The following is a 55,693-nucleotide window of genomic DNA, read 5'->3' as shown; positions in this document are numbered from 1 at the left end:
GCCGAAGGCGATCGCGACCGGCAGCCGCTCGCCCCGCTCCGCCGCGACCGCGTAGTGGTTGCGGCTGTCCTTGTGGATCTGCCAGTGCATGCCGATGGTGCGCTTGTCGTGCCGCTGGAGCCGGTAGAGGCCCAGGTTCCGCACGCCGGTCTCGGGGTGCTTGGTGTGGGTGAGCCCCAGGTTGAAGAAGGACCCGCCGTCCTTCGGCCAGGTGAACAGCGCGGGGAGGAGGTCGAGGTCGACGTCGTCTCCGGTGAGGACGACCTCCTGCACGGGTGCCGCGTCGGACCTCACCTTCTTCGGCGGCACGTGGACCATCGAGCCCAGCTTGCCGAAGGCCTCGCGGACGCCGACGAAGCCCTGCGGGAGCTCGGGCTTGAGCAGGCCGCCGATCTTCTCGCTGATCTCGGCGTACGACTTGAGGCCGAGGGCCTTGAGCAGCCGGCGGTCCGTCCCGAAGACGTTCATCGCGAGGGGCATCGAGGAGCCCTTGACGTTCTCGAAGAGAAGCGCCGGGCCTCCCGCCTTGTTCACCCGGTCGACGATCTCCCCGACCTCCAGGTACGGGTCGACTTCGGCCTTGATGCGCTTGAGGTCGCCTTCGCGCTCGAGGGCCCTGAGCAGCGAGCGGAGATCGTCGTAAGCCATAGGGGCAAGTATCGGTCACCGGCTAGGCTTGACCTGTCACCGGGGCCTTCGAAACGAACCCCGTCACCGCATCCAGGGGGCTGCACCACATGCTCAGGGCACTGATGTACATCCTGCCGCTGGCGCTGACGATCTACGCCTTCATCGACTGTCTGAACACCCCCGAGGACGAGGCCAAGCACCTGCCGAAGGTCGTCTGGGTCATCATCATCCTGCTGTTCTGGATCGTCGGCCCGATCGTCTGGTTCGCCGCCGGCAAGATGCGCCGCGCGCCCGCCGGAGGCCGTACGCCCTCCGAGTGGCACCGCAACCACCGCACCGAGTGGGTCGCCCCCGACGACAACCCCGAGTTCCTGAAGTCCCTGAAGGACGAGAACGAGAAGGACGAGGCCGTCCTCAAGGACTGGGAGGCGGACCTGCGCCGCCGCGAGGAGGAGCTGAAGAAGCGCGAGCAGGACGGCGACAAGGGCGCCGAGGGCTGAGGGTCCCGGAGCGCGGCGGGGAGCGGGAGAGCTGATGGCACCGGAGTTCGGCGAGGGGCGGGAGGGCTGATGGAGCTGCGGCTCCTCGCCACCTTCGAGAAGGTCGCGGCGGTCCTGTCCTTCACCCGGGCCGCCGCCGAGCTCGGTTACGCGCAGTCCAGCGTCACCGGCCAGATCCGGTCCCTGGAGTCCTCGCTCGGCGTGGAGCTGTTCGAGCGGCTCGGCAGCCGCATCCGGCTCACGGACGCGGGCGAACGCCTCCTCCCGTACGCCCGCCGCATGGCGGACCTCGCGGAGGAGGCCCGTACGGCGGTGGCCGACGCCGGCGCCCCCTCGGGAACGATCGCGGTCGGCACGATGGAGTCGCTGACCTCCTACCGGCTGCCGCCGCTCCTGGAGTACTTCCACCACCGCTACCCGGCGGTGCGGCTCACCCTGCGGCCCACGCTCGGGGACGAGACCCGGCAGGCGCTGCGGCAGGGCACGTACGACGTCGGTTTCCTGATGGAGCCCGGCACGGAGCACGAGGGCCTGGAGTCGGAGGTCCTCGCGCCGGAGCCGCTGGTCCTTGTGGCCGGGCCGGGGCATGCCCTGGTGGGACGTACGGCCCTGACGGCCGCGGACCTGGCGGGGGCGCAGCTGGTGGGCACGGAGCCCGGCTGCCCGTACCGGGACCTGTTCGAGGCGGAGCTGCGGGAGTGGGCGCCGCCGTTCATGGAGTTCGGCACGATCGAGGCGACCAAGCGGGGAGTCGCGGCGGGCCTCGGGGTCGCGCTGCTGCCCCGGGTCGCCGTCTCCGGGGAGCTGGCGTCCGGGGCACTGGTGGAACTGGCCTGGGAGGCCCCGTTCACCCTCTTCACACAGCTCGCGTGGAGACGGGGGAAGCAGCTTCCGGCACATGTCCGGCTGTTCGTGGAGCAGGCGAGGCGACTGGTGCGGGAGCAGAGCCCGAGCGCGACCCCGAGTCCGAGCGGGAGCCCGAGCGCGACCCCGAGTCCGAGCGGGAGCCCGAGCGCGACCCCGACAGGGTGACCCTGAGGCTGGCGAGCACGATGAGGGGCACGCCGAGGGCCTGGACGAGCCCGATGTGATGCCCGTACACCGCCCAGTCGACGCCCATGGCGACGGCCGGGTAGGTGAAGGCGAGGACGGCGATCTTGGCGGTCGGCAGCTTGGCGTAGGCCGCGTACATGAGCACGTACATCAGCCCGGTGTGGATCAGCCCGAGCCCGACGAGCCAGGCCCATCCGCTCCCGAGCCCGCCGACGGCGCCGAAGTCGGCGAAGGGCAGCAGCAGCGGAAGCCCGACGAGCACCTGCACGAGGGCGATCAGATGGGGTCGTACGCCCGTGATCCGCTTGGTGACGAAGGTGGAGAGGGCGTAGAGCACGGCGGCGGCGAGCGCGAACCCGAGCCCCTTGAGGGAGGCGGTGTCGCCGGGCCGTACGCCGGAGACGAGCACGAGCCCGACGAAGGCGAGCGCGAGCCACCCCAGCTTCCCGCCGGATATCCGCTCCCGCATGAACACCGCCCCGAGGAGCACCAGGAAGAAGGGCTGGGTGTGGTAGACGACGGTGGCGAGGGAGATCGAGGTGGCCTCGTACGCCTCGAAGAGGAACACCCAGTTGAAGACGATGAACACCCCGCCGAGCGCGGCGAGTCCGAGCTTCTTCGCGGTGAGCCCGTGCCCGGTGAAGAACCCCCGGAGGAGGCTGTACGCCCCGAGCGCGGCGGCCCCGAAGAGGCACCGGAAGAACACCACCTCGAACGGCGAAGCCCCGGACTCGACGACGAAGACGCCGAGGGTGCCGGAGAGCACCATGGCGAGGGTGAGTTCGATGGTTCCCCTGGTCTCGTTTCTCATGGGGGCGACGCTACGGACGGCCCCGGAACCGGTCCACGAGCCAGTGGACACCGCTACCGATGGGGCCGATCGGCGCGGCCGATGGGGGCCCGGAATACGAGCACGGGAGAGGGAGTTGGCCCCGAAGCAGGAGGCACCCCCGACACCGGAGCAGCAGACATGACCCTCGACACCGCAGGTGGCTCGTCCCGCCCGGACCGCTCGTTCCTCTTCGTCCTCGGCAGCTCGCGCTCCGACGGCAACACCGAGATCCTGGCCCGCGCCGCCGCGGCGCAACTGCCCGCCGACATCCCGCAGCGCTGGGTGGACCTGAACCGGCTGGCGCTCCCCGACTTCCAGGACGGCCGGCACGAGACCACGGGCTGGCCGGCCGACGAGAACGAGGAGATGCTGCGGCAGGCGACACTGGAGGCGACGGACGTCGTCATAGCGTCGCCCCTGTACTGGTACACCCTCTCCGCCCAGACCAAGCGCTACCTCGACTACTGGTCGGGCTGGCTGAACGTCCCCGACTCGGACTTCAAGCGGCGGATGGCGGGCGGGACGCTGTGGGGGGTGGCGGCGATGGCGGACGACGACCACGCGGTCGCGGACGGCCTGGCGACCACCCTGAACCACTCGGCGGCGTACCTGCGGATGCGCTTCGGCGGAGTCCTGACGGGCACGGGCTCCCGCCCGGGCCGGGTCAGCGCCGACGAGGCGGCGATGCGCCGGGCGAAGACGTTCTTCGAGACCGAGCCCCCGCTGGCGCGTTTCCCGTACGAGGAGGCGGGGGTCGGCGTGTGAGGAGCGGGGCGGGCACCTCAACAGGCCGAGGCGCCCGGCTACCGGCCCGGCTCCACCAGGAGGGTCAGCGCCTCCCTCCACACGGCCAGTTGCTGGTCGTCCACGGGTTCCATGTCGCCCTTGAACATCTGCGCGTGACCGTTCTGGATGACGCTGTCCTCCCAGGTCCGAGTCGCGAAGACGTACGTCTCGCCGTCCGCCAGCCGGGGCCTGGGCTCGTACTCCGGGGCGTACGTGACACGCACCGTGCCCCGCACGTCCCCGCGGAGCACCGAGGTCACCTCGACCCGGTAGATGTCCGAGGTCCAGCTCTGAAGGTCCCGCTGTTCCTCGAACGCCTTCACGCGCCCGGTGAAGATGTCCTCGGAGTGCGGCGCCACGCCCGCCGGGGTGGTGGCGTCGTACCCCCGCAGGACCTCGCCCGGCGCGACCTGCCCCTCCAGGTGCCGGTAACCGGCCCAGCCGCCCGCCGCCAGCACCCCGGCGACCACCGCGCCCGCCACGAGTGCCATCGTCTTCCTGCTCATGATCATCCCCACAGTGCGTGATACGCCGTGATGTCGTTCGTGGTCGGGCCGCTGATCTTCTTTCCCGCGATGCTGTCGTACTCCGCCCACATCACCGAGGGGTACATCCCGGTCCCGTAGTCCTTGTGGCAGAACCCGAGCGCGTGGCCCAGCTCGTGGGCCGCGGTGCTGTTGGCGTCCCTCCATTCCAGATCGGCGTAGCTCGTAGCCCCGTCAGCCCTGATCGCCACTCTGTTCGATGGCCTCCGTCACGGCGGCGCGCTGGCCGGCGTCCATCTCGGACAGCCGTTCGGGGGCGACGACCGCGAGCGCTGCCCGCAGTGCGGAGGGAATCTGCTCGGGGCGCGGGATGAGCTCTCCGGTGTGGCCAGGCTGTGTCGTCACCATGTCCTCCAAGGGGGTGCCCCGGTCTCCGCCCGCCCGCCTCAGGCCACCGAGGCCCGCTTGGGGTCGACGGGGTCGATCGCGTGCTCGTCGAAGCGGACTTCGAGTGCTTCGAGGCCCCTCTCCCGGCGGAAGTCCTTTTCCGCTGCGGTGATCGGCAGCAGCCACAGGATCCGGGCATGCGCTCCCCCTTCCCACTCGCAGACCTCGAAGTCGGGTCCGAAGGGGTACGGCAGGCTCACCAGGTAGTGGTCGCAGTCGGAGTCGTCGAGCCACGGGCGGCCGATGGGGACGGTGTGTCCTACGTCGAGTCGCTGGTGTTCCGGTCCGCAGTGGTAGTACGCGTTGACCGTGACGCTCTCCAGGTTGATCCATTCGTCGCGCGGTGCCGCGAGGAAGAACTCCGTGCCATGGCCGTCGTGCTGGGTCGCCTCCCAACAGCCCGACGTCACGTACAGCCACCAGCCGCCTGGATGCGCGGGATGGATCCGGAACACCCGGAAGCCGGGCACGCGATCCTCGATGGGCCCGTCCACACCTGGGACCTCGTCGATGACACGGCCCGGGAGCGTCCGACGGAGGTGATCGAGGAGAGCAGTGCGTGCTGTGTTTTCCGGCATCCGGCCATGGTGCCAGGGGTCTCCGCAGCTCACCGGAACGGGGCCGCCCCCAACCCCCCGGCCTGCGTATCCAGCCGGAGCCTCGCCCTCCCCGACCGTCGAGACCGTTGCGCTTCGCCACGCGCGACGGGCGAGCAGGCGTGATGTACCCGTGCCGCCGGGGAAGAGATCCCCGCATGGATCAGGAACAATCACGGCGCTGGCTCGCCACCGCCCTCGACGAAGCCCGGGCCGGGCTCGCCGAGGGCGGTGTTCCCATCGGGGCCGCGCTCTACGGGGCCGACGGCGCGCTGCTCGGGCGCGGGCGCAATCGGCGCGTGCAGGACGGGGACCCGTCCGCGCACGCGGAGACCGATGCCTTCCGGGCGGCGGGGCGGCAGCGCTCGTACCGGGGGACGACGATGGTGACGACCCTCTCGCCGTGCTGGTACTGCTCCGGGCTCGTCCGGCAGTTCGGGATCTCGCGGGTGGTCGTCGGGGAGGCTGAGACCTTCCACGGCGGGCACGACTGGCTGGCGGAGCACGGGGTGGAGGTCGTGGTGCTCGACGACCCCGAATGTGCTGCTCTCATGCGGGAGTTCATCCAGCTCAACCCCGCCCTCTGGAATGAGGACATCGGCGATGAGTGAAGCCCGCCTTCCCACCATCGACCTTCGTCTCGACCCCGGCCCCCAGCTCCCCGCCGTCGACCGCGCCCTGCGCGACGCCGGGTTCCTGCTCGTCACCGGGCACGGGGTCGACCCCGGTCTGCGTGCCGCCATCCGGGGGACGGCCCGCGCCTTCTTCCACCTGCCGGCCGCCGTCAAGGAGCCGTACGCCGTGCGGGTCGGTGGGCGCGGGTGGCTCGGGCCCGGCGCCGAGGCCAACGGGCACGCGGAGGGTACGGCGACCCCGCCCGACCTGAAGGAGTCGCTCTCCTTCGCGGCGGACGAGCCGACCGGGGACCCGGTCGTGGACGCCGAGTGGTTCCTATCAAACACCTGGCCTGCCGAGGTCCCCGAGTTGAGGCCGCTGGTGGAGACCTACCTCGCGCAGATGAAGGCGCTCTCGGACCGGGTGCTCGATCTCCTCGGGGTCGCGCTCGGCGAGGAGGCCGACTTCTTCACCCGCCACACCGGCCACCCCACCTTCGGCTTCAACATCAACTGGTACCCGGGGCGCGAGCGGACCGGCGACCCCGAGCCGGGCCAGTTCCGGATCGGCCCGCACACGGACTTCGGCACGGTCACCCTCCTGGACCGGGAGGCGGGCAAGGGCGGGCTCCAGGTCTTCACCGACGCCGGCGGCTGGCAGGACGCTCCGTACGACCCCGCCGCGTTCACCGTCAACATCGGTGATCTGATGGCGGGTTGGACCGGCGGACGGTGGCGTTCGGGGCGGCATCGGGTGCTGCCGCCGCCCGCCGACGTACCGACGGAGGAGCTGATGTCACTGGTGTACTTCTACGAGTGCACCCCCGGGACGACCATCCACGGCATCGAGTCGCACGGATACCTGCGGGCCCAGCTCGACGCCATCGCCACCACGGAGTGACAACACCTCCGCAACGCCCGTACAACGACTCGAAAGCAGTGTCGAAAAGGTCACCTCCTTCCCAACACGCCGTCGATATCATTGGGTTGACTGTGACGGGGGTGGCGGGGCGTGGACAGGGAGCTGTACGGCCGCGAGGCGGTCCTGCACGAGGCCGGGCTGGTCGCGCGTCTCAGCGGCCTCACGCGGCACGGCGCCGCCCGGGTGCCGTACGAGCACGGCGACGACCCGCCGGTCACCGTCTTCACCGGCGGACGCGGTACGGGCAAGACCGCCCTACTCAAGGAGGTCCGCAACCGCTACAAGGGGTACACGCCGCTCGCGCTCGTCGACTGCGCGCACATCGAGCCGCCCGCCGACCACGGCCCCGGCTGGACGCCGGTCACCGGGGCGCTCGCCGAGCTCGCCGTGCAGCTGTCGCCGGGGGTGCTCGGCGCCCGGCCCGTCCGGTTCCCCCGGCTCTCGCTCGGTCTGGTGGCCGTCGCCTCGCTCGGCTGGTCCCAGGAGGACGACGAGCGGGCCCGGCGCGACCTGCTGCGGCTCGGGCCGCTGCTCGCCACCGTCGACGCGACCAGGGGCGCCGCCGCGAACTGGGTCGGCAAGGTCCTCGCCAAGCTCGCCGCGCGGTTCGCGGAGGCCACCGTCCCGCTCGCCGGGCTGCTCGCCGAGGCGACCGTCGAGACGGTCCTGGAGGAGGTCTTCGGGCGTCTCCAGCGCACCTCGGAGAACTGGTACGGCAGTTACCGCAACGCCGGCGGGCACGGCAAGGCCGGTCTCCAGCAGCTCGCGATCGACTTCGAGCAGGTCGGCCGGCGCCGCCGCGAGGCCCAGGACTTCCTCGTCGGCGCCCTGACCGAGGACCTGCTGCACGCCTACACCGGGCTGCGGCGCGGCAGCCGTATCGGCCGCCCGCTCGTCCTCCTCGACAACGCCCACGAGCCGCTCGGCCGGCAGCTCGTCGAACCGATTCTGCGCGCCCGTGCCGACGGCCGCCGCGACCGGGTCGTCGTCCTCGCCACCTCCCGGGTCCGCGAGCACGAGGGGCTCCGGCACGCCACCCGGACCCGGCTGCCGGAGACCGCGCACCGGGCGCCCTGCCCACGCGGCACGAGCGTCGGCTCCGGCATCCTCGCCGTCGAACTGACGCCGCTCTCCCCCGCGCAGACCCGATCCGCGTTCGACCGGTACGACCCGGCCGGGCGGACGCCCCCCGAACTCGCCCGCGCCGTGCACCGGTTGACCGGCGGCCGCCCGCTCGGCGTCGCGCTCCTCGGCCGGGCCGCCGGCGAGGCCCCCGAGCACCTGCGGGCCGGACTCACCCCCGGCGGGCTGCTCGACCTGACCGTGGAGCTGCGCGAGGACACCCCGCCGGTGCCCGTCGCCCCCACCCTGCTCGCCGAACTCCTCCCCGTACGGCGACCCGGACCGTACGCGGTGCTCGCCGCCGCCCACGACGAGGAGTCCGCCCGGATGCTCGCCCACGCCCGGCTCCAGGGCGAGTCCCTGGACGGGGACGTGGCGCTGCGCGTCCGCGACCAGCTGCGTTCCGAGGACTGGGTCGCATCCGAACCGGGCTCGGGGCATTTCGTCGCCGACCCGCTGCTGCGCGCGCTGCTCCTGCACCGGCTGCGCTTCGAGGACGGCGACCATCCGCGGTACGCCGCCTGGCACGCCGTCCACGAGACCCTGCACCGGCACTACGGGCCCGAGCCCGGCCCGTACCGGCTCCATCACGATCTCGCCCTCGGCCGCACCGAGGAGGCCGTCACGCATCTGCGGGAGACCTTCCCCGAGCAGGACGTCGTCGGCTGGCTGGGGCGGCTGCGGTTCATCGGGTCCGCGCCCTGCCCCCGGGAGCGGAACCGGACCGGGCCGGACCCGCGCCGGGCCGTCGCCCTGGGCCAGGGACTGCGAGGAGAGCCCCCGGCGGACGTCGCCCTGCCGCCCGGCCTCGACGCCGACTCCACCGAACTCCACCTGTCCGTACGGCGGTTGCTGCACGCTGTATGGCTGCTCACCGACCCGCTCGCCCTGCCCGACGACGAGGTGGCCGACCGTCTCGCGCACGAACTGCGCCGGCTCTCCGGCCGTCATCTGACGGGCAGCGGCGCCCTCTGGGACGCCGCCACCCACTGGCCGCGCGACATCCGCGCCTGGCGGGACCTCTCGCTGCCACCGGGCCGCGAGGGGCTCCCTGACCCCGCCTGACGGACCAGGACCGGCCCGACCGCCAAGACGCCCCCTGAGGACGGAGTCCGACGCCATGCCCGACCGACCGCTCGACCGGCTGCGGCGCCGCGTCCGCACCCCCCGCCAGAAGCTCGTCGCCGCCGTCGTCACCACCGCCGTCGTCGTCGGCCTCGGCGGCTACGGGATCAGCCGGCTCACCACCCCGGAGGACCGTTCCTGCGCGCCGGGCGTCGACCGGCCCGCCGGCAGCTCCGAGTGCGTCGGCGTCAACGGCGAGGGCCACTCCTTCGGCAACGCCGAACTCGACGAGATCGCCAGGGCCATCCACACGGAGAACACGCTCGTCACGGCCGGCGAGTACGTCACCGTCGCCGTGCTCCTGCCGCTCACCTCCACCGACAGCGGCATGCGCGGCAAGGTGCTGCACGAGCTCCAGGGCGCGTACGCCTACCAGTACCGCGCCAACCACGAGTCCAACAGCGAGACGCCGAAGATCCGGCTCGTCCTCGCCAACACCGGCCAGGGCAACGCCCACTGGCGTCCCACCGTCGACCGGCTCATCGCCATGACGGACGCGCCCGACCGGCTTCGGGCCGTCTCCGGCGTCGCCACCTCCTCCACCGCGATACGCGAGTCGGTGACCGCCCTCACCGGTGCCGGGATCGCCGTCGTCGGCACCACGATCACCGCCGACGACATCGCCAACGGCCCCGGCGCGGGCAACCGCTACCCCGGTCTCGCCCGCGTCTCCCCCACCAACGGCGACGAGGCCAAGGCGCTCGCCCACTTCGGCAAGGTGGACGCCGCCAAGGCCTTCCTCGTCCAGGACACCCGTACCGGCGACCACTACACCGACACCCTCAAGGCCGCGTTCGCCGCCAACCTCAAGGGCGCCCCGCACGAGCCCGCGCTCTTCACCTCGCCCGCCGACCCGACCCAGGAGGGCACCACCGCCAACACCTTCCGGCAGATCACCCATCTGATCTGCGACACCCGCGCCGAGACGGTCTTCTTCGCGGGCCGCCACACCCAACTGCGGCAGTTCATCAACGCGCTCGGCGCGCGCGGCTGCGTCGACCGCCACTTCACCGTCCTGACCGGCGACGAGGGCTCGTACCTGGGGGCGGACGAGAAGCTCGACCCCAACGCCCTGAAGGCCAAACTGACGGTGCGGTACGCGGCGCTCGCCCACCCGGACGCCTGGAGGCCCGCGCCGGGGCGGCAGATTCCGTCGACGGGCGGTTCGGTGGTGGCGTACTCGACGTTCCTGACGGACATCGCCCGCGCCTCGAAGAAGCCGGTGCCGCTCGCGGACGGGCAGGCGATCGTCGCGTACGACGCGATGGCGACGGCGGTCCACGCGATCCGCCAGGCCACCCCGCAGGGCTCCCCCTACCCCGAGCTCGCGGACGTGGTGACCCAGTGGCCGCAGGTCAAGGGGTCGCTGAGGGTCCAGGGCGCGAGCGGCTGGATCTGCCTCGACAACTACGGAAACCCGTACAACAAGGCGGTCCCGATCGTGGAACTGGCCCAGGACGGCTCCCAGCGCTTCGTCCAGATCGCCTGGCCGGAGGGCAGGCCGCCTTCGCTCTCCTGCCTGCCGCCGAAGCGCGGCTGAGCCTGCCCGCCCGTCCTCCCTCCGGTACGCCCCGCCCCCGAACGGCCGAGCGGAACCGGGGAGCTGTTGTCGCCTCCGGCAGCTCCCCGGAAGCTGGGACGGCGGCTCGCCCCCGCATACCCACACGCCCCGGGGGTACGTGGGCAGCCCGCATGACGGGACGAAGGGAGCGCGATCCATGGGAGTCGACTCGGCACCGGCCCCCGTACCCGCGGCAGGCGCGGGTACGGGCACGGGCACCATCACCACGGCGGTTCCGGCCCGCCTCGACCGCCTGCCGTGGTCACGGTGGCACTGGATGATCGTGATCGGCCTCGGCACCGTCTGGATCCTCGACGGCCTCGAGGTCACCATCGTCGGCAACGTCGCCGGCCGCCTCGCGGAGGAGGGCAGCGGCCTCGCCATCACCTCCGCGCAGGTCACCGGCATCGCCGCCGCCCTGTACGTGGCGGGAGCCTGCACGGGAGCGCTGTTCTTCGGCTGGCTCACCGACCGGTACGGGCGCAGGAAACTCTTCATGATCACCCTCGCCGTCTATCTGGGCGCGACGGCGATGACGGCGCTGTCCTTCGAGTCCTGGTGGTTCTTCCTCTTCCGCTTCCTCACCGGCTTCGGCATCGGCGGCGAGTACGCGGCCATCAACTCGGCGATCGACGAGCTGATCCCGTCCCTCTACCGGGGCCGGGTCGACCTCATCATCAACGGCAGCTACTGGCTGGGCGCCATCGGCGGCGCGCTGCTCTCGATCGTCATGCTGGACACGGACATCTTCCCGAAGGACCTCGGCTGGCGGCTCAGCTTCGCCCTCGGCGTCGTCCTCGGCCTCGTCATCCTGCTCGTCCGCCGACACGTTCCCGAGAGTCCACGCTGGCAGTTCATCCACGGCCGGGGAGAGGCCGCGGAGGAGCTGGTGTCGTCGGTCGAGAAGGAGATCGAGCGGGAGAAGGGCGAGGCCCTGCCGCCGCCGGCCGGCGAGATCACGATCCACCAGCGCAAGAGCATCGGCTTCGGGATGATCGCCCGGACGGTCTTCGCCCGCTATCCGCGCCGCGCGGTCCTCAGCCTGTCGCTCTTCATCGGCCAGGCGTTCCTCTACAACGCCATCACCTTCGGCTTCGGCGCCATCCTCACCACGTTCTTCGACGTGCCGACCGGGAACACCGGCTACTACTTCGCCGTCATCGCGGCGGGCAACTTCGTCGGCCCGCTGCTGCTCGGCCGACTCTTCGACACCGTCGGCCGCCGGATCATGATCTCCTCGACGTACGTGCTTTCGGGCCTGCTCCTGTTCGGGACGGCGTGGCTCTTCGACCGGGGTTCGCTGACGGCGACGACCCTGACGGCGTGCTGGTGCGTGGTGCTGTTCTTCGCGTCGACCGGGGCGTCGAGCGCGTACCTGACGGTCTCCGAGATCTTCCCGATGGAGACCCGGGCGATGGCCATCGCCTTCTTCTACGCCGTCGGCACCGCCGCGGGCGGGATCAGCGGCCCGCTGGTCTTCGCCGAGCTCACCGAGTCGGGTGTGGTCGGCGAGACGGTCCTCGCGTTCCAGATCGGCGCCGGGCTGATGTGCGCCGCCGGGATCGTGGCGGCGTTCCTGGCGGTGAACGCGGAGCGGCGCTCCCTTGAGGACATCGCGGAACCGCTGTCGGTGGCGAAGCAGGGAAGCGACTAGGACGGGTCCGGCGGGATCAGGGCTCCCACTTCGGCCAGGTGGCGGCCTCCCGGGCGTACAGCTCCCGGAGGTGCCGCCACCGCTCGGACGTCCGCTCCCGCCAGTCGACGGGGTGGCCGTCGAGGGCGCGGCCGAGCCACTCGAAGTGGTCGTGCCAGGCCGCGAGGCGGTCGAGGCGGTGCTCCGGCGGCCCCCGGAGTTCGTTGGTGAAGCGGAGCACGGTCGAGCCGCCGCCACCGGGCGCGGGCCCGGGCTCCAGCCGGAACCGGATCCGGCCGTGCGTCGGATCGACCGTGTACTCGGCCACGCGCTCGGGGTCCCAGGCGGTCACCCGCCCCGCGTCCTCGGTGTCGCCGCTGGTCAGCCGATGGAGGGTGATCCGGCCGCCGAGCCGCGGTTCCAGCGGGTCCACCGCGCACAACCAGCCGGCCAGGCCCTCGGGCGAGGCGACGGCCGTCCACACCGCCGGTACGGGGTGCGGCAGCTCGACGGCGAACCGCAGCAGGTGCGTGTCGCCGTCGTGGGTCTCGCTCCTGCCCCGGGGTATCTCGCTCATACCCTCAAGCGTGGCCCCGGGACAGGTCCGCTGCCAGCTCAGACGCCCGCGTACGAGTGCATGCTGTTCACGAAGATGTTGACGCCGTAATAGTTGAACAGGAAGCAGGCGAAGGCGACGAGCGCGATGTACGCGGCCTTGCGGCCCTTCCAGCCGGCCGTCGCGCGCGCGTGCAGGTAGGCCGCGTAACCGACCCAGGTGATGAACGCCCAGACCTCCTTGGCGTCCCAGCCCCAGTAGCGGCCCCACGCGTCGCCGGCCCAGATCGCGCCCGCGATGATCGTGAAGGTCCAGAGCGGGAAGGTCGCCGCGTTGATCCGGTACGCGAACTTGTCGAGGGTCGCGGCGGCGGGCAGCCGCTCCAGGACCGAGCGGGCGAAGGCGCCGGGCTTGCCGCCGTTCGCGAGCTTGTTCTCGTACGAGTCGCGGAAGAGGTAGAGCAGGGTGGCGACGGCCCCGAGGTAGAGGACCGAGCCGCAGAAGATCGCGGTCGAGACGTGGATCCACATCCAGTACGAGTCGAGCGCGGGAACCAGCTGGTCGCTCTCGGTGTAGAGCACGGTCGTGGCGACGCCCAGGTCGAGGAGGACCGTGGTGACCAGGGGCAGGCCGATCCAGCGCACGTTCTTCTTCGCGACGAGGAAGGCCACGTACACGCCGACCGCCACCGTGGAGAAGGTGGTGGAGAACTCGTACATGTTGCCCCAGGGGGCACGCTGCACGGCGACCGCGCGGGCGATCACGCCCGCCGCCTCGATCGCGAAAGCGAGGACGGTGAGCGAGACGGCGATACGGCCGTACAGGTCGCCCTTGACCGTGCCGCCGGCCGCGCCGGGGCCGTCGGGCACGTCCCGCGTGCCGGACGCGGAACGGGTGACGACCGTCGGCTTGTCGAGGACGGCGGTGGCGCCGCCGGCCTGCTTGACCTGGACGGTCACGGCGGAGGCGGCGGTCGGGGCCTTCGTCGCGGTGAGGGCGGCGGCGGTACGGCCGACCTTGCTCCGGGAGCCGAACACCCACTCGGCGATATGGGCCAGGAAGGCCAGCGTGTAGACGGACATCGAGGAGTAGATGAGCGTGTTGCTCATCTGCGCCAGGCTCTCGTTGGTCGTGGCGGCGAGGATCACTTCTCGGCCCCTTCAGCCTCTTCGGCAGGTTCGTCCACAGCGTCTACTGCGGGTTCCGGCGCGGGTGGCGCCTGCGCGGTGAGCGTGACCGCGAGGTCGGCCAGCTCCTCGGGGAGCCTGGCCGACTCGCTGCGGCCGAGCCCCGCCATCTCGACGACGGTGACGCCGTCCTCCCCCCGTACGGCCCTGACCCAGACCCGGCGCCGCTGGATGAACAGCGAGCCGCTCAGACCGGCGATGGCGGCGGCCGCGCCGACGAGCGCGAGGCCGTTGCCCGGCTGCTGCGAGATCTGGAAGCTCGCCCACTCCTTGATGTCCTTCTCGAAGGTGATCGAGCCGGCGCCGTCGGGCAGTGTCATCGTCTCGCCGGGCCGCATCCGCTGGGCGACGCCGGTGCCCTTGTCGACCTTGAACTGGGTCATCTTGGAGGTGTCCAGCTGGTACACGTTCTGCGGGAGACCGGAGTTCACGCGCAGGTCGCCGTGGTAGCCGGTGAGCGCCATGACGGGGAAGTCGAGCGCAGGGAACTGCGAGAACATGTTGCCCTGGCCGGCGCCGGCAAAGGTCGGCACGAAGAAGGCGTTGAAGCCCAGCTGTTCCTTCTTGCCGTTCTTGTCGCGGTAGCCGTCCATGACCTTGATGGCGCCGGTGGACGTGACGTTGTTGTCGATGGGCAGCAGCGGTACGGCGCCGTGGAAGACGACCTTGCCGCGGCCGTCCTTGACGGTGACGACGGGCGCGTAGCCGTGGGCGATGAGGAAGACCTTCGAGTCGCCGACCTTGAGCGGCTCGTTGACGCGGATGACGGCCTTCTTGTCCTTGCCGCCGCCTTCGGAGTACGAGACGGCCGCCTCGAACGTGCGCGGGGTGCCGCGCTGCGGGCCGCGCTGCTCGTACGTACCGCTGAAGGAGTCGAGGGTGAAGCTGAACGGCTCCAGCTCGTCGGTGCCGAACTGGGAGCCGGACTTGAAGTCGTCGTACTGGGTGAGCGTGTTGGAGAAGCCGTCGCCCTCGATGACGAGCTTGCCGCCCTCGGACTTGAAGAGCTGGCCCCAGGCGAAGGCGGAGAGCATCACGATCAGAGCGATGTGGAAGACCAGGTTCCCGGCCTCGCGGAGGTAGCCCTTCTCGGACGCGATCGCGTCACCGGCCGTGTGGGCGCGGAAGCGGCGGCCCTTGAGTACGCCCAGCGCGGCCTCGCGGACCTGCTCGGGCTCGGCCGTGGTGCGCCAGGTCGTGTACGCGGGGAGCCGGTCGAGGCGCCGGGGGGCGGCCGGCGGGCGGCTGCGGAGCTGGCCGACGAACTGCCAGCTGCGCGGCACGATGCAGCCGATGAGGGAGACGAACAGCAGTATGTAGATCGCGGAGAACCACACCGAGCTGTAGACGTCGAAGAGCTGGAGCTTCTCGTAGAGCGGGGTGAGGGTGGTGTGGGCGTCCTTGAAGGCCTGCACCTTGAGCTCGTCCACGCTGGTCTGCGGGATGAGGGAGCCGGGGACGGCGCCCAGGGAGAGCAGGAAGAGCAGGATGAGGGCGACCCGCATGGAGGTCAGCTGCCGCCAGAACCAGCGGATCCAGCCGATGACCCCGAGCCTGGGGCCGCCGACGGCGCTCGTCTCGCCGCGGTCGTCGACGGGGGCGGTGGAGAGCTGCGCCCCGGCCTCGGCCTCACCGAGGTTCTCCTGCTGCTCCGGAGCGTTCTCCTGCTGCTCCGACGTATCGGTCTTGCTCATGGAACTCAGATCCCCACCGTGAAACCGCTGGACCAGCCCTGCATCGTGGCGACCATGCTGTCCCACGCGCCCGTGAGGAGCAGGACACCGGTGACGAGCATCATGCCGCCACCGATCCGCATCACCCACACATAGTGCTTCTTCACCCACCCGAACGCGCCGAGCGCCTTGCGGAAGGCGACGGCGGCGAGCACGAACGGCACGCCGAGGCCGAGGCAGTACGCGAAGGCGAGTATCGCGCCGCGCCCGGCGCTGGCCTGCTCCAGGGCGAGGGCGTTGACCGAGGCGAGGGTCGGGCCGATGCACGGGGTCCAGCCGATGCCGAAGAGCGCGCCGAGCAGCGGCGCCCCGACGAGCCCGGCGACGGGCTTCTTGTGGAAGCGGAACTCGCGCTGGGTGAACCAGGGCATCAGGCCGAGGAAGAACACGCCCATGAGGATCATGAGCACGCCGAGGACCGTGGTGAGCGTCTCGCGGTACTCCTGGAGCGTCGACCCGAAGTAGCCGAAGAGCGCCCCGCCGGACACGAACACGGCGGTGAAGCCGAGGACGAAGAGGACGGCCCCCGCGGTCATCCGGCCGCGGCGGCTCTCGGCGAGGTCGGTGCCGGTGACGCCCGTCACGTAACTCAGGTAGCCGGGGACGAGCGGGAGGACGCACGGCGAGAAGAAGGAGACCAGGCCGCCGAGGACCGCGAGGGGCAGGGCGAGCAGCAGGGCTCCGCTGGTGACCGTCTCGTTCACGGGCTGCTCACTTCTCCTTGAGGAGAGGCTCGATCATCGACCGGAGCTGCTTCTCGTCGAGTGCCATGAGCGAGCGGGCGGCGATCTTGCCCTCCTTGTCGAGGACGACGGTGGAGGGGATGGACTGCGGGTTGAGCGTGCCCTTGGGGAAGCCGAAGAGGATCAGCCGGCCGTTGGGGTCGTAGAGGCTCGGGTACGGGACCTCGTAGTCCTCTTCGAAGGTGAGGGCCTGCTGCTTGTTGAAGTCGCGGGTGTTGAGGCCGACGAACTCGACGCCCTGGTCCTTGAGGTCGGCGGCGACCTTCACGAAGTGCGGGGCCTCGGCGCGGCACGGGCCGCACCAGGAGCCCCAGACGTTGAGGACGACGACCTTGCCCTTGAGGTCGGCGACGTCGAGCTGCTCGCCTTCGAGGGTCTCGCCCGCGATCTTCTCGGTGGCCGTGCGCTTGTCCTTGGCGACGGTGGAGATACCGCCCGTGTTGGTCACGAAGTTGGTGTTGCCACCGCCGCCGGACTTGCCGTTGTCGTCGCCGCCGCAGGCCGAGAGTGCGAGGGCGGCGGTCAGCACTCCGACGGCGAGCAGGGTGCGGCGAGGGGCACGGCTAAGGCTCATGTGAAAAGTTTCGCATGGGCGTTTGGGGGATCTTGGGCACCCCCCTACGTGCCCGTAAAGCCCCTTGTCAAGATCTCCTAAGCGGGCGGGGCGGACGAGGTGGGCGCAGTGGACGAGGTGGCGGCGGGCCTGAGGAACGCGTTCCAGCCGCCGGCGGGCTTCTGTCCCACGTCGAGCGAGCGCAGCTTCTGGAGGATCTTCGGGTCCTGGACGTCGAGCCAGTCCACGAACTGCTTGAAGGAGACGAGCCTGACCTCCTTCTTCCCGGCCATTCCCTTGATCGCCTGCTCGACGGCGTCCATGTAGATGCCGCCGTTCCACTGCTCGAAGTGGTTGCCGATGTAGAAGGGCGCGCGGTTCGACTCGTACGCGCGCGTGAAGCCGCCGAGGAGGGCGTCGGTGGCCTGCTTGCGCCAGCCCGGGTAGCGCGAGGGCATGCCCTTGGTGGTGTTCTTCGACTGGTTGGCGAGCATGTTGTAGTCCATGGACAGGACCTCGAAGGAGTGCCCGGGGAAGGGCACGGCCTGGAGCGGGAGGTCCCAGATGCCCTGGCGCTTGGTCGGCCAGGTCTGCCGGCCGCCGGGCGAGCTGGCGTCGTAGCGCCAGCCGAGCCGCTTGGCGGTGGGGAGCAGGTTGTCCTGGCCGAGGAGGCAGGGGGTACGGCCGCCGACGAGCTCCTTCGAGTAGTCGAAGGGCAGCGGTTCGAGGTCGGTCCAGCCGCTGTTGGTCTTCCACTCGGTGACGAACTTCATCGCCTGGTCGATCTCGCTCTGCCACTGGGCGGGGGTCCAGTTGCCGACGGAGCCGGAGCCGCCGCAGAAGTGCCCGTTGAAGTGGGTGCCGATCTCGTGGCCTTCGAGCCAGGCCTGCCGGACGTACTTCAGCGTGTCCTTGATGTGGTCGTCGGTGAGGTAGCCGATGTCCGAGGCGCCGACGCGGTTGTTCGGCGGGCGGTAGAGGTTCTTCTTCGACTCGGGGAGGAGGTAGATCCCGGAGAGGAAGAAGGTCATCGCCGCGTCGTGGTTCTTGGCGAGTTCGAGGAAGCGCGGGAAGAGGCCGTTGCCGACCTCGCCGGCGCCGTCCCAGGAGAAGATCACGAACTGCGGCGGGGTCTGGCCGGGTTCGAGCGGGACGGGGGCGTCGGGCTGGTGCGGCTGCTTTCCGGTGTCGGCGGTGGAACCGTCGCCGATGAGTCGGACGTCGTCCTTGGTCGGGGCGGCCGTGCTCGGGTTCGCCGAGACGTCACCCCCCTTACCAGGCCCGGAACGTCCCGACTTGTCCGTATTGTTGGAGCCGCATGCGGCGACACCTATCGCGGCCGCGGCTCCAACGCCCGCCCCGAGCAGCCCCCTTCGACTGATTCCACTGATCCCGCGCATGACATCCCCATTCGCGCTGACGTATGACCTGAACGTCATCCAAACCGACAATGAGTGAGATGCCGGGAGGAACACATAGGTTCCGGGAAATAGCACAAAAATTTCAGGGCGGTCGGTTGGCATGAACACCACCCGACCGCCCTGAACTGTGGACCTCGCGTTACGGCGCTGTCCAGTGGAGCGTCTTTTCCGGCCTGCGCCCCGAAGCCTCCGAGGCCTCTTTTCCGGGAGCTACGCCCCGAACGCCTTCGACTTCCCCTTGACCGGCTTCGCACCGGCCCGCAGATGTACGGGCACGAGGTCGAGCGCCGGCTCGCTGTAGCCGACCGAGACGATCCGGTCGCCCTGGTACGTGAACGAGGTCAGCGAGGCCAGCGTGCACTGCCGCCGCCGCGGGTCGTGCCAGAGCCGCCGCTTCTCGACGAAGCTGCGGACGATCCAGATCGGCAGCTGATGGCTGACACAGACCGCCTCGTGCCCCCGGGCCGCGTCCTTCGCCGCGTCGAGCGCGCCCATCATGCGGACGACCTGCTCGACGTACGGCTCGCCCCAGGACGGCTGGAACGGGTTGGTCAGGTGCTTCCAGTTCCCGGGCTTGCGCAGCGCCCCGTCGCCGACGCCGAAGGTCTTGCCCTCGAAGACGTTCGCCGCCTCGATGAGCCGCGGGTCGCTCGCCAGGTCGAGACCGTGCGACTTGGCGACCGGCATGGCCGTCTCCTGCGCCCGCTCAAGGGGGGAGGAGACGACGTACGTGATGTCCCGGTCGGCCAGGTGCTCGGCGACCCGGTCCGCCATCTGACGGCCCAGCTCGGACAGGTGGTAGCCGGAACGGCGCCCGTAGAGCACCCCGTCCGGATTGTGGACCTCGCCGTGCCGCACGAGATGGACGACGGTGATGTCGTCGCTGCCGGCGGCGCTCATGCGGTGGCCTCCGCGGCGGCGCGGGCGGCGGCCGGCAGGGCTGCGGCGATCCGCTCGACCGCCCGCTCGTCGTGGGCGGCCGACACGAACCAGGACTCGAAGGCGGACGGCGGCAGGTACACGCCGTCGGCCAGCATCGAGTGGAAGAAGGCGTTGAAGCGGAAGGCCTCCTGCTGCTTCGCCTCGTCGTAGTTCCGCACCTCGTCGGCGGTGAAGAAGACCGAGAACATGTTGGAGGCCGTCTGCAGCCGGTGCGCGACACCCTCCTTGGCGAGGGCGCCGGAGACGAGCCCCTGGATCTCCTTCGAGACCGCGTCGACCTTCTCGTACGCCGCGTCGTCGAGCAGCCGCAGCTGCGCGAGCCCGGCGGCGGTCGCGATCGGGTTTCCGGAGAGGGTGCCCGCCTGGTAGACCGGACCGGCCGGGGCCAGGTGCCCCATGACGTCGGCGCGGCCACCGAACGCGGCGGCCGGGAAGCCGCCGCCCATGACCTTGCCGAAGGTCAGCAGGTCGGCCTTGACGCCGTCGACGCCGTACCAGCCCGCCTTCGACGTACGGAAACCGGTCATCACCTCGTCGGAGATGTACAGCGCGCCGTTCTCCCGGCACAGGTCCGCGAGGCCCTGGTTGAAGCCCTCGGCCGGCGGGACGACGCCCATGTTGCCCGGCGAGGCCTCCGTGATGACGCAGGCGATCTCGCCCGGGTGCGCGGCGAAGGCGGCCCGCACCGCGGCCAGGTCGTTGTAGGGCAGCACGATCGTGTCGCCGGCCTGGGCCCCGGTCACGCCGGGCGTGTCGGGGAGCCCCAGGGTGGCGACACCGGAACCGGCCGCGGCGAGCAGCGCGTCCACGTGGCCGTGGTAGCAGCCCGCGAACTTGACGACCTTGGCGCGCCCGGTGAACCCGCGGGCGAGCCGGATCGCGGACATCGTGGCCTCGGTGCCGGAGGAGACGAGACGTACCTGCTCGACCGGCTCGATCCGCGCCACGATCTCCTCGGCGAGCGCGACCTCGCCCTCGCCGGGCGTACCGAAGGAGGTGCCGCGGGCCACGGCGGCCTGCACGGCGGCGGTGACCTCGGGGTGCGCGTGGCCGAGGATCATCGGACCCCACGAGCACACCAGATCGACGTACTCACGACCGTCCGCGTCGGTGAGGTAGGGACCGGAACCGGACACCATGAACCGGGGCGTTCCGCCCACGGCCCGGAAGGCACGCACCGGTGAGTTCACGCCGCCGGGCGTCACGAGGGAAGCGCGGTCGAAAAGCGTCTGTGAGACTGGGGCTTCGTATGAATACGGCACTGTGATCCTGACCTGCGAGAACGACTTCGGGCACGACTTCGGGAACGGAGGGACGGCGTGGACATCCTGGGTATTACGCCGGGGCGTACGCCCTCCGCGTCTGCGAAACTGGGGCGTCATAGGGATGGCTCACGGAATCCATGGTGTCAGAGGCCACGGCGTTCTTGCGGACAGGTGTTTCACCGTACGAACGCGGGGGAGGTCACTGACACGATGATCGGGTCGCGCGGCGGGGTCGTGTTGCCGAGAAAAAGCAGTCGGGTGGAGATATGCATCGCGGTGGCGCACCGGGCGAGGGGACGGACGACCTGGGCCCGGAGTCTGCCCGGCGGGGGAGGCACCGGCGCCGACGGGCGGAGGATCCGACCGCGTCGGAGCGCCGGGCGCGCCCCGAGCGCCCCGAACCGGCCGCGGAACCACCCCCTGCGACGACCGGGGGCCGGAGCTTGGGGGTGACGTACAAGTACTTCGGCGCGCCCAACAGCGCGACGGCGGCCCAGGTCCCGATCTCGATGCGCCCGGAGGAGCTCGGCGGCGACGAGCTCGGCATGGGCGGCATGTTCACCAAGATCAAGCCGGAGACCATAGCGGCCATGGTCCTGACCGGCATCCAGGGCATGCCCCTGAGCAAGGTGCCGCCGCTGGAGCTGGTGGTGCTGCACCCGGACTACGCGGTGGTGAAGCTGCCGATGACCGTGGTCGATCCGCTGCGCGCGATCGGCGAGGAGTCGGTCGGCGCCGCCGCCTTCATCTGGTCGACGGTCCCGGACCGCGGCGGCCCGCGCGACGCCTTCGACGTCTACCAGCTGCTCCACGAGTGGCAGGACTTCTCGGTCCGCCTCCACGAGGCGGGCCACCAGCCGTACTGCCTGGTGTGGCCGTGAGCCGCTGACCGAGCGGGGGGGGCGGTCGGGGGTGGTCGGGTGCTGTCCGCCTCTCCCCGGGCCGACCGCTGTCCACCGGACGACCTACGAGCAGGCGTTTCGCCGCACTTCCCGCTCTCATAAGTGATGAAATTCGGACGAATAGTACGCGGCGTGCGGAAGCCGCGCCCGGTGGGAGCCCCGTACGAGGAAGGACGCGACGCGTGAGCGGAGTACGAGAGGTACGAGAAGTGCGAGGACCACGAGGAGTACGGGTGGCCGGCGAACCCATGCAGATCGCCGAGGTCGCCGCCCGGACCGAGCTGTCCCTGCGCACGATCCGGCAGTACGAGGACTGCGGCCTGGTCATGCCGTCCGCGGCCTCGCCGGGCGGCTTCCCGCTCTACACGGAGGCGGACGTGTCCCGGCTGCTGGTGGTCCGCCGGATGAAGCCGCTCGGTTTCACCCTCGACGAGACCCGCGAACTCCTCACGGCCGTGGACCGGCTGGCCGCCGAGCGGGCGGGCACGGACACGGAACTCGACCCGGACGAGCGGGCCGCGCTCCTGGCCCGCGTCCGCGGCTGCGAAGAGGCCGCCGCGGAGCGGGTCGCCGAGCTGCGGGCCGAACTCGGCCGCGCGGAGGAGTTCGCCGACTCCCTCCGGCACACCCGCCTGACGTCGGCGGCCCCGGCCTGACCGCGCCTCAGGGAGCGAGGGCGGCCGCGAGGTCGCGGAAGAAGCGGGCGTAGGCGGCCGGGCTGGGCGGGGTCTCGGGGTTCCACGGCGTGGACCGGACGCCGGACAGGGTCCCGTCGGGCGCCGTCGCGTGGGCGCGGCTGTCGAAGAGGACCAGGTCGGGGCGGAGTTCGGCGGCGCGGCCCCAGTCGGCGGTGAGCCAGTTGGCGCCGGGCCCGGGACCCGGGTCGACGAGCCGGACGCCCAGCTCGGCGAGCCGCGCCAGCTCGGGCCAGGCGTGCGGCCGGGCGAGATGCACCTGGTCGGGGCCGGCCCCGGAGAGGGCGAGCACGGCGAACCCACTCGCCGCCGCGGCCGCCTGGAGGACGTCCTCCGCGACCCGCAGCCCGGCGGAGGAACCGTCCGCCACCGAGCCACCGAAGCTCACGTCCCCCTGACTCACGTCCCCCTGGCTCACGGCCCCCAGGCTGACGGCCAGCGCGCCGAAGCGGTCGAGGATCGCCGGCAGGGTGAGCTCGTTGCCGACGGAGAGCGCGACGAGCGGTATCCCGATCCGGTCGGCGACGGCCTCGTCGAGCGCGTACGGACTCTTCCCGTCATAGGTCACGTCGACGATCACGTCAGCCCGCAGCTCCCGCAACCGCCCCTCGTCCAGGGCGCGCCCCGGCCCGAGGTACGTCACCCCGGCCGCCCGCAGCCCGCCCTCCTTGGCCGGATCGAGGACCTCGCCGTCGTGCCCGGAGCCGTAGACGGCGACCGGCGTCACGCCGAGATCGCACAGGGCCGCCCCGGCCCGCACGTACGCGACCACCCGGCGCGGCACGCGGGCCGCTCCCAGCTCCGTACCCCTGTCGTCCGTGAATCCCCATGCCTGTGCCCCGGACATACGGCGCTCCCTCCCCGGCCGGAATGTGCCTCTTCCGCCACCTTGGAGCGGTTCACCGGCGCGCACAAGAGGGCCTGCCCACCCGCGAGACGGGTCTCTCCGGGCCATGGGGGTCGTCCGTGCCCTGACCTACCGTACGGACATGGACACCGACACCGATACCGGCACCGACACCGGCACCTCCGCCGTACGGCTGGAAGCCTGGTCCGACGACGACGCCGGCCTGCTGCGCGCCCTGAACGCGCCCGCGTTGACGGGGCATCTGGGCGGCCCGGAGACCGAGGAGGAACTGGCCCGCCGCCACCGGCGGTACGTGGACCTGAGCGCCGACGGCACGGGCGCGGGGCGGATGTTCCGGATCGTGCTGCTGCCGGAGGAGGCCGTGGTGGGCAGCATCGGGTACTGGGCGCAGACCTGGGACGGCGAGCCGGTGTACGAGACCGGGTGGGCCGTGCTGCCGGGCTTCCAGGGCCGGGGCCTGGCGACGTCCGCCACGCGCGCGGTGATCGCGGAGGCCCGTTCGGCGGGCCTCCACCGCCATCTGCACGCGTTCCCGTCGGCGGACAACGCCGCTTCGAACGCGGTGTGCCGCAAGGCGGGCTTCGAACTGCGCGGCGAGCGGGACTTCGAGTACCCGCCGGGCCGCCCGATGCGCTGCAACGACTGGCGCCTCGATCTGGAGACGCCCTAGGGACCGCGGAGGCTCAGGAGCCGTCCTCCGGCGTGGTGAGCGGCCGGGTGAAGTGGAAGGCCACGATGTCGAAGCGCTCGCGCAGGTAGAAGCGGTGGGCTCCGGTGCGGTGGGTGCCGGAGTCCAGGTTGAGCTCGTGGCAGCCGGCGGCGCGGGCGTGCGCGTCCAGGTGGGCGATGAGCGCGTGGCCGACCCCGGTGGAGCGGGAGGTGGCGGCGGTCACGAGATCGTCGACGTAGAGCTTGCGCAGCGAGCTGGTGTTGTTGATGATCCGCCAGCCGGCCGCGCCGACGCAGCGGCCGTCGTCCGCGTAGGCGGCGGAGAACCGGAGTCCCTGCGGATGGCCGGCCTCGTACACCTCGCGGAAGAGCGCGGGGGTGAGGTGGGGGCGGAGTTCGGAGAGGACCGGCAGGAGGTCGCTCTCGAGGCGGGAGTCGCCGGGTTCCAGGTCGATGATCTTCATGGCGGGACGGTACCTCAGGGCTTTTCCGGGTCGACGCCCCGGGCGCGGCCCCGAATTTCCCTGGCAGCCGGTCCCGCCCCGATGCCATCCTGTCCCCGTGAACGGACCGGAGATCCAGATCAGCTTCGCCCCCGGCCTGGGGCTCTTCGTCTCGGCCGAGCGGCGTTCGGGCCGCACGCCCGTGACCACCGACGGCGCCTCCTCGCTCGGCCACGTCGTGGAGTCGCTGGGTGTGCCGCTCACCGAGGCCGGGAGGCTCCTGGTCGACGGGCGGCAGGTCGACGCCTCGCACGTCCCGGTCGCGGGCGAGACGGTCCTGGTGGAGGCCGTCGCCCGTCCGCAGCCGGTGCCGGGCGCGCCGCTCCGGTTCCTGCTCGACGTGCACCTCGGCACGCTGGCCCGGCGGCTGCGACTGCTCGGGGTGGACGCGGCGTACGAGAGCGAGGACATCGGCGACCCCGCCCTCGCCGCGCTCTCCGCGCGGGAGCGCCGCGTCATGCTCTCGCGGGACCGCGGCCTGCTGCGCCGCCGCGAGCTGTGGGCGGGGGCGTACGTCTACAGCGACCGGCCGGAGGAACAGCTCCGCGACGTCCTGGAGCGGTTCGCCCCGCCGCTCGCGCCGTGGACGCGGTGCACGGCGTGCAACGGGGAGTTGAGCGACGCCGACAAGGACGCGGTCCGCGAGCGCCTGGAGCAGGGCACGGAGAAGACGTACGACGTGTTCGCCGAGTGCGTGGAGTGCGGCCGGGTCTACTGGCGCGGCGCCCACCACTCCCGCCTGGAGACGATCGTCTCCGACGCGGTACGAGAGTTCGGCGGCGCGGCGGCCGGCTGACCCGCCCCCTGCTCACTTCCTCAGGGCGCCTCGGCGGTCAGATAGCGCTGCACGGTCGGGCCGAGCCAGGCCACGACCTCCTCGGTGGACATCTCCACGACCGGCGGCAGGCGCAGCACGTAGCGGGTGAGCGCCATGCCGAGGATCTGGGAAGCGACGAGCCCCGCCCGGTGCGGGGCCTCCGCCGGGTCGGGGCAGACGCCCCGGGTGACGGGCCCGAGCTGCTGGGCGAAGATCTCCCGCATCCGCTCGGCCCCGGCGGCGTTCGTGACGCCGACCCGCAGCATCCCGGTGAGGACCTCGTCCCGCTCCCAGCGCTCCAGGAAGTGGGTGACCAGAACGGCACCGATGTGCCGGGCGGGCAGCGCGCCCAGTTCGGGCAGGCCGATGTCGATCTCGGAGGCGGCTGCGAAAAGGCCCTCCTTGTTGCCGTAGTAGCGCATCACCATCGACGGATCGATCCCCGCGTCACGGGCGATGGCCCGGATGGTGGCGCGGTCGTATCCGTCGGAGGCGAAGCGCTCGCGAGCGGCCTCCAGGATGGCGGCCCTGGTGGCGTCGGAGCGGCGGGCGGTCGTCATATCAACGACTGTAGGCCAACAGGCGTTGACACTCCACCGAGGGCGCGTCTACAGTTGCCAACAAGTGTTGACCAACACCCGTTGGCCAACGGTCGTGGGCACCCTGGAGGCAGCCATGAGCACCACGGAGAAGACGGACACCCAGGTCCTCGTCATCGGCGCCGGCCCCACCGGCCTGCTGCTCGCCGGCGACCTCGCCACCGCCGGCATCGACGTCACCCTCGTCGAGCGCCGCCCGCACGGCCTCGCCAACATGACCCGCGCCTTCGGAGTCCACGCCCGCACCCTGGAGCAGCTCGACGCCCGAGGCCTCGCCGACGAGCTCCTCGCCACCGGCACCACCCTCAGCCGCGCCCGACTCTTCGGCCGGCTCGACCTCGACCTCACCCGACTGCCCAGCCGCTTCAACCACCTGCTCGTCACCCCGCAGTACGAGGTCGAGCGGCTCCTGGAGCGCCGCGCCCTCGCCGCCGGAGTCACCTTCCGGTACGGAACGGAGCTGCGCGGACTGCACCAGGACGCCGACACGGTCACGGCCGAGCTCACCGACCCGGACGGAACCCCCCTCACCCTCAGCGCCCGCCACCTCGTCGGCACGGACGGCGTCCGCAGCACGGTCCGCACCGCCCTCGGCCTGCCCTTCCCCGGCGGCTCGGTGATCCGCTCCCTCGTCCTCGCCGACGTCCGCCTCACGGACGAGCCCGACGAGTCGTTCACCGTCAGCGGCTCCGGCGACACCTTCGCCTTCCTCGCCCCCTTCGGCGACGGCTGGTACCGGGTGATGGGCTGGACCCGCACCCGCCAGGTCGCCGACAGCGAGCCCGTCGACCTGGACGAGGTCCGCGAGATCGCCCGCCGAGCCCTCGGCACCGACCACGGCATGCACTCCCCCCGCTGGATCTCCCGCTTCCACAGCGACGAGCGCCAGGCCCCGGCGTACCGGGTCGGCCGGGTCTTCCTCGCCGGAGACGCCGCCCACGTCCACTCCCCCGCCGGCGGCCAAGGCATGAACACCGGCCTCCAGGACGCCGCCAACCTCTCCTGGAAACTCACCGCCGTCCTGCGCGGCGAGGCACCCCACCCCGACGCCCTCCTCGACAGCTACCAGTCCGAGCGCCACCCCGTCGGCGCCATGGTGCTCCGCAGCAGCGGCGCGATCGTGCGCCTCGCGATGGCCCACACCCCGCTCACCCGCGCCGCCCGCTCCCTCGCCGCCCGCCTCCTCGACGCGGTGCGGCCCGCCTCCGCCCGCGCCATGGGCATGATCAGCGGAATCGGCATCGCCTACGCGCCCCCGGCGGGCTCCCGGCGCCCCGCGGGCCGCCGCGCGCCGGACCTGCGACTGCGCGAGGGACGGCTCTACGAACTGCTGCGCGCGGGCGAGTTCGTCCTGATCGCCCCGGAGGGCGAAGCCCCGACCCTGCCCGGGACCGCCCCCGTCACCCCGGAGCGCCTCATACGCGCCACCTGGACGGACCCGACGCGGCGGACCGCGGTACTGGTCCGCCCCGACGGCTACATCCACTGGACGAACCGCTGACCGAAGCGCGGATCAGAAGACGTACGGGTCCCCGGTGGCAAGCACCAGCACACGGTGCCGGTCGTTCCCCGGGACCCGATCGGTCACCCCGTCCATCCAGACCGTCGTGATGTCCACCGTCAGCTCGTCCGGGAGACCCGCGGTCCTCAGATCGAGCGCCAGCTCACCCACGCCCCCACCCACGGCCCGCAGCGCACCCGTACGGCAGGACACCACCCGGTCACTGCTCCACAGACAGGCCTCCGGCAGCCCCTGCCCTCCCGCCAGCGGCTCGGAGAACGCGAGCCGGACCGTCGCCTGGGAGAGATCGGAAGGACCGTGGTTCTCGCTGACCAGCCACACCCCGAGCCTTCCGCCCCAAAGGGAGACATGACCGTGATGGGCCAGATCCGCCTCGGGCCCGGCCACCGGCCCCACAGCGCCGGCACCCGCACCCGCGCCCATCACCACCGCGGCCGCGAGAACGACCCCGAGCACACCCTTCCGCATTCCACACATAACCCTAAAATAGCGACAGATCATCCCGCACACTGACAACCCGTCAGTCAGCGTGTCCCATGGCAGGCTGTCCCCGTGCTGACCGCCCGCTCCCTCACCCTCTTCGCCCTCGCCGCCCTCTTCGAGATCGGCGGAGCCTGGCTCGTCTGGCAAGGCGTCCGGGAGCACCGCGGCTGGATCTGGATCGGCGCAGGCGTCGTCGCCCTCGGCGTCTACGGCTTCGTCGCCACCCTCCAGCCCGACGCCGAGTTCGGCCGCGTCCTCGCCGCCTACGGCGGAGTGTTCGTAGCCGGATCCCTCGCCTGGGGCATGGTCGCGGACGGCTACCGCCCCGACCGCTGGGACGTCATCGGCGCACTCGTCTGCCTCGCCGGCATGGCCCTGATCATGTACGCCCCGCGAGGCCGCTGAGATACACCCCGACCTATCCTGACCGGGCGATCGACGTCATCGACCACCTGCGCGAGGAGCACCCGTCATGACTCCCCCCGGCACCCCCATCGCCGTCATCACCGGAGCCAGCAGCGGAATCGGCGCCGCCACGGCCAGGCAACTGGCCGCCGCCGGCTACCGCGTGGTCCTCACCGCCCGGCGCAAGGACCGCATCGAAGCCCTGGCCGCCGAGATCAACGAGGCCGGCCACCAGGCCGCCGCCTACGCCCTCGACGTCACCGACCGGACCGCCGTCGACGAGTTCGCCACCGCGTTCCGCACCCTCGCCGTCCTCGTCAACAACGCCGGCGGCGCCCTCGGCGCCGACCCCGTCGCCACCGGCGACCCCGACGACTGGCGCCAGATGTACGAGGTCAACGTCATCGGCACCCTGAACGTGACCCAGGCCCTGCTCCCGGCCCTCACCGCGAGCGGAGACGGCACGGTCGTCGTCCTCTCGTCCACCGCCGGCCACTCCACCTACGAGGGCGGCGCCGGCTACGTCGCCGCCAAGAACGGCGCCCGCGTCCTCGCCGAGACCCTCCGCCTGGAGATCGTCGGCACCCCGGTCCGCGTCATCGAGATCGCCCCCGGCATGGTCAAGACGGACGAGTTCGCCACCACCCGCTTCCGCGGCGACACCGAGAAGGCCGCCAAGGTCTACGCCGGCGTGGCCGACCCCCTCACCGCCGACGACGTAGCCGAAACGATCACCTGGGCCTGCACCCGCCCCCCGCACGTCAACATCGACCTCCTGGTGGTCCGCCCCCGAGCCCAGGCCTCCAACACCAAGATCCACCGCGAGCTGTAGAACGCCACGAGGGGCCGGCGCACCACGCCGGCCCCTCGTCCCGTACGGAACGATTCAGCCCTTCACACAGATGACCTGCTTCAGTTTGGCGACGACCTCCACCAGGTCGCGCTGCTGGTCGATCACCTTCTCGATCGGCTTGTACGCACCCGGAATCTCGTCCACGACACCGGAGTCCTTACGGCACTCCACACCCCGCGTCTGCTCTTCCAGATCCCGCGTCGAGAAGCGCCGCTTGGCTTCGCTCCGGCTCATCTTCCGGCCAGCTCCGTGGGAGGCCGAGTTGAACGACGCCGCGTTCCCAAGACCCTTCACGATGTACGAGCCCGTGCCCATCGAACCCGGGATGATCCCGAACTCCCCGGAGCCGGCCCGGATCGCACCCTTCCTCGTGACCAGCAGGTCCATGCCCTCGTACTGCTCCTCCGCCACGTAGTTGTGGTGACAGGAGATCACCTGGTCGAAGGTCACCCGTGCCTTGCGGAACTCCCGGCGGACGACCTCCTGGAACAGCGCCATCATGATCGCGCGGTTGTACTTCGCGTACTCCTGGGCCCAGAAGAGGTCGTGGCGGTAGGCCGCCATCTGCGGGGTGTCCGCGACGAACACCGCCAGGTCGCGGTCGACGAGACCCTGGTTGTGCGGAAGCTTCCGCGCTTCGCCGATGTGGTACTCGGCGAGCTCCTTGCCGATATTCCGGGACCCGGAGTGCAGCATGAGCCACACCGAATCGGATGTATCGACACAAAACTCCACAAAATGATTCCCTTGGCCAAGGGTTCCCATCTGCTGAGCCGCCCGTCCGCGACGGAACTTCACCGCATCGGCGACCCCGTCGAACCGCGACCAGAAGTCATCCCATCCCGCCGTCGGGAACTGGTACAGCCGCTTCGGATCGACCTCCTCGCGATGCAACCCCCGCCCTACCGGAATCGCCTGCTCGATCTTCGACCGCAGCCGCGACAGATCACCCGGCAGGTCGTTCGCCGTCAGCGAGGTCTTGACCGCCGACATCCCGCAGCCGATGTCCACACCGACCGCCGCCGGACAGACCGCACCCTGCATCGCGATCACCGACCCGACCGTCGCGCCCTTGCCGTAGTGCACGTCCGGCATCACGGCCAGGCCCTTGATCCACGGCAGCGTCGCCACGTTCTGCAGCTGCTGCATGGCACCGCCCTCCACCGTGGCAGGGTCGGCCCACATCCGGATCGGAACCTTCGCCCCCGGTACCTCTACGTACGACATACTTCCTCAATTCCCCCGAAAAGCCCGATAACGCAAAAACCGGCGCCAAAGCCCGTACAGGTGACAACGGACCGGCATCAACGGCTGCGTGTGCGATAGACATTGTGTCCATCGGCCGGGTTCGCGCGGCAAACAGTTTTCGGGAAAGACTTCGAGAGAAGGGAGCCTGGGACCGTGCAGCGAAAGAGGTACGCCCCCGGCCGCACCGGGCCCGCGGCGCGCACCGCCGTCGTGCTCACACTCGGCCTCGGCCTCGGGATCGGCCTCACGGGATGCTCCGCCGACACCCCGACGGACGACATCGCCTTCGACGCCAAGGCCGGCCCCGCCGCGCCCGCCGCGCCCCCCGGCCGCTACCGCACGCTCTTCGAGCCCTGCGGTTCCGTCCCGCAGGCCATGCTCAGGGACCTGCTCCCGGGCGCGGCCGCGCTGGCCGATTCCGAGCGGGACAAGGCGTACCGGGGCGTAGCGGCCACGACCTATGACACCGACCGGCGGGTCGGCTGCGCCTGGAAGGCCGACACTCCGGACGTCTCGCACCGCCTGGCGCTCGATGTCGAGCGGGTCGTGTCGTACGACACCGCCGTCAGCGACGACGACCGGGCGCAGGAGGTGTTCGTCCGCAAGCAGCTCGCGGCGCACATCCCGCTGGCCCCGACGGCCCCACCGACCCCGGCAGCCCCGGGGTCGGCGACAGCGACGGGGGCGGGGACGGGGACGGTCGCACCCCCCGGCGCGAGCACCCACGCCGCCCAGGGCCCGGCCACGACCCCGACCCCGCCGGGCGCCACCGCGCCGCCCGCACCCCCGGCGGGCACCGCGTCCCCGACGACGGCCCCCGGCACGGGCGCCGCGACCGGCCCCTCCCCCTCCGGTTCCACCGCCACCGGACCCACCCCTTCCGGCCCGGCCCCCACCGGCCTCGAACCACGCGTGCTCGGCGGCCTCGGGAACGTCGCGTACCTGGACGACGTCCTGAGCACGGTCGGCGCGAACGGCCATGAGCGGGCCGTCAGCGTGGTGTTCCGCACATCCAACGTCATCGTGACCGTCTCCTACCGGGAGCAGACCAGGGGTTCGGCGGAGGCCCCCGACAGCAAGGAACTGCAGGAAAAGGCCCGGAATCTGGCCCGGCTGCTCGCGGAGCGCCTGGAGGAGTAGCGGTTTGGCTCCGCTCCGTGAGCGTGCGGCGACCACGTAACGTGTCGGCGTACCCGTGGCCCACCCGCATCCGTGCCCGTGGCCGCCGGATCCCCGGCCGGACCGCACGACAAGCGACTGAAGGAACCATGCAGCGATCAGCCCCGCGACTCACCCGCATACTCGCCTGCGCCGCCGTCCCGGTGATGCTCGTCGTCGCCGGCTGCTCCTCGGACTCCGGTGACGGCGGCTCCGGGAAGGCGGGCTCGAAGGACAAGGCCGGCGCGTCGGCGTCCGCGACTCCCTCGCCGTCGCAGACCACGAAGACGGTCGAGCCGGCGAGGTTCGCGAAGCTGCCGCAGGCGTGCAAGGCGATCTCCGCGAAGTCGACGGCCTCGCTGGTGCCGAAGGCGAAGACCAAGAACGGCACGCCCGCGCCCTCCAGCGACCTGACGAGCCGCAGCGGCTGCTCGTGGAACGGCCTCGCCGACCTGGGCGTGAAGGGCTCGCAGTACCGCTGGCTCGATGTGTCGTTCTACCGGTACGAGTCGGACGTCTCGCTCGGCAGCGGCCAGGAGCGCGCTCAGGAGAACCTCGCGAAGGAGCTCGCCAAGATCGAGGAGACTCCGGGCGCCAAGAAGCTCCGCACCACCACGGCGACGGGTATCGGCGAGGAGGCGAAGACCGTCGCGTACCAGCTGCACAAGACGGACGAGGACTTCGTGTACGGCTCCGTCGTGGCGCGTACGGGCAACGTCCTGGTGCTGCTCTCGTACAACGGCGCCGGGTACGCGGGCGCGGCGACCCCGACGGAGAAGACCGTCATGGATGGTGCGGTGAAGGCGGCGAAGGAAGCCGTGGCCGCGGTCGCCGCTGCCAACAAGTAGTCACAAACCAGCGCACAGTGGCATGTCCGTGCGGAGCCCGTCCCTCCCCCGAGGGCCGGGCTCCGTGCGCGTGTGCCACTCTGTGCGCGCGGGATGTCGAATGACGGGAGGGGATCGCGGGTGGCCGCGATGCAGCTGACACGCACACACCGAATACTCATCGGGCTCGTCATCGCCGGTGCGCTGATCATCGCGGGGATCGGTTTCGCGGGTTCGTACGCCGCCGTGCGCGAGCTCGCTCTGGACAAGGGCTTCGGCACCTTCTCGTACTTCTTCCCGATCGGCATCGACGCGGGCATCTGTGTGCTGCTCGCCCTCGACTTGTTGCTGACGTGGTTGCGGATCCCGTTCCCGCTGTTGCGGCAGACGGCGTGGGTGCTGACGGCGGCGACGATCGCGTTCAACGGCGCGGCGGCGTGGCCCGACCCGTTGGGCGTCGGGATGCACGCGGTGATCCCGATGCTGTTCGTGGTGGCTGTCGAGGCGGCGCGTCACGCGGTGGGGCGGATCGCGGACATCACGGCGGACAAGCACATGGAGGGCGTCCGGCTGACCCGCTGGCTGCTGTCTCCGGTGCCGACGTTCCGGCTGTGGCGCCGGATGAAGCTGTGGGAGCTGCGCTCGTACGAGCAGGTGATCAAGCTGGAGCAGGAGCGGTTGATCTACCAGGCGCGGCTGCAGGCCCGTTACGGCCGTAGCTGGCGGCGGAAGGCGCCGGTGGAGGCGCTGATGCCGCTGCGTCTGGCGCGATACGGCGTCCCGCTGGCGGAGACGGCGGCGGCGGGCCTGGCGGCGGCGGGCATCGAACCGGCGTTGCTGCCTCCGCAGCCGCAGCCTCAGCCTCAGCCTCAGGCGCAGTCGCAGTCGCAGGGCCCCCTGCCGGTGCCCGCGCAGCAGCTGCCGCAGCTGCAGGCGGCGGCGCAGGTGCCCATGCCGCAACAGCCGCAGATACAGCCACAGCCACAGCAGAAGCCGTCACCGACCGGCGTTCCGCAGGCCGAGGCGGAGCCGCCGGTGGGCCCCGTGAACCACGAGAGTCCCTGGTTCGACACGCAGCAGCTCGCCTCGGAGACGTACGAGGGCACGTACAACCCTCGGATCGTCGAGGGTCTGGAGCCGACGCCGGTGCCGGTCCCGCAGGGCCCGGAGGACGTGCCTCCGCCGGGGCCGGAGGAGTTCGTCGAGTACCCCGAGTACGTGGAACCGGATCCGCAGGCCGAGGAGTTCCGCGAGGTCGTCCACAAGCTCACCTGGGCGTTCGCCGTGGAGCAGGACCGCTTCCCGGAGGACCAGGAGCTCGCCCGCCAGGTGGCCGAGTACTACGGCGTCCAGCAGCTTCGGAATCCCGAGCTGCTCCAGCGGCTGATCCCCGAGGTCCAGGAGCAGATCCGGCAGGAGATGAGCGAGTACAACACGCCCTGACGCACGCGCCCGGGGCCATGCGTGAAAGGGCCGCCACCCGAATCCGGGTGGCGGCCCTTTCCCATGCTCACGTCACGCGCTCACACGCTCACGCGCCGAGCAGCTTCCTCACTCGCTCCGCGCCCACGGCGAGCAGCAGCGTGGGCAGTCGCGGGCCGGTCTCGCGGCTGACGAGCAGCTTGTAGAGCAGGGCGAAGAACGCGCGCTGCGCGAGCTTCAGCTCGGGTGTCGGCTTGGCCTCCGGGTCGAGGCCGGCCAGCACCTTCGGGACGCCGTAGACGAGGGTGGTGAGCCCGTCGAGCGACCAGTGGCTGTCGAGGCCCTCCAGGAGCAGGCGGAGCGACTCGCGGCCTTCGTCGTCGAGGGAGCCGAGGAGTTCGGTGTCGGGCTCCTCTCGGACGATCGTGCGCTGGTCGGCCGGGACCTGGTTGGTGATCCAGTTCTCGGCGCGGTCGAGTCGGGGCCGGACCTCGTCGAGGGTGGTGACGGGGTTCTCCGGGTCGAGCTCGGTGAGGATCCGCAGGGTCTGCTCGTCGTGGCCGGCGGTGATGTCCATGACGGAGGCGAGCGTCCGGTACGGGAGCGGGCGCGGGGTGCGGGGGAGCTCGCCGGCGGCGGTGCGGGCGGCGCGGGTGTGGGCGGCGGCGTCGGCGGGCAGGACGGTGCCGTCCGCGACCTTGGCCTCCAGCTTGTCCCACTCGTCGTAGAGCCGCTGGATCTCCTGGTCGAAGGCGATCTTGAAGGACTGGTTGGGCCTGCGGCGCGCGTACAGCCAGCGCAGGAGCGGCGCTTCCATGATCTTCAGGGCGTCGGCGGCGGTCGGTACGCCTCCGCGCGAGGAGGACATCTTGGCCATGCCGCTGATGCCGACGAAGGCGTACATGGGGCCGATGGGCTGGACGCCGTCGAAGATCTCGCGGACGATCTGGCCGCCGACGACGAAGGAGGAGCCGGGCGAGGAGTGGTCGACGCCGGAGGGCTCGAAGATGACGCCCTCGTAGGCCCAGCGCATCGGCCAGTCGACCTTCCAGACCAGCTTGCCGCGGTTGAACTCGCTGAGCTTCACGGTCTCGGCGAAGCCGCAGTTCGTGCAGGTGTAGGCCAGTTCGGTGGTGTCGTCGTCGTACGAGGTGACGGTGGTGAGGTCCTTCTCGCACTGTCCGCAGTACGGCTTGTACGGGAAGTAGCCGGAGGCGCCGCCGGAGCCGTCGTCCTCGCCGGCCGCGCCGGAGCCTTCCTCGGCTTCGAGTTCGGCTTCGTCGAGGGGCTTCTGCGACTGCTTCTTCGGCGCCTTCTTCGTCCGGTACTGGTCGAGGATGGCGTCGATGTCGCCGCGGTGCTTCATGGCGTGCAGGATCTGCTCGCGGTAGGCACCGGCGGTGTACTGCTCGGTCTGGCTGATGGGGTCGTACTCGACGCCCAGCTCGGCCAGTGATTCGACCATGGCGGCCTTGAAGTGCTCGGCCCAGTTGGGGTGGGGCGAGCCGGCGGGCGCCGGGACGGAGGTCAGCGGCTTGCCGATGTGCTCGGCCCAGGACGCGTCGATGCCCTCGATGCCGTTCGGCACCTTGCGGTAGCGGTCGTAGTCGTCCCAGGAGATGAGGTGCCTGACCTCGTGCCCGCGGCGGCGGATCTCGTCGGCGACCAGGTGCGGGGTCATGACCTCGCGGAGGTTGCCCAGGTGGATCGGGCCGGACGGGGAGAGGCCGGAGGCGACGACGACCGGTTTGCCAGGCGCACGTCGCTCCGACTCGGCGATGACCTCGTCCGCGAAACGGGAGACCCAGTCGGTCTCGGTGCTGCTCTGAGCCACGGTCGGTACGTCCTTCTTCCTGAGGGGTGCTGCCTGACAGCCCTATGCCTACGTGAGCCATTCTCCCAGACGGAACACAGCTCTCCGTGGTTGTCCACAGGGCGAGGTTGTCGGCGGGGGTTGTCCATAGGCGGGGAAATCACGTTGCGCTCCCATGGGACACTTGACAAGCGAATTAGACCTGACGAACTCAACAGGAACGGAAGCTCATGGCCTCGGTCCCTTCCCTCGCTTCGACCGTGCAGCAGCGCCTCGCGGACGGCCTCTCGGCAGCTCTGCCGGAGGCTGCGTCCGCCGACCCGCTGCTGCGACGAAGCGACCGGGCCGACTTCCAGGCCAACGGCATCCTGGCGCTGGCCAAGCAGCTCAAGGGCAATCCGCGTGAGCTGGCGACGAAGGTCGTCGAGGCGATCCCGGCGAACGACGTGCTGGCGGAGATCGAGGTGTCGGGCCCCGGCTTCCTGAACATCACGGTGACCGACGCGGCGATCGTGCGGACGCTGGCGGCCCGCGCCGCGGACGCCCGGCTCGGCGTGCCGTTCAACGAGTCGGCGGGCACGACGGTCATCGACTACGCCCAGCCGAACGTGGCGAAGGAGATGCACGTCGGGCATCTGCGCTCCGCCGTGATCGGCGCGGCGATGGTCGAGATCCTGGAGTTCACCGGCGAGAGCGTGGTCCGGCGTCACCACATCGGCGACTGGGGTACCCAGTTCGGCATGCTCATCCAGTTCCTGATCGAGCACCCGCACGAGCTGGACCACAAGGCCGAGGACGGCGGCGAGGTCTCCGGTGAGGAGGCCATGTCGAACCTGAACCGGCTCTACAAGGCCTCGCGTGTCCTCTTCGACTCTGACGAGGAGTTCAAGACGCGGGCCCGCGCGCGCGTGGTGGATCTCCAGGCCGGCGACGAGCAGACGCTCGCGCTCTGGCAGCGGTTCGTCGACGAGTCGAAGATCTACTTCTACTCGGTCTTCGACAAGCTCGACATGGACATCCGGGACCCCGACGTGGTCGGCGAGTCCGGGTACAACGACATGCTGGTGGAGACCTGCCGCCTGCTTGAGGAGTCGGGCGTCGCCGTCCGCTCCGAGGGTGCGCTGTGCGTCTTCTTCGACGACGTGAAGGGCCCGGACGGCAACCCGACCCCGCTGATCGTCCAGAAGTCCGACGGCGGTTTCGGGTACGCGGCGACGGACCTGTCCGCGATCCGGGACCGGGTGCGGAACCTGAAGGCGTCGACCCTGCTGTACGTGGTCGACGCGCGGCAGTCGCTGCACTTCAAGATGGTCTTCGAGACGGCCCGCCGGGCCGGCTGGCTGAACGACGACGTGAAGGCCGTCCAGCTGGCCTTCGGCACGGTCCTCGGCAAGGACGGCAAGCCGTTCAAGACCCGTGAGGGCGAGACGGTGCGGCTGGTGGACCTGCTGGACGAGGCGATCGACCGTGCGTCGGCCGTCGTCCGTGAGAAGGCCCAGGACCTCACGGAGCAGGAGATCGCGGAGCGGGGCACCCAGGTGGGCATCGGCGCCGTGAAGTACGCCGACCTGTCGACCTCGGCTGCCCGCGACTACAAGTTCGACCTCGACCAGATGGTGTCGCTCCACGGTGACACCTCGGTCTACCTGCAGTACGCGTACGCCCGGATCCAGTCGATCCTCCGCAAGGCGGGCGACGCCAGGCCGGCGGCTCACGCCGAGCTGGCCCTCGCGCCGTCCGAGCGGGCCCTCGGTCTGCACCTGGACGCCTTCGGCGAGCTGATCGCCGAGACGGCCGCGGAGTACGCGCCGCACAAGCTGGCCGCGTACCTCTACCAGCTCGCCTCGCACTACACGACGTTCTACTCGGAGTGCCCGGTCCTGAAGGCGGACACCCCGCAGCAGGTCGAGAACCGTCTCTTCCTCTGCGACCTGACCGCCCGCACGCTCCACCAGGGCATGGCCCTGCTGGGCATCAGGACGCCCGAGCGTCTCTGACCCGCGGGCACGACGAAGCCCGCAGCACGACGAAGCCCTCGGCACGGATGACCACCGTGCCGGGGGCTTCGTCGTCGACCGGGGTCAACGGAGGGAGTGCGAGGTCCTGCCCGACACCTCGTCGATCTCCGTGTGGGCCTTCTGGAGCAGCTGCGAGGCGAGATCCATCAGCGCGCGTGCGCCGGCGATCTCCTCGCCCACCCTCAGCTGGTCCGGATCGGAGGGGTGGCGGTTCGCGGTTCCGTGGGCCCGGAACTCGGTGCCGTCGCTGAGCCGGACCATGGCCGCGGCCCGCGTCCGGTCGCCTTCCTCCTGGAATTCCATCTCCACATGCCATCCGACAAGCGTGTGCATCATGAGGACCACCTCCAGCGAGGTACCTGTCGGCTACCTCTCCAGGGTGCGCCGGACGGCCGTCACCGGCGAGCCGACCCCAGTGTCCGCGCGACCTCGGTGGCCCAGTAGGTCAGGATCAGCTGCGCGCCGGCCCGGCGGATGCCGGTGAGGGTTTCCAGGATCGCCTTGTCCCGGTCGATCCAGCCCTTCTCGGCGGCCGCCTCGACCATCGCGTACTCGCCGCTGATCTGGTACGCGGCGACGGGCACGTCCACGGACTCGGCGACCTTCGCGAGCACGTCGAGGTACGGCCCGGCGGGCTTCACCATCACCATGTCGGCGCCCTCCTCCAGGTCGAGGGCGAGCTCGCGCAGCGACTCCCGCAGGTTCGCGGGGTCCTGCTGGTAGGTCTTGCGGTCGCCGCGGAGGGAGGAGCCGACGGCCTCGCGGAAGGGGCCGTAGAAGGCGGAGGAGTACTTCGCGGTGTACGCGAGGATCGACACGTCCTCCTTGCCGATGGTGTCGAGGGCGTCCCGGACCACCCCGACCTGGCCGTCCATCATCCCGGAGGGCCCCACGACGTGGACGCCGGCGTCGGCCTGGACCTGGGCCATCTCGGCGTAACGTTCCAGCGTGGCGTCGTTGTCGACCCGGCCGTCGGCGTCGAGGACGCCGCAGTGGCCGTGGTCGGTGTACTCGTCGAGGCACAGGTCCGACATGATGACCAGCTCGTCACCGACCTCGGCCCGCACGTCACGGATGGCGACCTGAAGGATGCCGTCCGGGTCGGTCCCGGCCGTACCGGCGGCGTCCTTCTTGGCGTCCTCGGGCACGCCGAAGAGCATGATCCCGGAGACTCCCGCCTCCAGCGCCTCGACCGCGGCCTTCCGCAGGGTGTCGCGGCTGTGCTGGACGACTCCGGGCATGGCCTGGATCGGCACGGGCTCGGTGATCCCCTCGCGTACGAACGCGGGGAGGATCAGATCGGCGGGGTGCAGCCGCGTCTCGGCCACCATCCGCCGCATGGCAGGCGTAGTCCGCAGCCGCCGCGGCCGCGCCCCGGGAAAAGATCCGTACGAGTTCATGCCCCCGAGGCTACGCCCGCCGAAACGATGCACTTACCGACCCCGTGTGGGCATACGTCCGCCCCACACCCGTGCGTCCGCCCCGCCCACCCCCGTGCGGCCGTACACCCACCCCGCCCCACCTCGTGCGGGCACGCCCAGCCCCCCAGCCCGCCACCTCCGTTGTGGGCATTCGTTCCGCTGGGGCGGAACGGGTGGGCACAACGGACCGGCGCCCCTTGCCGGGCCCAGGCTCCCGCGCCTGAACCCGCACCCCCCAGCCCCCGAAAACGCAAAGGGTGCGGGCCCCCGTCAAGGAACCCGCACCCAAGCAACCACCTACGTCGTACGACGCCTCCGCGCCCCCGGCCGCCGCTCAGAAGGCCGCGTCACCGGATCCCCCGCCTCCCGCGCCGACTCCCGCCGCCGTACCCCGAAGTCCGCCAGCGCCTCCGCCAGCTTGTGCACGGACGGCTCCGGCGAAAGGACGTCGACCCGCAGCCCGTGCTCCTCGGCCGTCTTGGCCGTAGCGGGACCGATGCAGGCGATGACGGTCACGTTGTGCGGCTTCCCGGCGATACCCACCAGGTTCCGCACGGTCGACGACGACGTGAACAGCACGGCGTCGAAGCCACCGCCCTTGATCGCCTCCCGCGTGTCCGCCGGCGGCGGCGAAGCCCGTACGGTCCGGTAGGCGGTGACGTCGTCGACCTCCCACCCGAGCTCGATGAGCCCCGCGACCAGCGTCTCGGTCGCGATGTCGGCCCGCGGCAGGAAGACGCGGTCGATCGGATCGAAAACGGGGTCGTACGGCGGCCAGTCCTCCAGCAACCCCGCCGCGGACTGCTCCCCACTCGGCACCAGATCGGGCTTCACACCGAAGTCGACCAGCGCCGCCGCGGTCTGCTCGCCCACCGCCGCGACCTTGATCCCGGCGAAGGCGCGCGCGTCGAGCCCGTACTCCTCGAACTTCTCCCGTACCGCCTTCACCGCGTTCACCGAGGTGAAGGCGATCCACTCGTACCGTCCGGTCACGAGCCCCTTGACCGCCCGCTCCATCTGCTGCGGGGTGCGCGGCGGCTCGACGGCGATCGTCGGCACCTCGTGCGGCACGGCGCCGTACGAGCGCAGCTGGTCGGAGAGCGACGCGGCCTGCTCCTTGGTACGCGGCACGAGGACCCGCCACCCGAAGAGCGGCTTCGACTCGAACCACGACAGCTGGTCCCGCTGCGCCGGGGCGCTGCGCTCGCCGACCACGGCTATGACCGGCCGGTGGCCCTCGGGCGAGGGGAGGACCTTGCCCTGCTTGAAGACCTGGGCGATCGTCCCGAGGGTCGCGTTCCAGGTCCGCTGCCTCGTCGTCGTACCGGCGATGGTGACGGTGAGCGGGGTGTCCGGCTTACGGCCTGCCGCCACCAGTTCACCGGCGGCCGCGGCCACCGAGTCGAGCGAGGTGGACACGACGACGGTGCCGTCGGAGGCGCCGACCTCGGTCCAGCACCGCTCGTCGGCGGTGCGGGCGTCGACGAAGCGCACGTCGGTGCCCTGGGCGTCGCGGAGCGGCACACCCGCGTAGGCGGGTACGCCGACGGCCGTGGCCACACCGGGCACGACCTCGAAGGGGATGCCCTCGGCGGCGCAGGCGAGCATCTCGGCTCCCGCGTTCCCGTCGAGGCCGGGGTCGCCGGTCACCGCACGGACGACCCGCCTGCCGCCCCTCGCGGCCTCCATGACAAGATTGGCCGCGTCCCTCAACACGGGGACCCCGGCGGTTGTTGACGCCTCGTCAACAATCGTCAGCTCCGGCGTGCTCACCCCCACGCGCGCGTGGCCGCGAACGACGTCGAGCACCTCCGGCTCGGCGATCAGGACATCCGCTCCGGCGAGGGCCTCCACGGCCCTGAGGGTCAGGAGCCCGGGGTCACCGGGGCCTGCGCCGAGGAATGTGACGTGCCCATGGCCTGCGAAGGCCGGGGACAGCGGGCTGGCGGTCGGGCGGGTGGGGCTCAAAGTGCTCGCTCCCCCATAAGACCGGCCGCACCCTTGGCGAGCATCTCGTCCGCGAGTTCGCGTCCGAGCGCCATGGCCTCGTCGTGCGAGGTGGGTACGGGTCCGGTGGTGGACAGCTGCACCAGCGTCGAGCCGTCGGTGGTGCCGACGACGCCGCGCAGGCGCATTTCGGTGACAACCTGCCCGTGACCGGGGTCGTCGGCCAGCAGGTCGGCGAGCGCACCCACGGGTGCGGAACAGCCGGCCTCCAGGGCGGCGAGCAGGGATCGCTCGGCGGTGACGGCGGCCCGCGTGAGCGGGTCGTCGAGCGCGCCGAGCGCGGCGACGAGGTCGGCGTTCGACGCCGGGCACTCGATCGCCAGGGCCCCCTGGCCGGGGGCGGGCAGGACGGAGTCGACCGACAGGTGGTCGAGCGACAGGGAGCCGATGAGCTCCTCCGTACCGCCGATGCGGTTGAGGCCGGCCGCGGCGAGGACCACCGCGTCCAGCTCTCCCTTGCGTACGTAGCCGATCCGCGTGTCGATGTTCCCGCGGATCGGGACGCAGGTGATCTCCAGGCCGTGGCTACGCGCGTACGCGTGGAGCTGGGCCGTGCGCCGCGGCGAGCCGGTGCCGATCCGGGCGCCCTGGGGCAGCCGGTCGAGCGTGAGCCCGTCACGGGCGATCAGTACGTCGCGCGGGTCCTCCCGCTTCGGGATCGCGGCCAGCACCAGGTCGGGGTGCTGGGTGGTCGGCAGGTCCTTCAGGGAGTGGACGGCGAAGTCCACCTCGTCGGCGAGCAGCGCGTCACGGAGGGCGGCGACGAAGACGCCGGTGCCGCCGATCTGCGCGAGGTGCTCCCGGGAGGTGTCCCCGTACGTCGTGATCTCCACGAGCTCGACGGGCCGGCCGGTCAGCTGCCGGACGGCGTCGGCCACGTGCCCGGACTGGGCCATGGCGAGCTTGCTGCGCCTGGTCCCGAGCCTCAGTGCCCTCTCGGTCATACTCGCCCTCGGTTCTTGACGTCGGCGTCATTCAGGTCGGCCCGGCTGACAGCAGCCACCGTCTCCGGGTCGAGGTCGAAGAGTGTCCGCAGCGCGTCCGCGTACCCGGCGCCGCCGGGCTCGCTGGCCAGCTGCTTGACCCGCACGGTCGGCGCGTGCAGGAGCTTGTCGACGACGCGGCGCACGGTCTGGGTGATCTCGGCGCGCTGCTTGTCGTCGAGGTCGGGCAGCCGGCCCTCGAGCCGGGCGACCTCGTTGGCCACCACGTCGGCGGCCATGGTGCGCAGGGCGACGACGGTGGGGGTGATGTGGGCGGCGCGCTGGGCGGCGCCGAAGGCGGCGACCTCGTCGGAGACGATGCCGCGCACGAGGTCGACGTCGGCGGCCATGGGGGCGTCGGCGGAGGCCTCGGCGAGGGACTCGATGTCGACGAGCCGGACGCCGGGGATGCGGTGTGCGGCGGCGTCGATGTCGCGGGGCATGGCGAGGTCGAGGAGGGCGAGCGGGGTGCGGCGGCCCTGTACGGCGGTCTCGACGCCGTCGCCGGTGAGGACGAGTCCGGTGGCGCCGGTGCAGGAGACGACGACGTCGGCACGTGTCAGTTCGTCGCCGACGGCAACCATCTCCGCCGCGTGGGCGGCGACTCCCGTACCCCCGGGCTCGCTGAGGATCTGCGCGAGCCGTTCGGCGCGGGCCAGGGTGCGGTTGGCGATGACGATCTCGGAGACGCCGGCACGCGCGAGCGTGGCGGCGGCGAGCGAGGACATCGATCCCGCTCCGATGACGAGGGCCCTCTTGCCCTTGGCCCAGGTGTCGACGTCGGTGCCGTCGGCGAGCTGCTCGAGCCCGAAGGTGACGAGCGACTGCCCGGCCCGGTCGATCCCGGTCTCGCTGTGGGCGCGCTTGCCGACCCGCAGGGCCTGCTGGAACAGGTCGTTGAGGAGGCGGCCGGCGGTGTGGAGTTCCTGGCCGAGGGCGAGGGCGTCCTTGATCTGGCCGAGGATCTGGCCCTCGCCGACGACCATGGAGTCGAGCCCGCACGCCACCGAGAAGAGGTGGTGGACGGCCCGGTCCTCGTAGTGCACGTAGAGATACGGAGTGAGCTCGTCCAGGCCGACGCCGCTGTGCTGGGCGAGGAGGGTGGACAGCTCGGCGACGCCGGCGTGGAACTTGTCGACGTCGGCGTAGAGCTCGATGCGGTTGCAGGTGGCGAGGACGGTGCCCTCGGCGGCCGGTTCGGCGGCGAGGGTGTCCTGGAGGAGCTTGGCCTGGGTGTCCGCCGAGAGCGCGGCCCGCTCCAGGATGGAGACCGGGGCGCTGCGGTGGCTGAGGCCGACGACGAGGAGGCTCATGCCGGCATCACGGCGGGGACGTCCCCGTCGGGTCCCTTGCGGCTGCCGCTCGTGGTGCCACGGGGGGCCGGAGGTGCGGCGGCCGCGGGGGCCTCCGTCTCGGCGTCCGTGTCCGTACCGGTCTCGGCGTTCGACTCCTCGCCGGCCTTGCGCTGCTCGTGGAAGGCGAGGATCTGCAGCTCGATGGAGAGGTCGACCTTGCGGACGTCCACGCCGTCGGGCACGGAGAGCACGGTGGGGGCGAAGTTCAGGATGGAGGTGACTCCGGCGGCCACGAGCCGGTCGCAGACCTGCTGGGCGACGCCGGCCGGGGTCGCGATGACGCCGATGGAGACGCCGTCCTCCTCGATGATCTTCTCGAGGTCGTCGCTGTGCTGGACGGGGATCCCGGCGACCGGCTTGCCGGTCATGGCGGGGTCGGCGTCGATCAGCGCGGCGACGCGGAAGCCGCGGGAGGCGAAGCCGCCGTAGCCGGCGAGCGCGGCACCGAGGTTACCGATACCGACGATGACGACCGGCCAGTCCTGGGTGAGCCCCAGCTCACGGGAGATCTGGTAGACGAGGTACTCGACGTCGTAGCCGACACCACGGGTGCCGTAGGAGCCGAGGTAGCTGAAGTCCTTGCGGAGCTTCGCGGAGTTGACCCCCGCCGCGGCGGCGAGCTCTTCGGAGGAGACCGTGGGTACGGAGCGCTCCGAGAGCGCGGTGAGTGCGCGCAGATACAGCGGAAGCCGGGCGACGGTGGCCTCGGGAATTCCTCGGCTACGGGTCGCCGGTCGGTGAGTTCGGCCAGTTGCCACGGTGCTCCTGCGGGATGAGCGGGGCTGCAGGCGGCCATATGTCCCAAGACCGCCCCGTCGAATGCAGGCTATGTCTTTGTGAACGCGTGCACAAAGATGGTGTCCGTTTTGTCCGGCCAAAGTGACCGGGGTCACGCGGCTGGTTCGTATCGTCACGGAACCGCGGCGCGCCGGAACACGTTGAGAACCCGAAGGGGGCATAACCGCACACTCTCCTCACGGCGCCGCCCCCGAAAGCCAACAAAACGTCCACGATGGTAGCCGTCTTTCCGGTCACGCACCCAGTTCGCGACGGAGCCGCCCCGCGTCGACACGCCAGAACGTGTGCTGCTCGCCGTCGACCAGGACGACGGGGATCTGCTCCCAGTACGCCCGGTGGAGCTCCTCGTCCTGGGTGATGTCCTTCTCCTCCCAGGATGCTCCCGTCTCCGCGCACACGGCCTCGATCACCGCGCGGGCGTCGTCGCAGAGATGACACCCCGGCTTGCCGATCAGCGTCACGGTGCGCGCCGCGGCGTCCTTCTTCTTCGTCCGTCCGAACATGGCGCCCATTCTGTCCCGCTTCACAGGAGAGTCCCGCAGTGTTCACGCCGCGGCACCGTCACAACTCGGGAAGTTCCGAACAGACTGGCTATGCTCACCGCATGGCCGCTCTGGGATGGCTCACCCCCCGTAGGCGCTCCGCCACCGCGCGCAGCGTCCTCGCAGGCGAGGCCGCTGCCGAGGCAGCGCGCAAGTCCTCGCTCCAGCTGGAACGGGAGCGGGAGGAGGCGGCGGCCACCACGGAGGCCGAGACGCCGGCCGAGCCCGAGTTCCCGGTCGTCGGCGACGTACGGGCGGCCGCCTTCTTCGACCTCGACAACACCGTGATGCAGGGCGCCGCGATCTTCCACTTCGGCCGCGGCCTCTACAAGCGGAAGTTCTTCCAGCGCCGCGAACTGGCCCGCTTCGCCTGGCAGCAGGCCTGGTTCAGGCTCGCCGGCGTCGAGGACCCCGAGCACATGCAGGACGCCCGCGAGAGCGCCCTGTCCATCGTCAAGGGCCACCGCGTCTCCGAGCTGATGTCGATCGGCGAGGAGATCTACGACGAGTACATGGCCGACCGCATCTGGCCCGGCACCCGCGGCCTGGCCCAGGCGCACCTGGACGCGGGCCAGAAGGTCTGGCTGGTCACCGCCGCCCCGGTGGAGACGGCCACGATCATCGCCCGGCGTCTCGGCCTGACCGGCGCGCTCGGCACGGTCGCCGAGTCCGTCGACGGCGTCTACACCGGCAAGCTCGTCGGCGAGCCCCTGCATGGACCGGCGAAGGCCGAGGCGGTACGGGCTCTCGCCGCCGCCGAGGGCCTCGACCTGGGCCGCTGCGCCGCCTACAGCGACTCGCACAACGACATCCCGATGCTCTCGCTCGTGGGGCACCCGTACGCGATCAACCCGGACACCAAGCTCCGCAAGCACGCGAGGGCCCGGGACTGGCGGCTGCGCGACTACCGGACCGGCCGCAAGGCCGCCAAGGTCGGCATCCCCGCCGCCGCGGGCCTCGGCGCCCTGGCCGGCGGCACCGCCGCCGCCGTCGCCCTGCACCGCCGCCGCCACTGACACCGGGTCACCCCTGCCGATACGTTTCGGCTGCGATCATCTGCGACAACCCCGGACCAGGCGCCCTCACCCGTCCGTGGTCGAACACCCCCGCACAGGTCGACCCCCAGGCATTCCGGGCTCCTTACCCCGCAGCGGCCCCGATCACTCACGCGTCCTGCACTTGAGCACAACGCAACGCCGACGCAGTCACACCCGAAAGCAAACCGATCAACAACCGATCACGAACAGCGAGCAGTTTCGACTACAACCAGTAACAGAATCGACCTAACCGGTGATTTGAGCAACTGGGTGTAGCGCTGCCTGTACGAAGCGTTATTCTCCTCAGACGCACAAAGGACCCCTCACGTCGCCACGACGAGTGAACGGTCCCGCACTGCACGTGATGGAAGCTCTGCCTCTGGGAGTCCCGTGTACCCACACGTCGGGGTTGACACCTCGGGCCTGGCTACGCTGCGCGCAACGGTCGCCGACCGCTTGCGCGGCTTCGTCCCCACCGCGTACGCCGCCGGCCCTGTCCCCGCATTCGCCTTCGCCGCCCCGGCACCCGCCGGCCCTTGCTACGCCCTGGCCGACGGCAGCGCCGCCGTGGGCAGACGCGGTGCCCGCTCCGGAACCTCGACCCCCGCCCGCCGCCCCACCGCCGACAGCGACAGCGCCCGCATGATGGACCTGGTCGAGCGCGCCCAGGCGGGCGAGGCCGAGGCCTTCGGCCGCCTGTACGACCAGTACAGCGACACCGTCTACCGCTACATCTACTACCGCGTCGGCGGAAAGGCGACGGCGGAGGACCTCACCAGCGAGACGTTCCTGCGCGCCCTGCGCCGGATCTCCACCTTCACCTGGCAGGGCCGCGACTTCGGTGCCTGGCTCGTCACCATCGCCAGGAACCTGGTCGCCGACCACTTCAAGTCCAGCCGCTTCCGCCTCGAAGTCACCACCGGCGAGATGCTCGACGCCAACGAGGTCGAGCGCAGCCCCGAGGACTCCGTCCTGGAGTCCCTCTCCAACGCCGCCCTCCTCGACGCGGTACGCCGCCTCAACCCCCAGCAGCAGGAGTGCGTGACCCTGCGCTTCCTCCAGGGCCTCTCGGTCGCCGAGACCGCCCGGGTCATGGGCAAGAACGAGGGGGCCATCAAGACCCTCCAGTACCGGGCCGTCCGCACCCTGGCCCGTCTCCTGCCGGACGACGCCCGCTGACCGGTCCGCGCCCCCCACACGCGCCCCCACGCCCCGGTCCGCGGCTCCGGCCCCACCCCTCCCCCCACGTCCCCACGACCCCCGCCCAACTCACAGTCGGTGACGCCTCGATGACGCACTGGTCCGATCATCTTTCGCGCGTAACCCAAGTGCCGCGCCGCTCGTTGTGCGGGATGCAGGCTCCCTGTGGACACGCCATGTCCGCGGCCACTCACTCTTTCGTGTGGATGCGCTCAAGGTGTGCAACCTTCCGGACACCGCGGGGAGTCGACCGTCATGACGAGAGGAGGTGCCGCCAGTGATCGCGAACGTATCGGCGCACCGGCGGGCGAACGCCTTCGCCCAGACCCTGGAGGACCGGGCGTCCGAGGGCGCGGCGGCCGAGCAGTCCGATGCCCCGGCCGAACCGGCCGAGCAGGGACGGCTGTTGGCCTTGGCGAACGGTCTCGGCGAGCTGCCGAAGCCACAGCTGGACCCCGAGGTCAAAGTGGTGCAGCGAGCCCAGCTCGTCGCCGCCATGGAAGCGATGCTCATGGAGGGAAGCGCGGCCGCGGCCGCCACGGTGCCGGAGCAGCGCACCGCCGGCGGCAAGGGAACCCACCGCGCCTCCCCGCTGCGGAAGCTACGCCCCCGTTCCCGCTGGACCAAGGGGCTCGCCGCCGGCGGCCTCACGGTCGGCGTGGCGGCGGGCGCCTTCAGCGGAGTGGCAGCAGCCAGCTCCGACGCGCTCCCCGGTGACTCGCTCTACGGGCTCAAGCGAGGCATGGAAGACATCAAGCTGGGAATGGCGGACGACGACGCGGACCGCGGCGGCATCTACCTCGACCAGGCGTCCACCCGGCTCAGCGAGGCCCGCAGACTCATGGAGCGGGGCCGCTCCGGCGACCTCGACCACGAGTCGCTCAGCGAGATCCGCCGTGTCCTGGGCGGAATGAAACACGACGCGAGCGAAGGCCACCGCCTGCTCCGCCAGGCGTACGAACGGGACGGCGAGATCGCCCCGATGGCCCGGCTCAACTCCTTCGCCCAGGCCCACCGGGACACCTGGGACGGCATCCGCGACCGGCTTCCCATCCAGCTCGCGGACGTCGGCAGCGAGGTGACGCACGTCTTCGACGCCATGGACGAAGAGGTCGAGCCGCTCCAGTCGGTGCTGCCCCGCACCCCGGAGAAGAGCACCATCATCGGCTCGGAGAGCCCCACCGGCACGCCCAACACCCCGAAGACCCCCCAGGGGACGGACTCCCAGCGTCCGCCCTCCCCCGACGAGACCACCCCCTCGGGCAGCCACTCCGCACCACCCCGCCCGACCGGCCCCAGCACGGGCACCAGCCCGAGCTCGGACGGCAACACCGGTTCACCGGAGGACGACGGCCTCCTCGGCGGCAGCGCCGGCGGACTGCTCCCACCCGCCCCGACCGGCATGCCGACGCCCCCCACCGGCGACCAGGCCACACCGGAAATGCCGGACGTGACCATTCCGCCCATCCTGCCGGGCCTGCTTCCAGGCCTCGGCATCGACAGCGAGGACGCTCGCTAGCAAAGAAGAAGGGGCGCCCCCACGGACGGGGGGCGCCCCTTCTTCCTACGCGGAACCGGCCAGAAGGACCCGGAAGAACAGAAGAACTCAGAAGAACACCGACCGCCGCTGCACCAGCAGCTTGTACAGCGTGTGCTGGATCTGCTCCCGCACCTGATCCGTCAGGTTGAACATCAGCATCGGGTCCTCCGCCGCCTCCGGCGCGTAGGAATCCGTCGGGATCGGCTCGCCGAACTGGATCGTCCACTTCGTCGGCAGCGGCAGCGCCCCCAGCGGCCCGAGCCACGGGAAGGTCGGGGTGAGCGGGAAGTACGGGATTCCCAGCACCCGCGCCAGCGTCTTGGCGTTCCCGACCATCGGGTATATCTCCTCCGCCCCGACGATCGAGCACGGCACGATCGGCACCCCGGCCCGCAGCGCCGTCGAGACGAAACCGCCCCGCCCGAACCGCTGGAGCTTGTACCGCTCCCCGAACGGCTTCCCGATCCCCTTGAAGCCCTCGGGCATCACCCCGACGATCTCGCCGGCCCGCAGCAGCCGCTCCGCGTCCTCCGCACAGGCCAGGGTGTGCCCCGCCTTGCGGGCCAGCTCGTTGACGACCGGCAGTACGAACACCAGGTCGGCGGCGAGCAGCCGCAGATGCCGCCCGGCCGGATGACGGTCGTGGACGGCCACCTGCATCATCAGCCCGTCCAGCGGCAGCGTCCCCGAGTGGTTGGCGACGATCAGGGCCCCGCCCTCGGCCGGGATGTTCTCGACGCCCTTCACCTCCACCCGGAAGTACTTCTCGTACAGGGGGCGCAGCAGCGACATCAGGACCTGGTCGGTGAGTTCCTCGTCGTAGCCGAACTCGTCGACCTCGTAGTCGCCGGTGATCCGCCGCCGGAGGAACGCGAGCCCGCCCGCGAGCCGCCGCTCCCAGCCGCTCGCCCCGGCGCCCCCGACCACACCCGCGGAGCCCGCACCGGCACCGGGCCCGACCTCCCGACCGCCCGCGGCACCGGGGAGCAGGCCCTCCTGGCCCTCCCCCGGCTCCTGAGGGCCCGCCTGCGGGCCCGGCAGGGCCCGTACGGCCGCCGCCTCCCCGTCGGGGCGGCCGGGCCGTCGCCGGGCCCGCGACCGGTCGTCGTCGAACGGAATGACCTTGGCGTCCGCCATCGCTGTCCGGTCTCCTCAGGCGCCGTCGTGAACAGGGGGAACAGGTGAAGCGGGTGAAGCGGGTGAAGCAGGTGACCCAGGTGACGCAGGTGAAGCAGGTACAGAAGGCACCGCGGTCGGAGCAAGCCGCGCGGCGAGCCGGTCCACCACCCCGGCGAGCCGCTCCGGCGGCAGCAACCCGGGCCCCCGGCCGCGAACGAAGTCGGCGAAGGCCTCCGCCGTCGTGTAGCGCGGCGCGAACCCGAGCACCTCACGCGTCTGGACCGTCGAGACGACCCTGCCGTGGGTGAGCAGCCGGATCTGCTCGGGCGCGAAGTCGGTGATCCCGACCGTACGCAGCGCCGTCCCCACCCAGGTGACCGCCGGCAGCAGCACCGGCACCGTGGGCCGTCCGAGGCGCCGCGCGCACTGGGAGAGCAGCAGCACCCCGTCCCCGGCCACGTTGAAGGTGCCGCTGTTCAGCGTGGCCCTGCGGGGCTCGTGCGCCGCCAGGCGCAGCACGTCGATCACATCGTCCTCGTGGACGAACTGCAGTCTCGGGTCGTAGCCGAGGACGGTCGGAAGGACCGGCAGCGCCAGGTACTCGGTCAGCGGGGAGTCGATCCGGGGCCCGAGGATGTTCGCGAACCGCAGCACGCACACGGCCACGTCCGGGCGGCGCCGGGCGAAGCCCCGTACGTACCCCTCGACCTCGACCGCGTCCTTCGCGAAGCCCCCGCTCGGCAGCGACTTCGCGGCTGTCGTCTCGGTGAAGACGGCCGGGTCGCGGGGCGCGGAGCCGTAGACGCTGGTGCTGGACTTGATCACGAGCCGGCTGATCCGCGGCGACTTCTGGCAGGCGCCGAGCAGCTGCATGGTGCCGATGACGTTGGTCTCCTTGACCGACGTACGGCCACCGCCGCCGAGCGCCGTACCGGTGACGTCCAGATGGACCACCGTGTCGACATCGTGCTCGGCCAGGACCCTGGCGATCTCCGGCCGGCGGATGTCCGCCCGTACGAACGCGGCCGCGCCGAGCTGGTGCGCCGGGTCGACCGCGTCCACCGCGATCACCCGCTCCACCTCCGGGTCCCGCTGGATCCGCCGCACGAAGCGGCCCCCGAGATGCCGGGCGGCACCGGTGACGAGCACGACCTTGCCCAAGATCAGCGCCTTCCGTCGGTCTTCCGTTGGTCGACACCGTAGCGCCTCGGGATTTCCCCGCACATGAGACGTGGCCCTCCACCGCGAACGGTGAAGGGCCACGCCTGACGCACGAAACGCTGCGGTGCAGCTGTCGCCTTACTTCTTGTTGCGACGCTGAACGCGCGTGCGCTTGAGCAGCTTGCGGTGCTTCTTCTTGGCCATCCGCTTACGCCGCTTCTTGATAACAGAGCCCACGACTACCCTCGCTCACTTCTCGGAACATCCCCGCCTCCCGGCGGGGATCGGTGCGGGGCGTCTGGGCCCACACGACCTACGTCGGCCTAGCCTACCCGTCCCGAGCACCACGCTTGTAATCCGAGGGACATACGGAGCTTTCCCGACGTTGTCGCCGCGCTCGCGCTACGCGGTCCCCACCCCCACGAAGGACTCCCGCAGGTACTCGTGAACCGCCTGTTCCGGAACCCGGAAGGACCTGCCCACCCGGATCGCCGGCAGATGACCGCTGTGCACCAAGCGGTACACGGTCATCTTGGACACGCGCATCACCGAGGCGACTTCCGCCACGGTCAGAAACTTGACCTCGTTGAGAGGTCGTTCGCCAGCAGCCATGACCCACCTGTACCTTCCGCCGCGACGCCCACCGGCTTCCCCTCCGGTGACTCTTCGTCGCCGAGCGCTCACGCTCCAGCCTAGGGGCGGGTGGTACGAGTGGGGAAGAGGAGCTACCACCTGCCGTTTACCGTGACAGACACGCTCGATTGAGTACATAGCGCGTGAGGGGACGGTAGGAGGCGGAGCGCACGCCGTCATCAAGCGGAACGGCCACCGACACCTGCCCCTCCGCCTCACCGACGAACAGCGCCGGATCATCCGTATCGGCGAGACCGATGGCCTCGATACCCAGCTGACCTGCCCCGCAGACCCATCCGTGGTCCCCCACCACGAGCTCCGGAAGCGGCCCGCCGCACTCGGCCGCGCTCTCCAGAACGGCCCTGACCGGCAGCGGCGAGTGGGAGTGCGCCCCCCGCTCGCGCCCACCCCCCGACGGCCCCGGCTCTCGCACCAGTGCGACCCCCCGTACGTAGTCGATGAGGTACGTACGTAGGCCGAACCGGGTCGTTATGTCGACACATCTCCCCTGCGCCGGTGTGAGAACAAGACATCCCGCCGCCGACAAGGCGTCTGCAAGAGCGACGTAGAAACCGAGCAGCCGATGCGGATGCCCCGTCCCGAGGAGCACCGGAACCCGCCGCGCCGCCGCCGCCCCCAACCGCGCCGCGAAGGCGTCGAGCCCTCGCAACGTGCGCTCGGGATCGATGACGTCGAGCCCCGTCCGATCCGCCGGATCCCCCGACACCCCGCACTTCTCGGCCATCAACCGCAGCAGATCGGCCTCGCCCCACCCCCACGCGGGGACGAGCCCGAGCAGCACCCGGGGATCACGCGCGGCGAAGAGCCGATAGCTCCGCAGGCTCTCCTCCCGCGACGTCGCCACCGTTCCCGCCAACCCCGCCGCCAACAGATGCGCCCGCAGCGCCCCGGTACTCAACACCCACCCGATGCTGCCGGAACACCCCCGCGACGGAGCCCGAACCCCCCGGACACCCCACAGTCGGCGTAACACCGACCGGGCCCGTCCCCGTAGGCGTCTAGGCGAGCAGCCCCCGCAACGGAAAAACAGCCTTACGGGTCGCGAGCACCGCCTGGTCGAGCCGGTCCGCCGGGTCGTACCCCTCGGACCAGTCCCGGAAGTCCACCGGCCACCGCCCGTCCGTCATCCGCGCCGGCCCCAACTGCCGCGTCCGCGCGTACACCTCGTCCCGCCACGACGAAGGGATCACCGACTCCGGATCCACCGGGGCGTGCGCCGCGATCCCCACCAGATGCGTCCACGACCGCGGTACGACGTCCACCACCGCGTACCCGCCACCACCCAGGGCCACCCAGCGCCCCTCGGCATACGTGTGGGCCAGCTCGTGACAGGCCTCCTGCACCGCCCGCTGCGCGTCCAGCGACACCGCCAGGTGCGCGAGCGGGTCCTCGAAGTGCGTGTCCGCCCCGTGCTGCGTGACGATCACCTGCGGCCGGAAGTCCGCGATCAGCTCCGGTACGACCGCGTGGAAGGCCCGCAGCCACCCCTCGTCACCCTTCCCCGCCGGCAGCGCCACGTTCACGGCCCCGCCCGCACCGGCACCGGCCGCGCCCGTCTCCTCCGGCCACCCCGTCTGCGGGAACAGCGTCCGAGGATGCTCGTGCAGCGAGACGGTCAGCACCCTGGGGTCCTCCCAGAACGCCGCCTGCACCCCGTCCCCGTGGTGTACGTCCACATCCACGTACGCGACCCGCTCCGCGCCCAGTTCGAGCAGCCGGGCGATCGCGAGGGAGGCGTCGTTGTAGATACAGAAGCCCGAGGCGGATCCCGGCATCGCGTGGTGCAGCCCACCCGCGAAGTTCACCGCGTGCGCGGCCTCCCCGCGCCACACCGCCTCCGCCGCGCCCACCGACTGCCCGGCGATCAACGCCGACACCTCGTGCATCCCCGCGAACGCCGGATCGTCGACCGTACCGAGCCCGTACGCCTGGTCGGCGTGCCGTGGGTCCACCGACGCGGCCCGCACCGCCGCCACGTAGTCCTCGCGGTGCACGAGCCGCAGCGTCGAGTCCCCGGCCGGCTTGCCCGCCACGACGTCCACCGCCCGGTCGAGCCCGTACGCCCGCACCAGCGACATCGTCAGCGCGAGCCGTACCGGATCCATCGGATGCTCGGACCCGAAGTCGTACCCCGTGACAGCTTCATCCCACATCAACAGTGCGCGGCCGCTCATGCCCGCCACCGTATCGGGCCACGCGCGAGCCGAACGACGTGGCATACACCACCGTCACCAGGACAAGCACCATCGGCACCAGCATCGCCCCCCGATAGCTCCACGCGTCCCCCAGCGCCCCCACCAGCGGCGACCCGACGAGAAACCCGACGTAGTTGAAGACGTTGAGCCGCGCCACGGCCGCGTCGCTGCTCCCCGGGCGGTCACTCTCACCGGCCAACCGCCCCGCCGCCGCGAAGGTCTGCGGCACGATCACGCTCAGCCCGAGCCCCAGCACCGTGAACCCGGCGATCCCCACCCAGGCGCCCGGCGCCACCGCCACCACCGCGAACCCCACCGCGGCGAGCACCGCCCCGGCCCGCACGACCGCCGCGGCACCGAACCGCCGCACCCCGAAGTCCCCCACGGCCCGACCGAGAAGCGTCGTCACCATGTACGCGTTGTACGGCACCGTCGCCAGCTCCTCCGAGCCGCCCAGCACGTCCTGGAGGTACTTGGCACTCCAGTTGGAAACAGTCGAGTCCCCGATGTACGCGAAGGTCATGACGAGACAGAGCGGCAGCAGCAGCTTGAAAGCGACCCCGTTCCCCTCACCCTCCCCGGCCTCCCCCACCGCCTGCTCCTGACCGGCCACATACCACCGGCTGCCGACGAGGGCGGCGGGCAGCAGCACGGCGACCACCGGCAGGTACGACACGAACAGCGACAGATCCCAGTGCGCCCCCATCCAGGCCAGCGAGGCACCGGCGATCCCACCGAGGCTGTACGAGGCGTGGAAACCGAGCATGATGCTCCGCCCGTACGCCCGCTGGAGGCTGACCCCCAGCATGTTCATGGAGGCGTCCAGAGCGCCGACGGCGAGCCCGAAGAGCCCCAGGGCGACCGCCGCCTGCCACAGCTCGCTCCCCATCCCCACCGCGAGCAGGGAGAGGAGGACGAAGGGCTGGGCCCATCGCAGCACGACCGCCGGCCGCACCCTGGCGACGATCCTCCCGGTGGCCACGCTCGCCACACCGGCCAGGATCGGCACGGCGGCGAGGAAGGCCGGCAGCAGCCCGTCCGAGATCCCGTACCGCTCCTGGATCGCGGGTATGCGCGTCACGAGCAGAGCGAAGGTGACCCCCTGCACGAAGAAGCTGACCGCCAGGGATCCCCGCCCACGCCGCAACCGCGCATCCGTCATGGCGGCACAGCGTACGACCGGAACCTACCCCGGGGTAGATGGATCACAGCCCCAATATCGCCGGCAGCTCGTCCATCCCGCGGAAGAACCCGGCGGCCCCGGCGAGCTTCTCCTCCGGCGTCATCGCGGTGAACCCGTACACGTCCATCCCGGCCGCCAGCGCCGCCTGGACCCCGAGCCGGCTGTCCTCGATCACCACGCACCGCCCGGGCGCCACGCCCATCCGCGAAGCGGCGTGCAGGAACAGGTCGGGCGACGGCTTCCCCCGCCCGACGTCCTCGGCACTGAAGACGATCTCGTCGCGGAACCAGGCGTCGAGCCCGGTCTTCCGATGCCCCACCCGGATCCGCTCATGGCTCCCCGAGGAGGCCACGCAGTAGGGAACCCCACCGGCGACGAGGAGCTTGAGTACCACCTCGACCCCGGGCACGGCCTCCAACTCGGCCTGGAAAGCAGCGAAGACCCGCGCATGAAAGATCTCGTCGAACCGCTCCGGCAACCGCTGCCCGCTCCGCTCCTGGACGAGCTCATGGATCCGGTGCATCGCGGACCCCATGAAGTCCCGCACCGATTCCTCGTACGAGGTGGGGTGCCCGAGCTCCGTCAGATAGCCGGCCAGCAGGGTGTTGGAAATCGGCTCGCTGTCCACGAGCACACCGTCGTTGTCGAAGATGACCAGGTCGTAGCGCACGCCATAGCTTAGAACGCAAAAATGCCTCAACCCCCGGACAGAGTCCGGGGGTTGAGGCTAAAAATTGTTCGGCGGCGTCCTACTCTCCCACAGGGTCCCCCCTGCAGTACCATCGGCGCTGAAAGGCTTAGCTTCCGGGTTCGGAATGTAACCGGGCGTTTCCCTAACGCTATGACCACCGAAACTCTATGAAGTTAACCAACCGGATATCGGCACAGTTCGTTACTTCAGAACTAACACAGTGGACGCGAGCAACTGAGGACAAGCCCTCGGCCTATTAGTACCGGTCAGCTCCACCCATTACTGGGCTTCCACATCCG

The 55,693-nt window shown here is 71.0% G+C and carries 56 protein-coding genes, 1 rRNA gene and 1 pseudogene (1 of these 58 cut by a window edge); 22 read left to right on the top strand and 36 right to left on the bottom strand.

The features are described from left to right. On the bottom strand, window positions 1-648 hold the 5' end (the start) of the coding sequence (locus ABT034_RS18785) for a menaquinone biosynthesis decarboxylase (RefSeq protein ID WP_351216471.1). 810 nt of this gene lie to the left of the window's left edge; only the first 648 of its 1,458 coding nucleotides appear in the window; the start codon lies at window positions 646-648; its stop codon lies off the left edge, out of view. Window positions 649-737: 89 nt separating this feature from the next. Between ABT034_RS18785 and ABT034_RS18780 the strand changes: the two genes are divergently transcribed. Together ABT034_RS18780 and ABT034_RS18775 are read left to right on the top strand one after the other, a co-directional pair. After that, complete coding sequence (locus ABT034_RS18780; RefSeq protein WP_351216469.1) at window positions 738-1,130, top strand: PLD nuclease N-terminal domain-containing protein; 393 nt, start codon at window positions 738-740, stop codon at window positions 1,128-1,130. Between the two features lie 69 nt (window positions 1,131-1,199). Continuing rightward, window positions 1,200-2,075, top strand: a pseudogene (locus tag ABT034_RS18775) (LysR family transcriptional regulator); the annotation flags it as partial. On the opposite strand, the gene ABT034_RS18770 reads toward ABT034_RS18775, so the two are convergent. Then, window positions 1,987-2,994, bottom strand: a complete 1,008-nt coding sequence (locus ABT034_RS18770) for a DMT family transporter (protein ID WP_351216467.1) — start codon at window positions 2,992-2,994, stop codon at window positions 1,987-1,989. The pseudogene ABT034_RS18775 and the gene ABT034_RS18770 sit on opposite strands and share 89 nt — an antisense overlap. A gap of 159 nt (window positions 2,995-3,153) precedes the next feature. On the opposite strand from ABT034_RS18770, the gene ABT034_RS18765 reads away from it, so the two are divergent. Further along, window positions 3,154-3,780, top strand: a complete 627-nt coding sequence (locus ABT034_RS18765; RefSeq protein ID WP_351216465.1) for a flavodoxin family protein — start codon at window positions 3,154-3,156, stop codon at window positions 3,778-3,780. 38 nt (window positions 3,781-3,818) lie between these two features. Here ABT034_RS18765 and ABT034_RS18760 read toward each other — a convergent pair whose 3' ends face one another. The 4 genes from ABT034_RS18760 to ABT034_RS18745 are packed head-to-tail and all read right to left on the bottom strand — an operon-like array spanning window position 3,819 to window position 5,227. Continuing rightward, window positions 3,819-4,307, bottom strand: a complete 489-nt coding sequence (locus ABT034_RS18760; protein WP_351216462.1) for a hypothetical protein — start codon at window positions 4,305-4,307, stop codon at window positions 3,819-3,821. Window positions 4,308-4,309: 2 nt separating this feature from the next. Next, window positions 4,310-4,537, bottom strand: a complete 228-nt coding sequence (locus ABT034_RS18755; protein ID WP_351216460.1) for a matrixin family metalloprotease — start codon at window positions 4,535-4,537, stop codon at window positions 4,310-4,312. Further along, window positions 4,521-4,691, bottom strand: a complete 171-nt coding sequence (locus tag ABT034_RS18750; RefSeq protein ID WP_351216458.1) for a hypothetical protein — start codon at window positions 4,689-4,691, stop codon at window positions 4,521-4,523. The genes ABT034_RS18755 and ABT034_RS18750 overlap by 17 nt, the downstream gene beginning before the upstream one ends. Window positions 4,692-4,732: 41 nt before the next feature. Next, the gene (locus ABT034_RS18745; protein WP_351216456.1) at window positions 4,733-5,227 is read right to left on the bottom strand and encodes a suppressor of fused domain protein; all 495 of its coding nucleotides are present in this window, start codon (window positions 5,225-5,227) and stop codon (window positions 4,733-4,735) included. A gap of 260 nt (window positions 5,228-5,487) precedes the next feature. On the opposite strand from ABT034_RS18745, the gene ABT034_RS18740 reads away from it, so the two are divergent. From ABT034_RS18740 to ABT034_RS18720, 5 genes are all read left to right on the top strand, one after another. Then, complete coding sequence (locus tag ABT034_RS18740) at window positions 5,488-5,940, top strand: nucleoside deaminase (RefSeq protein ID WP_351216454.1); 453 nt, start codon at window positions 5,488-5,490, stop codon at window positions 5,938-5,940. Then, window positions 5,933-6,844, top strand: a complete 912-nt coding sequence (locus ABT034_RS18735) for an isopenicillin N synthase family dioxygenase (RefSeq protein ID WP_351216452.1) — start codon at window positions 5,933-5,935, stop codon at window positions 6,842-6,844. Before ABT034_RS18740 ends, ABT034_RS18735 begins: the two co-directional genes overlap by 8 nt. Window positions 6,845-6,955: 111 nt before the next feature. Beyond that, window positions 6,956-9,052, top strand: a complete 2,097-nt coding sequence (locus ABT034_RS18730; RefSeq protein WP_351216450.1) for a hypothetical protein — start codon at window positions 6,956-6,958, stop codon at window positions 9,050-9,052. A 55-nt stretch (window positions 9,053-9,107) separates the two neighbouring features. Beyond that, window positions 9,108-10,652, top strand: coding sequence for an ABC transporter substrate-binding protein (locus ABT034_RS18725; protein ID WP_351216449.1), 1,545 nt, complete (start codon window positions 9,108-9,110; stop codon window positions 10,650-10,652). A gap of 178 nt (window positions 10,653-10,830) precedes the next feature. After that, entirely contained in the window at window positions 10,831-12,327 is a 1,497-nt protein-coding gene (locus tag ABT034_RS18720) for an MFS transporter (RefSeq protein ID WP_351216447.1), read from the top strand. 16 nt (window positions 12,328-12,343) lie between these two features. Here the strand turns inward: ABT034_RS18720 and ABT034_RS18715 are convergent, their stop codons facing one another. From ABT034_RS18715 to hemL, 8 genes are all read right to left on the bottom strand, one after another. After that, window positions 12,344-12,883 carry an SRPBCC domain-containing protein gene (locus ABT034_RS18715; RefSeq protein ID WP_351216445.1) on the bottom strand — a complete coding sequence of 180 codons (540 nt, stop codon included), beginning with the start codon at window positions 12,881-12,883 and terminating at the stop codon, window positions 12,344-12,346. A gap of 38 nt (window positions 12,884-12,921) precedes the next feature. Next, complete coding sequence (ccsB, locus tag ABT034_RS18710) at window positions 12,922-14,010, bottom strand: c-type cytochrome biogenesis protein CcsB (RefSeq protein WP_351216443.1); 1,089 nt, start codon at window positions 14,008-14,010, stop codon at window positions 12,922-12,924. Then, the gene (gene resB, locus ABT034_RS18705; protein ID WP_351216441.1) at window positions 14,007-15,743 is read right to left on the bottom strand and encodes a cytochrome c biogenesis protein ResB; all 1,737 of its coding nucleotides are present in this window, start codon (window positions 15,741-15,743) and stop codon (window positions 14,007-14,009) included. Before resB ends, ccsB begins: the two co-directional genes overlap by 4 nt. 5 nt (window positions 15,744-15,748) lie before the next feature. Beyond that, window positions 15,749-16,486, bottom strand: a complete 738-nt coding sequence (locus tag ABT034_RS18700; protein ID WP_351216439.1) for a cytochrome c biogenesis CcdA family protein — start codon at window positions 16,484-16,486, stop codon at window positions 15,749-15,751. 7 nt (window positions 16,487-16,493) lie between these two features. Further along, complete coding sequence (locus ABT034_RS18695) at window positions 16,494-17,099, bottom strand: TlpA family protein disulfide reductase (RefSeq protein WP_351216437.1); 606 nt, start codon at window positions 17,097-17,099, stop codon at window positions 16,494-16,496. A gap of 77 nt (window positions 17,100-17,176) precedes the next feature. Continuing rightward, the gene (locus ABT034_RS18690; RefSeq protein WP_351216678.1) at window positions 17,177-18,469 is read right to left on the bottom strand and encodes a polysaccharide deacetylase family protein; all 1,293 of its coding nucleotides are present in this window, start codon (window positions 18,467-18,469) and stop codon (window positions 17,177-17,179) included. A gap of 240 nt (window positions 18,470-18,709) precedes the next feature. Continuing rightward, on the bottom strand, window positions 18,710-19,399 hold the full coding sequence (locus ABT034_RS18685) for a histidine phosphatase family protein (protein WP_351216435.1): 690 nt from the start codon (window positions 19,397-19,399) through the stop codon (window positions 18,710-18,712). Then, window positions 19,396-20,823 carry a glutamate-1-semialdehyde 2,1-aminomutase gene (gene hemL / locus ABT034_RS18680; protein ID WP_351216433.1) on the bottom strand — a complete coding sequence of 476 codons (1,428 nt, stop codon included), beginning with the start codon at window positions 20,821-20,823 and terminating at the stop codon, window positions 19,396-19,398. Before hemL ends, ABT034_RS18685 begins: the two co-directional genes overlap by 4 nt. Window positions 20,824-20,972: 149 nt before the next feature. Here hemL and ABT034_RS18675 point away from each other — a divergent pair, with 149 nt between their 5' ends. Together ABT034_RS18675 and ABT034_RS18670 are read left to right on the top strand one after the other, a co-directional pair. Beyond that, a complete protein-coding gene (locus ABT034_RS18675; protein ID WP_351216431.1) occupies window positions 20,973-21,587 on the top strand; it encodes a hypothetical protein in 615 nt (204 codons plus the stop codon). A gap of 254 nt (window positions 21,588-21,841) precedes the next feature. Beyond that, window positions 21,842-22,264, top strand: coding sequence for a MerR family transcriptional regulator (locus ABT034_RS18670; protein ID WP_351216429.1), 423 nt, complete (start codon window positions 21,842-21,844; stop codon window positions 22,262-22,264). Window positions 22,265-22,271: 7 nt separating this feature from the next. Here ABT034_RS18670 and ABT034_RS18665 read toward each other — a convergent pair whose 3' ends face one another. Then, window positions 22,272-23,150, bottom strand: a complete 879-nt coding sequence (locus ABT034_RS18665) for a substrate-binding domain-containing protein (RefSeq protein ID WP_351216427.1) — start codon at window positions 23,148-23,150, stop codon at window positions 22,272-22,274. 142 nt (window positions 23,151-23,292) lie between these two features. Here ABT034_RS18665 and ABT034_RS18660 point away from each other — a divergent pair, with 142 nt between their 5' ends. Further along, entirely contained in the window at window positions 23,293-23,841 is a 549-nt protein-coding gene (locus ABT034_RS18660) for a GNAT family N-acetyltransferase (protein ID WP_351216425.1), read from the top strand. A 13-nt stretch (window positions 23,842-23,854) separates the two neighbouring features. Here the strand turns inward: ABT034_RS18660 and ABT034_RS18655 are convergent, their stop codons facing one another. Then, window positions 23,855-24,304, bottom strand: a complete 450-nt coding sequence (locus ABT034_RS18655; protein WP_351216423.1) for a GNAT family N-acetyltransferase — start codon at window positions 24,302-24,304, stop codon at window positions 23,855-23,857. Window positions 24,305-24,401: 97 nt separating this feature from the next. Between ABT034_RS18655 and ABT034_RS18650 the strand changes: the two genes are divergently transcribed. Continuing rightward, window positions 24,402-25,139 (top strand): Mut7-C RNAse domain-containing protein, encoded by a 738-nt coding sequence (locus ABT034_RS18650; protein WP_351216421.1) that lies wholly within the window; start codon window positions 24,402-24,404, stop codon window positions 25,137-25,139. Between the two features lie 20 nt (window positions 25,140-25,159). Here ABT034_RS18650 and ABT034_RS18645 read toward each other — a convergent pair whose 3' ends face one another. Next, the gene (locus ABT034_RS18645; protein ID WP_351216419.1) at window positions 25,160-25,720 is read right to left on the bottom strand and encodes a TetR/AcrR family transcriptional regulator; all 561 of its coding nucleotides are present in this window, start codon (window positions 25,718-25,720) and stop codon (window positions 25,160-25,162) included. A gap of 115 nt (window positions 25,721-25,835) precedes the next feature. Between ABT034_RS18645 and ABT034_RS18640 the strand changes: the two genes are divergently transcribed. Next, the gene (locus ABT034_RS18640) at window positions 25,836-27,260 is read left to right on the top strand and encodes an FAD-dependent monooxygenase (RefSeq protein ID WP_351216417.1); all 1,425 of its coding nucleotides are present in this window, start codon (window positions 25,836-25,838) and stop codon (window positions 27,258-27,260) included. 12 nt (window positions 27,261-27,272) lie between these two features. Here ABT034_RS18640 and ABT034_RS18635 read toward each other — a convergent pair whose 3' ends face one another. After that, a complete protein-coding gene (locus tag ABT034_RS18635) occupies window positions 27,273-27,749 on the bottom strand; it encodes a hypothetical protein (protein WP_351216415.1) in 477 nt (158 codons plus the stop codon). 84 nt (window positions 27,750-27,833) lie between these two features. On the opposite strand from ABT034_RS18635, the gene ABT034_RS18630 reads away from it, so the two are divergent. Beyond that, window positions 27,834-28,169, top strand: coding sequence for a YnfA family protein (locus tag ABT034_RS18630; protein ID WP_351216413.1), 336 nt, complete (start codon window positions 27,834-27,836; stop codon window positions 28,167-28,169). Window positions 28,170-28,236: 67 nt separating this feature from the next. Further along, complete coding sequence (locus tag ABT034_RS18625; RefSeq protein ID WP_351216411.1) at window positions 28,237-29,001, top strand: SDR family NAD(P)-dependent oxidoreductase; 765 nt, start codon at window positions 28,237-28,239, stop codon at window positions 28,999-29,001. Window positions 29,002-29,055: 54 nt separating this feature from the next. Here the strand turns inward: ABT034_RS18625 and ABT034_RS18620 are convergent, their stop codons facing one another. Beyond that, the gene (locus ABT034_RS18620; RefSeq protein ID WP_351216409.1) at window positions 29,056-30,249 is read right to left on the bottom strand and encodes an RtcB family protein; all 1,194 of its coding nucleotides are present in this window, start codon (window positions 30,247-30,249) and stop codon (window positions 29,056-29,058) included. Between the two features lie 174 nt (window positions 30,250-30,423). Here ABT034_RS18620 and ABT034_RS18615 point away from each other — a divergent pair, with 174 nt between their 5' ends. From ABT034_RS18615 to ABT034_RS18605, 3 genes are all read left to right on the top strand, one after another. After that, window positions 30,424-31,410 (top strand): DUF3558 domain-containing protein, encoded by a 987-nt coding sequence (locus ABT034_RS18615; protein ID WP_351216407.1) that lies wholly within the window; start codon window positions 30,424-30,426, stop codon window positions 31,408-31,410. Window positions 31,411-31,538: 128 nt separating this feature from the next. Then, window positions 31,539-32,276: a DUF3558 domain-containing protein gene (locus ABT034_RS18610; RefSeq protein ID WP_351216405.1), complete on the top strand. Its 738-nt coding sequence runs from the start codon at window positions 31,539-31,541 to the stop codon at window positions 32,274-32,276. Window positions 32,277-32,405: 129 nt separating this feature from the next. Next, a complete protein-coding gene (locus ABT034_RS18605) occupies window positions 32,406-33,698 on the top strand; it encodes a DUF2637 domain-containing protein (protein ID WP_351216403.1) in 1,293 nt (430 codons plus the stop codon). An 88-nt stretch (window positions 33,699-33,786) separates the two neighbouring features. Here ABT034_RS18605 and lysS read toward each other — a convergent pair whose 3' ends face one another. Next, window positions 33,787-35,511, bottom strand: a complete 1,725-nt coding sequence (gene lysS, locus ABT034_RS18600; RefSeq protein WP_351216401.1) for a lysine--tRNA ligase — start codon at window positions 35,509-35,511, stop codon at window positions 33,787-33,789. A gap of 209 nt (window positions 35,512-35,720) precedes the next feature. Between lysS and argS the strand changes: the two genes are divergently transcribed. Continuing rightward, window positions 35,721-37,487: an arginine--tRNA ligase gene (argS, locus tag ABT034_RS18595; RefSeq protein WP_351216399.1), complete on the top strand. Its 1,767-nt coding sequence runs from the start codon at window positions 35,721-35,723 to the stop codon at window positions 37,485-37,487. 84 nt (window positions 37,488-37,571) lie between these two features. Here argS and ABT034_RS18590 read toward each other — a convergent pair whose 3' ends face one another. From ABT034_RS18590 to ABT034_RS18560, 7 genes are all read right to left on the bottom strand, one after another. Further along, a complete protein-coding gene (locus ABT034_RS18590; RefSeq protein WP_351216676.1) occupies window positions 37,572-37,841 on the bottom strand; it encodes a DUF1876 domain-containing protein in 270 nt (89 codons plus the stop codon). 62 nt (window positions 37,842-37,903) lie between these two features. Further along, window positions 37,904-38,908, bottom strand: coding sequence for a porphobilinogen synthase (gene hemB, locus ABT034_RS18585; protein WP_351216397.1), 1,005 nt, complete (start codon window positions 38,906-38,908; stop codon window positions 37,904-37,906). Window positions 38,909-39,226: 318 nt separating this feature from the next. Then, complete coding sequence (locus tag ABT034_RS18580) at window positions 39,227-40,897, bottom strand: bifunctional uroporphyrinogen-III C-methyltransferase/uroporphyrinogen-III synthase (protein WP_351216395.1); 1,671 nt, start codon at window positions 40,895-40,897, stop codon at window positions 39,227-39,229. After that, on the bottom strand, window positions 40,894-41,880 hold the full coding sequence (gene hemC, locus ABT034_RS18575) for a hydroxymethylbilane synthase (RefSeq protein WP_351216393.1): 987 nt from the start codon (window positions 41,878-41,880) through the stop codon (window positions 40,894-40,896). The genes ABT034_RS18580 and hemC overlap by 4 nt, the downstream gene beginning before the upstream one ends. After that, entirely contained in the window at window positions 41,877-43,232 is a 1,356-nt protein-coding gene (locus ABT034_RS18570) for a glutamyl-tRNA reductase (protein ID WP_351216391.1), read from the bottom strand. The genes hemC and ABT034_RS18570 overlap by 4 nt, the downstream gene beginning before the upstream one ends. Continuing rightward, window positions 43,229-44,032: a redox-sensing transcriptional repressor Rex gene (locus ABT034_RS18565; RefSeq protein WP_351216389.1), complete on the bottom strand. Its 804-nt coding sequence runs from the start codon at window positions 44,030-44,032 to the stop codon at window positions 43,229-43,231. The genes ABT034_RS18570 and ABT034_RS18565 overlap by 4 nt, the downstream gene beginning before the upstream one ends. 273 nt (window positions 44,033-44,305) lie before the next feature. Further along, on the bottom strand, window positions 44,306-44,584 hold the full coding sequence (locus ABT034_RS18560; protein ID WP_351216674.1) for a glutaredoxin family protein: 279 nt from the start codon (window positions 44,582-44,584) through the stop codon (window positions 44,306-44,308). A 92-nt stretch (window positions 44,585-44,676) separates the two neighbouring features. On the opposite strand from ABT034_RS18560, the gene ABT034_RS18555 reads away from it, so the two are divergent. The 3 genes from ABT034_RS18555 to ABT034_RS18545 all read left to right on the top strand — a co-directional run bounded on the left by ABT034_RS18555 (window position 44,677) and on the right by ABT034_RS18545 (window position 48,370). Then, window positions 44,677-45,630, top strand: a complete 954-nt coding sequence (locus tag ABT034_RS18555) for an HAD family hydrolase (RefSeq protein ID WP_351216387.1) — start codon at window positions 44,677-44,679, stop codon at window positions 45,628-45,630. Window positions 45,631-46,041: 411 nt separating this feature from the next. Continuing rightward, complete coding sequence (locus ABT034_RS18550; RefSeq protein ID WP_351216385.1) at window positions 46,042-46,830, top strand: ECF subfamily RNA polymerase sigma factor, BldN family; 789 nt, start codon at window positions 46,042-46,044, stop codon at window positions 46,828-46,830. 298 nt (window positions 46,831-47,128) lie between these two features. Further along, window positions 47,129-48,370: a DUF5667 domain-containing protein gene (locus tag ABT034_RS18545; RefSeq protein WP_351216383.1), complete on the top strand. Its 1,242-nt coding sequence runs from the start codon at window positions 47,129-47,131 to the stop codon at window positions 48,368-48,370. An 87-nt stretch (window positions 48,371-48,457) separates the two neighbouring features. Here ABT034_RS18545 and ABT034_RS18540 read toward each other — a convergent pair whose 3' ends face one another. The 9 genes from ABT034_RS18540 to rrf all read right to left on the bottom strand — a co-directional run bounded on the left by ABT034_RS18540 (window position 48,458) and on the right by rrf (window position 55,556). Further along, a complete protein-coding gene (locus ABT034_RS18540) occupies window positions 48,458-49,528 on the bottom strand; it encodes a lysophospholipid acyltransferase family protein (RefSeq protein WP_351216382.1) in 1,071 nt (356 codons plus the stop codon). A gap of 15 nt (window positions 49,529-49,543) precedes the next feature. Then, window positions 49,544-50,671 (bottom strand): NAD-dependent epimerase/dehydratase family protein, encoded by a 1,128-nt coding sequence (locus ABT034_RS18535; RefSeq protein ID WP_351216380.1) that lies wholly within the window; start codon window positions 50,669-50,671, stop codon window positions 49,544-49,546. Window positions 50,672-50,809: 138 nt separating this feature from the next. Further along, window positions 50,810-50,908 carry a 30S ribosomal protein bS22 gene (locus tag ABT034_RS18530; RefSeq protein ID WP_003948845.1) on the bottom strand — a complete coding sequence of 33 codons (99 nt, stop codon included), beginning with the start codon at window positions 50,906-50,908 and terminating at the stop codon, window positions 50,810-50,812. Between the two features lie 165 nt (window positions 50,909-51,073). Further along, entirely contained in the window at window positions 51,074-51,283 is a 210-nt protein-coding gene (locus ABT034_RS18525) for a helix-turn-helix domain-containing protein (protein WP_015034391.1), read from the bottom strand. Between the two features lie 127 nt (window positions 51,284-51,410). After that, a complete protein-coding gene (locus ABT034_RS18520) occupies window positions 51,411-52,226 on the bottom strand; it encodes a phosphatase (protein WP_351216379.1) in 816 nt (271 codons plus the stop codon). Between the two features lie 97 nt (window positions 52,227-52,323). Beyond that, on the bottom strand, window positions 52,324-53,499 hold the full coding sequence (locus ABT034_RS18515) for an acetoin utilization protein AcuC (protein ID WP_351216377.1): 1,176 nt from the start codon (window positions 53,497-53,499) through the stop codon (window positions 52,324-52,326). Continuing rightward, window positions 53,468-54,682: an MFS transporter gene (locus tag ABT034_RS18510; protein ID WP_351216375.1), complete on the bottom strand. Its 1,215-nt coding sequence runs from the start codon at window positions 54,680-54,682 to the stop codon at window positions 53,468-53,470. Before ABT034_RS18510 ends, ABT034_RS18515 begins: the two co-directional genes overlap by 32 nt. Before the next feature lie 43 nt (window positions 54,683-54,725). Next, window positions 54,726-55,373, bottom strand: coding sequence for an HAD family hydrolase (locus ABT034_RS18505; protein WP_351216373.1), 648 nt, complete (start codon window positions 55,371-55,373; stop codon window positions 54,726-54,728). Window positions 55,374-55,439: 66 nt separating this feature from the next. Then, window positions 55,440-55,556 (bottom strand): 5S ribosomal RNA (rrf, locus tag ABT034_RS18500). Window positions 55,557-55,693: the final 137 nt, after the last annotated feature.

Origin of the sequence: Streptomyces sp. NPDC002773 (assembly GCF_040295605.1) — a bacterium.
In the GTDB taxonomy this organism is placed as follows: Bacteria; Actinomycetota; Actinomycetes; order Streptomycetales; family Streptomycetaceae; genus Streptomyces.
The sequence above is the reverse complement of the archived record's forward strand: the minus strand, read 5'-3'. Positions and strand labels throughout refer to the sequence as shown.

Bases quoted from the DNA above. Each gene is read 5' to 3' on its own strand.
- ABT034_RS18780 (WP_351216469.1), top strand. From the start codon at position 738: ATGCTCAGGGCACTGATGTACATCCTGCCGCTGGCGCTGACGATCTAC.
- ABT034_RS18770 (WP_351216467.1), bottom strand. From the start codon at position 2,994: ATGAGAAACGAGACCAGGGGAACCATCGAACTCACCCTCGCCATGGTG.
- ABT034_RS18765 (WP_351216465.1), top strand. From the start codon at position 3,154: ATGACCCTCGACACCGCAGGTGGCTCGTCCCGCCCGGACCGCTCGTTC.
- ABT034_RS18760 (WP_351216462.1), bottom strand. From the start codon at position 4,307: ATGAGCAGGAAGACGATGGCACTCGTGGCGGGCGCGGTGGTCGCCGGG.
- ABT034_RS18740 (WP_351216454.1), top strand. From the start codon at position 5,488: ATGGATCAGGAACAATCACGGCGCTGGCTCGCCACCGCCCTCGACGAA.
- ABT034_RS18735 (WP_351216452.1), top strand. From the start codon at position 5,933: ATGAGTGAAGCCCGCCTTCCCACCATCGACCTTCGTCTCGACCCCGGC.
- ABT034_RS18725 (WP_351216449.1), top strand. From the start codon at position 9,108: ATGCCCGACCGACCGCTCGACCGGCTGCGGCGCCGCGTCCGCACCCCC.
- ABT034_RS18720 (WP_351216447.1), top strand. From the start codon at position 10,831: ATGGGAGTCGACTCGGCACCGGCCCCCGTACCCGCGGCAGGCGCGGGT.
- ABT034_RS18715 (WP_351216445.1), bottom strand. From the start codon at position 12,883: ATGAGCGAGATACCCCGGGGCAGGAGCGAGACCCACGACGGCGACACG.
- resB (WP_351216441.1), bottom strand. From the start codon at position 15,743: ATGAGCAAGACCGATACGTCGGAGCAGCAGGAGAACGCTCCGGAGCAG.
- ABT034_RS18695 (WP_351216437.1), bottom strand. From the start codon at position 17,099: ATGAGCCTTAGCCGTGCCCCTCGCCGCACCCTGCTCGCCGTCGGAGTG.
- ABT034_RS18685 (WP_351216435.1), bottom strand. From the start codon at position 19,399: ATGAGCGCCGCCGGCAGCGACGACATCACCGTCGTCCATCTCGTGCGG.
- hemL (WP_351216433.1), bottom strand. From the start codon at position 20,823: ATGACGCCCCAGTTTCGCAGACGCGGAGGGCGTACGCCCCGGCGTAAT.
- ABT034_RS18675 (WP_351216431.1), top strand. From the start codon at position 20,973: ATGCATCGCGGTGGCGCACCGGGCGAGGGGACGGACGACCTGGGCCCG.
- ABT034_RS18665 (WP_351216427.1), bottom strand. From the start codon at position 23,150: ATGTCCGGGGCACAGGCATGGGGATTCACGGACGACAGGGGTACGGAG.
- ABT034_RS18660 (WP_351216425.1), top strand. From the start codon at position 23,293: ATGGACACCGACACCGATACCGGCACCGACACCGGCACCTCCGCCGTA.
- ABT034_RS18655 (WP_351216423.1), bottom strand. From the start codon at position 24,304: ATGAAGATCATCGACCTGGAACCCGGCGACTCCCGCCTCGAGAGCGAC.
- ABT034_RS18645 (WP_351216419.1), bottom strand. From the start codon at position 25,720: ATGACGACCGCCCGCCGCTCCGACGCCACCAGGGCCGCCATCCTGGAG.
- ABT034_RS18640 (WP_351216417.1), top strand. From the start codon at position 25,836: ATGAGCACCACGGAGAAGACGGACACCCAGGTCCTCGTCATCGGCGCC.
- ABT034_RS18635 (WP_351216415.1), bottom strand. From the start codon at position 27,749: ATGCGGAAGGGTGTGCTCGGGGTCGTTCTCGCGGCCGCGGTGGTGATG.
- ABT034_RS18625 (WP_351216411.1), top strand. From the start codon at position 28,237: ATGACTCCCCCCGGCACCCCCATCGCCGTCATCACCGGAGCCAGCAGC.
- ABT034_RS18620 (WP_351216409.1), bottom strand. From the start codon at position 30,249: ATGTCGTACGTAGAGGTACCGGGGGCGAAGGTTCCGATCCGGATGTGG.
- ABT034_RS18610 (WP_351216405.1), top strand. From the start codon at position 31,539: ATGCAGCGATCAGCCCCGCGACTCACCCGCATACTCGCCTGCGCCGCC.
- ABT034_RS18605 (WP_351216403.1), top strand. From the start codon at position 32,406: ATGCAGCTGACACGCACACACCGAATACTCATCGGGCTCGTCATCGCC.
- argS (WP_351216399.1), top strand. From the start codon at position 35,721: ATGGCCTCGGTCCCTTCCCTCGCTTCGACCGTGCAGCAGCGCCTCGCG.
- ABT034_RS18590 (WP_351216676.1), bottom strand. From the start codon at position 37,841: ATGCACACGCTTGTCGGATGGCATGTGGAGATGGAATTCCAGGAGGAA.
- hemB (WP_351216397.1), bottom strand. From the start codon at position 38,908: ATGAACTCGTACGGATCTTTTCCCGGGGCGCGGCCGCGGCGGCTGCGG.
- hemC (WP_351216393.1), bottom strand. From the start codon at position 41,880: ATGACCGAGAGGGCACTGAGGCTCGGGACCAGGCGCAGCAAGCTCGCC.
- ABT034_RS18570 (WP_351216391.1), bottom strand. From the start codon at position 43,232: ATGAGCCTCCTCGTCGTCGGCCTCAGCCACCGCAGCGCCCCGGTCTCC.
- ABT034_RS18560 (WP_351216674.1), bottom strand. From the start codon at position 44,584: ATGGGCGCCATGTTCGGACGGACGAAGAAGAAGGACGCCGCGGCGCGC.
- ABT034_RS18555 (WP_351216387.1), top strand. From the start codon at position 44,677: ATGGCCGCTCTGGGATGGCTCACCCCCCGTAGGCGCTCCGCCACCGCG.
- ABT034_RS18540 (WP_351216382.1), bottom strand. From the start codon at position 49,528: ATGGCGGACGCCAAGGTCATTCCGTTCGACGACGACCGGTCGCGGGCC.
- ABT034_RS18525 (WP_015034391.1), bottom strand. From the start codon at position 51,283: ATGGCTGCTGGCGAACGACCTCTCAACGAGGTCAAGTTTCTGACCGTG.
- ABT034_RS18515 (WP_351216377.1), bottom strand. From the start codon at position 53,499: ATGAGCGGCCGCGCACTGTTGATGTGGGATGAAGCTGTCACGGGGTAC.
- ABT034_RS18510 (WP_351216375.1), bottom strand. From the start codon at position 54,682: ATGACGGATGCGCGGTTGCGGCGTGGGCGGGGATCCCTGGCGGTCAGC.